54 protein-coding genes (1 of these 54 only partly in view) are annotated in these 56205 nt (G+C 63.7%); 15 read left to right on the top strand and 39 right to left on the bottom strand.

Annotation, left to right across the window (positions count from 1 at the left end):
- The 7 genes from atpD to ACE3TY_RS17270 form a co-directional block, all read right to left on the bottom strand.
- On the bottom strand, positions 1 to 490 hold the beginning of the coding sequence (gene atpD, locus ACE3TY_RS17300) for a F0F1 ATP synthase subunit beta (protein ID WP_374655244.1). 932 nt of this gene lie to the left of the window's left edge; the window shows 490 of its 1422 coding nt (coding positions 1-490); it begins with the start codon at positions 488 to 490; its stop codon lies beyond the left edge, outside the window.
- A 35-nt stretch (positions 491 to 525) separates the two neighbouring features.
- Entirely contained in the window at positions 526 to 1407 is an 882-nt protein-coding gene (locus ACE3TY_RS17295; RefSeq protein WP_374655242.1) for a F0F1 ATP synthase subunit gamma, read from the bottom strand.
- A 24-nt stretch (positions 1408 to 1431) separates the two neighbouring features.
- Positions 1432 to 2961 (bottom strand): F0F1 ATP synthase subunit alpha, encoded by a 1530-nt coding sequence (gene atpA, locus ACE3TY_RS17290; protein ID WP_374655240.1) that lies wholly within the window; start codon positions 2959 to 2961, stop codon positions 1432 to 1434.
- The gene (locus tag ACE3TY_RS17285) at positions 2961 to 3536 is read right to left on the bottom strand and encodes a F0F1 ATP synthase subunit delta (RefSeq protein WP_374655238.1); all 576 of its coding nucleotides are present in this window, start codon (positions 3534 to 3536) and stop codon (positions 2961 to 2963) included. The genes atpA and ACE3TY_RS17285 overlap by 1 nt, the downstream gene beginning before the upstream one ends.
- A 229-nt stretch (positions 3537 to 3765) precedes the next feature.
- Positions 3766 to 4452 (bottom strand): glutathione S-transferase family protein, encoded by a 687-nt coding sequence (locus ACE3TY_RS17280; RefSeq protein ID WP_374655236.1) that lies wholly within the window; start codon positions 4450 to 4452, stop codon positions 3766 to 3768.
- A 39-nt stretch (positions 4453 to 4491) separates the two neighbouring features.
- Complete coding sequence (locus tag ACE3TY_RS17275) at positions 4492 to 5301, bottom strand: glycosyltransferase family 2 protein (protein ID WP_374655235.1); 810 nt, start codon at positions 5299 to 5301, stop codon at positions 4492 to 4494.
- Positions 5302 to 5383: 82 nt separating this feature from the next.
- On the bottom strand, positions 5384 to 7618 hold the full coding sequence (locus tag ACE3TY_RS17270; RefSeq protein ID WP_374655234.1) for a primosomal protein N': 2235 nt from the start codon (positions 7616 to 7618) through the stop codon (positions 5384 to 5386).
- Between the two features lie 144 nt (positions 7619 to 7762).
- Between ACE3TY_RS17270 and fsa the strand changes: the two genes are divergently transcribed.
- The 3 genes from fsa to ACE3TY_RS17255 are packed head-to-tail and all read left to right on the top strand — an operon-like array spanning position 7763 to position 10132.
- The gene (gene fsa / locus ACE3TY_RS17265) at positions 7763 to 8419 is read left to right on the top strand and encodes a fructose-6-phosphate aldolase (protein WP_374655233.1); all 657 of its coding nucleotides are present in this window, start codon (positions 7763 to 7765) and stop codon (positions 8417 to 8419) included.
- A 25-nt stretch (positions 8420 to 8444) separates the two neighbouring features.
- Entirely contained in the window at positions 8445 to 9167 is a 723-nt protein-coding gene (locus tag ACE3TY_RS17260) for a DUF484 family protein (RefSeq protein WP_374655232.1), read from the top strand.
- The gene (locus ACE3TY_RS17255) at positions 9143 to 10132 is read left to right on the top strand and encodes a tyrosine recombinase XerC (protein ID WP_374655230.1); all 990 of its coding nucleotides are present in this window, start codon (positions 9143 to 9145) and stop codon (positions 10130 to 10132) included. The genes ACE3TY_RS17260 and ACE3TY_RS17255 overlap by 25 nt, the downstream gene beginning before the upstream one ends.
- Before the next feature lie 31 nt (positions 10133 to 10163).
- On the opposite strand, the gene ACE3TY_RS17250 is transcribed toward ACE3TY_RS17255, so the two are convergent.
- The 5 genes from ACE3TY_RS17250 to ACE3TY_RS17230 form a co-directional block, all read right to left on the bottom strand.
- Entirely contained in the window at positions 10164 to 11069 is a 906-nt protein-coding gene (locus tag ACE3TY_RS17250; RefSeq protein ID WP_374655228.1) for a methyltransferase domain-containing protein, read from the bottom strand.
- Positions 11066 to 12304 carry an MFS transporter gene (locus ACE3TY_RS17245; RefSeq protein ID WP_374655226.1) on the bottom strand — a complete coding sequence of 413 codons (1239 nt, stop codon included), beginning with the start codon at positions 12302 to 12304 and terminating at the stop codon, positions 11066 to 11068. Before ACE3TY_RS17245 ends, ACE3TY_RS17250 begins: the two co-directional genes overlap by 4 nt.
- A complete protein-coding gene (locus ACE3TY_RS17240; RefSeq protein WP_374655224.1) occupies positions 12305 to 14506 on the bottom strand; it encodes a TonB-dependent receptor in 2202 nt (733 codons plus the stop codon).
- Between the two features lie 137 nt (positions 14507 to 14643).
- Positions 14644 to 15507 carry a helix-turn-helix domain-containing protein gene (locus ACE3TY_RS17235; RefSeq protein WP_374655223.1) on the bottom strand — a complete coding sequence of 288 codons (864 nt, stop codon included), beginning with the start codon at positions 15505 to 15507 and terminating at the stop codon, positions 14644 to 14646.
- 123 nt (positions 15508 to 15630) lie between these two features.
- Positions 15631 to 16515 (bottom strand): LysR family transcriptional regulator, encoded by an 885-nt coding sequence (locus tag ACE3TY_RS17230; protein ID WP_374655221.1) that lies wholly within the window; start codon positions 16513 to 16515, stop codon positions 15631 to 15633.
- Between the two features lie 99 nt (positions 16516 to 16614).
- Between ACE3TY_RS17230 and ACE3TY_RS17225 the strand changes: the two genes are divergently transcribed.
- Complete coding sequence (locus tag ACE3TY_RS17225; RefSeq protein ID WP_374655219.1) at positions 16615 to 16965, top strand: YciI family protein; 351 nt, start codon at positions 16615 to 16617, stop codon at positions 16963 to 16965.
- A 28-nt stretch (positions 16966 to 16993) separates the two neighbouring features.
- Here the strand turns inward: ACE3TY_RS17225 and ACE3TY_RS17220 are convergent, their stop codons facing one another.
- Together ACE3TY_RS17220 and ACE3TY_RS17215 are read right to left on the bottom strand one after the other, a co-directional pair.
- Positions 16994 to 18016, bottom strand: coding sequence for a PstS family phosphate ABC transporter substrate-binding protein (locus ACE3TY_RS17220; protein WP_374655218.1), 1023 nt, complete (start codon positions 18014 to 18016; stop codon positions 16994 to 16996).
- Positions 18017 to 18254: 238 nt separating this feature from the next.
- Positions 18255 to 19520: an ATP-binding protein gene (locus tag ACE3TY_RS17215; protein WP_374655337.1), complete on the bottom strand. Its 1266-nt coding sequence runs from the start codon at positions 19518 to 19520 to the stop codon at positions 18255 to 18257.
- Positions 19521 to 19761: 241 nt separating this feature from the next.
- Here ACE3TY_RS17215 and ACE3TY_RS17210 point away from each other — a divergent pair, with 241 nt between their 5' ends.
- On the top strand, positions 19762 to 20685 hold the full coding sequence (locus ACE3TY_RS17210) for a hypothetical protein (RefSeq protein WP_374655216.1): 924 nt from the start codon (positions 19762 to 19764) through the stop codon (positions 20683 to 20685).
- Between the two features lie 12 nt (positions 20686 to 20697).
- Here the strand turns inward: ACE3TY_RS17210 and ACE3TY_RS17205 are convergent, their stop codons facing one another.
- The 3 genes from ACE3TY_RS17205 to ribA all read right to left on the bottom strand — a co-directional run bounded on the left by ACE3TY_RS17205 (position 20698) and on the right by ribA (position 24030).
- Positions 20698 to 21534: a class I SAM-dependent methyltransferase gene (locus ACE3TY_RS17205; protein ID WP_374655214.1), complete on the bottom strand. Its 837-nt coding sequence runs from the start codon at positions 21532 to 21534 to the stop codon at positions 20698 to 20700.
- 110 nt (positions 21535 to 21644) lie between these two features.
- On the bottom strand, positions 21645 to 22745 hold the full coding sequence (locus tag ACE3TY_RS17200; protein WP_374655212.1) for a hypothetical protein: 1101 nt from the start codon (positions 22743 to 22745) through the stop codon (positions 21645 to 21647).
- Between the two features lie 88 nt (positions 22746 to 22833).
- A complete protein-coding gene (gene ribA / locus ACE3TY_RS17195; RefSeq protein ID WP_374655210.1) occupies positions 22834 to 24030 on the bottom strand; it encodes a GTP cyclohydrolase II in 1197 nt (398 codons plus the stop codon).
- Between the two features lie 217 nt (positions 24031 to 24247).
- Here ribA and ACE3TY_RS17190 point away from each other — a divergent pair, with 217 nt between their 5' ends.
- On the top strand, positions 24248 to 24937 hold the full coding sequence (locus tag ACE3TY_RS17190) for a response regulator transcription factor (protein WP_374655335.1): 690 nt from the start codon (positions 24248 to 24250) through the stop codon (positions 24935 to 24937).
- Between the two features lie 273 nt (positions 24938 to 25210).
- Positions 25211 to 27265: a caspase family protein gene (locus ACE3TY_RS17185; protein WP_374655208.1), complete on the top strand. Its 2055-nt coding sequence runs from the start codon at positions 25211 to 25213 to the stop codon at positions 27263 to 27265.
- A 3-nt stretch (positions 27266 to 27268) separates the two neighbouring features.
- On the opposite strand, the gene ACE3TY_RS17180 is transcribed toward ACE3TY_RS17185, so the two are convergent.
- Positions 27269 to 28423: an MFS transporter gene (locus tag ACE3TY_RS17180; protein ID WP_374655206.1), complete on the bottom strand. Its 1155-nt coding sequence runs from the start codon at positions 28421 to 28423 to the stop codon at positions 27269 to 27271.
- 185 nt (positions 28424 to 28608) lie between these two features.
- Between ACE3TY_RS17180 and ACE3TY_RS17175 the strand changes: the two genes are divergently transcribed.
- Together ACE3TY_RS17175 and ACE3TY_RS17170 are read left to right on the top strand one after the other, a co-directional pair.
- On the top strand, positions 28609 to 29457 hold the full coding sequence (locus ACE3TY_RS17175) for an MBL fold metallo-hydrolase (RefSeq protein WP_374655204.1): 849 nt from the start codon (positions 28609 to 28611) through the stop codon (positions 29455 to 29457).
- Positions 29454 to 29984, top strand: a complete 531-nt coding sequence (locus tag ACE3TY_RS17170) for a L,D-transpeptidase (RefSeq protein ID WP_374655202.1) — start codon at positions 29454 to 29456, stop codon at positions 29982 to 29984. The genes ACE3TY_RS17175 and ACE3TY_RS17170 overlap by 4 nt, the downstream gene beginning before the upstream one ends.
- Before the next feature lie 39 nt (positions 29985 to 30023).
- Here ACE3TY_RS17170 and leuC read toward each other — a convergent pair whose 3' ends face one another.
- From leuC to ffh, 7 genes are all read right to left on the bottom strand, one after another.
- On the bottom strand, positions 30024 to 31424 hold the full coding sequence (leuC, locus tag ACE3TY_RS17165; protein ID WP_374655200.1) for a 3-isopropylmalate dehydratase large subunit: 1401 nt from the start codon (positions 31422 to 31424) through the stop codon (positions 30024 to 30026).
- 165 nt (positions 31425 to 31589) lie between these two features.
- The gene (rplS, locus tag ACE3TY_RS17160; RefSeq protein WP_374655198.1) at positions 31590 to 31991 is read right to left on the bottom strand and encodes a 50S ribosomal protein L19; all 402 of its coding nucleotides are present in this window, start codon (positions 31989 to 31991) and stop codon (positions 31590 to 31592) included.
- 38 nt (positions 31992 to 32029) lie between these two features.
- A complete protein-coding gene (trmD, locus tag ACE3TY_RS17155) occupies positions 32030 to 32743 on the bottom strand; it encodes a tRNA (guanosine(37)-N1)-methyltransferase TrmD (RefSeq protein ID WP_374655196.1) in 714 nt (237 codons plus the stop codon).
- An 11-nt stretch (positions 32744 to 32754) separates the two neighbouring features.
- Positions 32755 to 33294 (bottom strand): ribosome maturation factor RimM, encoded by a 540-nt coding sequence (gene rimM, locus ACE3TY_RS17150; protein ID WP_374655194.1) that lies wholly within the window; start codon positions 33292 to 33294, stop codon positions 32755 to 32757.
- A 43-nt stretch (positions 33295 to 33337) separates the two neighbouring features.
- Complete coding sequence (rpsP, locus tag ACE3TY_RS17145; protein ID WP_374655192.1) at positions 33338 to 33709, bottom strand: 30S ribosomal protein S16; 372 nt, start codon at positions 33707 to 33709, stop codon at positions 33338 to 33340.
- Positions 33710 to 33751: 42 nt separating this feature from the next.
- The gene (locus tag ACE3TY_RS17140) at positions 33752 to 34156 is read right to left on the bottom strand and encodes a VOC family protein (RefSeq protein WP_374655190.1); all 405 of its coding nucleotides are present in this window, start codon (positions 34154 to 34156) and stop codon (positions 33752 to 33754) included.
- Positions 34153 to 35550, bottom strand: coding sequence for a signal recognition particle protein (gene ffh, locus ACE3TY_RS17135; RefSeq protein ID WP_374655188.1), 1398 nt, complete (start codon positions 35548 to 35550; stop codon positions 34153 to 34155). Before ffh ends, ACE3TY_RS17140 begins: the two co-directional genes overlap by 4 nt.
- 261 nt (positions 35551 to 35811) lie before the next feature.
- On the opposite strand from ffh, the gene ACE3TY_RS17130 reads away from it, so the two are divergent.
- Positions 35812 to 36924 (top strand): Fic family protein, encoded by a 1113-nt coding sequence (locus ACE3TY_RS17130; protein ID WP_374655186.1) that lies wholly within the window; start codon positions 35812 to 35814, stop codon positions 36922 to 36924.
- Here ACE3TY_RS17130 and ACE3TY_RS17125 read toward each other — a convergent pair.
- The 3 genes from ACE3TY_RS17125 to xylF all read right to left on the bottom strand — a co-directional run bounded on the left by ACE3TY_RS17125 (position 36921) and on the right by xylF (position 40120).
- Positions 36921 to 37670, bottom strand: a complete 750-nt coding sequence (locus ACE3TY_RS17125; protein WP_374655184.1) for an ATP-binding cassette domain-containing protein — start codon at positions 37668 to 37670, stop codon at positions 36921 to 36923. The genes ACE3TY_RS17130 and ACE3TY_RS17125 overlap by 4 nt on opposite strands.
- 14 nt (positions 37671 to 37684) lie before the next feature.
- Positions 37685 to 38950 (bottom strand): sugar ABC transporter permease, encoded by a 1266-nt coding sequence (locus ACE3TY_RS17120; RefSeq protein WP_374655182.1) that lies wholly within the window; start codon positions 38948 to 38950, stop codon positions 37685 to 37687.
- A gap of 105 nt (positions 38951 to 39055) precedes the next feature.
- Positions 39056 to 40120 (bottom strand): D-xylose ABC transporter substrate-binding protein, encoded by a 1065-nt coding sequence (gene xylF / locus ACE3TY_RS17115; RefSeq protein WP_374655180.1) that lies wholly within the window; start codon positions 40118 to 40120, stop codon positions 39056 to 39058.
- A gap of 271 nt (positions 40121 to 40391) precedes the next feature.
- Between xylF and ACE3TY_RS17110 the strand changes: the two genes are divergently transcribed.
- From ACE3TY_RS17110 to ACE3TY_RS17090, 5 genes are all read left to right on the top strand, one after another.
- Positions 40392 to 41579 (top strand): ROK family protein, encoded by a 1188-nt coding sequence (locus ACE3TY_RS17110; protein ID WP_374655178.1) that lies wholly within the window; start codon positions 40392 to 40394, stop codon positions 41577 to 41579.
- Positions 41580 to 41654: 75 nt separating this feature from the next.
- Positions 41655 to 42608, top strand: a complete 954-nt coding sequence (locus ACE3TY_RS17105) for a glycosyltransferase family 2 protein (protein ID WP_374655176.1) — start codon at positions 41655 to 41657, stop codon at positions 42606 to 42608.
- 24 nt (positions 42609 to 42632) lie between these two features.
- The gene (locus ACE3TY_RS17100) at positions 42633 to 43019 is read left to right on the top strand and encodes a GtrA family protein (RefSeq protein ID WP_374655174.1); all 387 of its coding nucleotides are present in this window, start codon (positions 42633 to 42635) and stop codon (positions 43017 to 43019) included.
- Positions 43016 to 44182, top strand: a complete 1167-nt coding sequence (locus tag ACE3TY_RS17095; RefSeq protein WP_374655172.1) for a glycosyltransferase family 87 protein — start codon at positions 43016 to 43018, stop codon at positions 44180 to 44182. The genes ACE3TY_RS17100 and ACE3TY_RS17095 overlap by 4 nt, the downstream gene beginning before the upstream one ends.
- A 20-nt stretch (positions 44183 to 44202) precedes the next feature.
- Positions 44203 to 45363: a glycosyltransferase family 87 protein gene (locus ACE3TY_RS17090; protein ID WP_374655170.1), complete on the top strand. Its 1161-nt coding sequence runs from the start codon at positions 44203 to 44205 to the stop codon at positions 45361 to 45363.
- Here the strand turns inward: ACE3TY_RS17090 and ACE3TY_RS17085 are convergent.
- The 11 genes from ACE3TY_RS17085 to ACE3TY_RS17035 all read right to left on the bottom strand — a co-directional run.
- A complete protein-coding gene (locus tag ACE3TY_RS17085; protein ID WP_374655168.1) occupies positions 45298 to 46863 on the bottom strand; it encodes a hypothetical protein in 1566 nt (521 codons plus the stop codon). The genes ACE3TY_RS17090 and ACE3TY_RS17085 overlap by 66 nt on opposite strands.
- 21 nt (positions 46864 to 46884) lie before the next feature.
- The gene (locus tag ACE3TY_RS17080) at positions 46885 to 47343 is read right to left on the bottom strand and encodes a GtrA family protein (protein ID WP_374655166.1); all 459 of its coding nucleotides are present in this window, start codon (positions 47341 to 47343) and stop codon (positions 46885 to 46887) included.
- The gene (locus ACE3TY_RS17075) at positions 47340 to 48623 is read right to left on the bottom strand and encodes an NAD(P)/FAD-dependent oxidoreductase (protein WP_374655164.1); all 1284 of its coding nucleotides are present in this window, start codon (positions 48621 to 48623) and stop codon (positions 47340 to 47342) included. Before ACE3TY_RS17075 ends, ACE3TY_RS17080 begins: the two co-directional genes overlap by 4 nt.
- Positions 48624 to 48632: 9 nt before the next feature.
- Positions 48633 to 49562, bottom strand: coding sequence for an NAD-dependent epimerase/dehydratase family protein (locus ACE3TY_RS17070; RefSeq protein ID WP_374655162.1), 930 nt, complete (start codon positions 49560 to 49562; stop codon positions 48633 to 48635).
- The gene (locus tag ACE3TY_RS17065) at positions 49562 to 50317 is read right to left on the bottom strand and encodes an SDR family NAD(P)-dependent oxidoreductase (protein WP_374655160.1); all 756 of its coding nucleotides are present in this window, start codon (positions 50315 to 50317) and stop codon (positions 49562 to 49564) included. The genes ACE3TY_RS17070 and ACE3TY_RS17065 overlap by 1 nt, the downstream gene beginning before the upstream one ends.
- Positions 50314 to 51645 (bottom strand): FAD-dependent oxidoreductase, encoded by a 1332-nt coding sequence (locus ACE3TY_RS17060; protein ID WP_374655158.1) that lies wholly within the window; start codon positions 51643 to 51645, stop codon positions 50314 to 50316. Before ACE3TY_RS17060 ends, ACE3TY_RS17065 begins: the two co-directional genes overlap by 4 nt.
- Positions 51642 to 53093 carry a UbiA family prenyltransferase gene (locus tag ACE3TY_RS17055; protein WP_374655156.1) on the bottom strand — a complete coding sequence of 484 codons (1452 nt, stop codon included), beginning with the start codon at positions 53091 to 53093 and terminating at the stop codon, positions 51642 to 51644. The genes ACE3TY_RS17060 and ACE3TY_RS17055 overlap by 4 nt, the downstream gene beginning before the upstream one ends.
- A gap of 8 nt (positions 53094 to 53101) precedes the next feature.
- A complete protein-coding gene (locus tag ACE3TY_RS17050) occupies positions 53102 to 53449 on the bottom strand; it encodes a lipopolysaccharide assembly LapA domain-containing protein (RefSeq protein ID WP_374655154.1) in 348 nt (115 codons plus the stop codon).
- Between the two features lie 85 nt (positions 53450 to 53534).
- The gene (gene ihfB / locus ACE3TY_RS17045) at positions 53535 to 53906 is read right to left on the bottom strand and encodes an integration host factor subunit beta (RefSeq protein ID WP_374655152.1); all 372 of its coding nucleotides are present in this window, start codon (positions 53904 to 53906) and stop codon (positions 53535 to 53537) included.
- Positions 53907 to 54174: 268 nt separating this feature from the next.
- Complete coding sequence (gene rpsA / locus ACE3TY_RS17040; RefSeq protein ID WP_374655150.1) at positions 54175 to 55911, bottom strand: 30S ribosomal protein S1; 1737 nt, start codon at positions 55909 to 55911, stop codon at positions 54175 to 54177.
- Positions 55912 to 56022: 111 nt separating this feature from the next.
- Positions 56023 to 56205, bottom strand: a 183-nt coding sequence (locus ACE3TY_RS17035; RefSeq protein WP_374655148.1) for a (d)CMP kinase, incomplete at its 5' end; no start/stop codon positions are given.

Raw genomic sequence — 56205 nt, 5'->3', positions numbered from 1 at the left:
CCATGATGGTGACGGTCTTGCCGACGCCCGCACCGCCGAACAGGCCGATCTTGCCACCCTTGGCATAGGGCGCCAGCAGATCGATGACCTTGATGCCGGTGATGAGGATCTGCGCCTCGGTCGACTGCTCGGAGAATTCCGGGGCGGCGCGATGGATCGGCAGGGTCTGCTTGTGGCCGATCGGGCCGCGCTCGTCGATCGGGTCGCCGATCACGTTGATGATGCGCCCCAGCGTCTCGGGGCCGACCGGCATCGAGATCGGGCTGCCGGTATCGACGGCTTCGGCGCCGCGCACCAGGCCGTCGGTCGAGTCCATGGCGATGGCGCGCACGGTGTTCTCGCCCAGGTGCTGGGCCACTTCGAGGACCAGCAGCTTGCCCTGGTTCTGCACATGCAGCGCGTTCAAGATCGCGGGCAGGGCTTCACCGAACTGCACGTCAACGACGGCGCCCGTGACCTGCGTGATCTTGCCGACGATGTTCTTCGACATAATGGTTGCTCCTTAAATCGATCTCGAGTTCCGGATCAGACCGCTTCAGCGCCGGAGATGATTTCGATCAGCTCCTTGGTGATGTTGGCCTGGCGGGTCCGGTTGTAATTAATGGTCAGCTTGTTGATCATTTCGCCCGCGTTGCGGGTCGCATTGTCCATGGCTGTCATGCGCGCACCATGCTCGGAAGCGGCGTTCTCAAGCAGTGCGCGATAGATCTGCATGCTCATGTTGCGCGGCAGCAGGTCGGCAAGGATCGCTTCCTCGTCCGGCTCGTATTCGTAGAGCGCGGAAGCGGCGGCATTGTTCTCGTTGGCCGAGGCCAAGGCGAACGGAATGAGCTGCTGCGGCGTCACGATCTGCGCGATCGCGGATTTGAACTTGTTGTAGACGATGGTGCAGACGTCGAACTCGCCCGCTTCGAACATGTGGCGGATCTGCACGGCGATCTTGGCGGCATCGTCGAAAGTGAGGCGCGGCTTGCCCACATCCTCGATTCCGCCCACGATCTGCTGCGCGAATTCGCGCTTCAGCTGGTCCTTGGCCTTGCGGCCGACCGTCATGATCTTCACCGTCTTGCCGCTGGCCTTCAGATCGCGCGCCATCTTGCGCGCCTGGCGCACGATCGACGAATTGAAGGCGCCGCAAAGGCCACGGTCGGAGGTCATGACGACCAGCAGATGCACCTGATCGGAACCCGTTCCGGCCAGCAGTGCCGGCGCATTGTCCTTGCCCGTCATGCTAGCGGCCAGCGACCCCAGCACGCGTTCCATGCGTTCGGCATAGGGGCGGGCCGCCAGGGCCTGCTCCTGCGCGCGGCGCAGCTTCGCGGCGGACACCATCTTCATCGCAGAAGTGATCTTCTGCGTGTTCTTGGTGCTGTTGATGCGGACCTTCAGGTCCTTAAGGCTCGGCATTGCTGCCCCTTCTCAACGAACGGATTACGCAAAAGCCTTGGAATAGGCGGTCATCACTTCATGGAGCTTGGCTTCCGTCGCCTTCGAAATCTCGCGCTCGGTGCGGATCGCGTTGAGCAGGTCCGGCTGCTTCGCCTTGATCTCGCCCAGGAGGCCCGCCTCGAAGCGGCCGATCTGGTTGACATGGATGCCGTCGAGATAGCCGCGAACGCCCGCGAAGATCGACACGACCTGCTCTTCGACCGGCATCGGCTTGTACTGGCCCTGCTTCAAAAGCTCGGTGAGGCGCGCGCCGCGCGCCAGCAGCTTCTGGGTCGAGGCGTCGAGGTCGGAGGCGAACTGCGCGAAGGCCGCCATTTCGCGGTACTGCGCCAGTTCCAATTTGATCGAGCCGGCGACCTGCTTCATCGCCTTGATCTGGGCGGCGGAGCCGACGCGGCTGACCGACAGGCCGACGTTGATGGCGGGACGGATGCCCTTATAGAACAGCGCCGTTTCCAGGAAGATCTGACCGTCGGTGATCGAAATCACGTTGGTGGGGATATAGGCCGAGACGTCGCCGGCCTGCGTTTCGATGACGGGGAGTGCGGTCAGCGAACCGGAGCCGAACTTGTCGCCGAGCTTGGCGGCGCGTTCCAGCAGACGGCTGTGCAGATAGAAGACGTCGCCCGGATAGGCTTCGCGTCCCGGGGGACGGCGCAGCAGCAGCGACATCTGGCGATAGGCGACGGCCTGCTTGGAAAGATCGTCATAGAAGATGACGGCATGCATGCCGTTGTCGCGGAAGAATTCGCCCATGGCGCAGCCGGTATAGGGCGCCAGGAACTGCAGCGGCGCGGGCTCGGACGCGGTCGCCGCGACGACGATGGAATATTCCATCGCGCCATTGTCTTCCAGGGTCTTCACGATCTGGGCGACGGTCGAACGCTTCTGGCCGACGGCGACGTAGACGCAATAGAGCTTCTTCGACTCGTCCGAACCGGAATTGATCGCCTTCTGATTGAGGATCGTGTCGATGATGACGGCGGTCTTGCCGGTCTGGCGGTCGCCGATGATGAGCTCGCGCTGGCCGCGTCCGATCGGCACCAGGCTGTCGATGGCCTTCAAGCCCGTCTGCATCGGCTCGTGCACCGACTTTCTCGGGATGATGCCGGGAGCCTTCACTTCGACGCGGGTACGCTTCACATCCGTGAGCGGGCCCTTGCCGTCGATCGGGTTGCCCAGACCGTCGACCACGCGACCGAGGAGGCCGCGGCCGACCGGCACGTCGACGATGGCGCCGGTGCGCTTCACCGTATCGCCTTCCTTGATGTCGCGGTCGTCACCGAAAATGACGATACCGACATTGTCGGTCTCGAGGTTCAGCGCCATCCCGCGGATGCCGCCCGGAAACTCGACCATTTCGCCGGCCTGGACATTGTCCAACCCATGCACGCGGGCAACACCGTCGCCCACGCTGAGGACCTGCCCCACTTCGGTGACATCGGCCTCGTTGCCGAAATTTTCGATCTGCTGCTTGAGGATTGCAGAGATTTCGGCGGCACGGATTTCCATTATCCAACCCCTTTCATGGCGAGCTGCAGTTTTTGCAGCTTGGTTCGAATAGACGAATCGATCATGCGGCTGCCCACTTTGACGATGAGACCGCCGATGAGATCAGGATCGACCTTGACCTCCATCGTGACCTTGGCGCCATGGGCCCGCTTGATGGTTTCAGCAAGCGCGCTCTGCTGTTCAGGCGAAAGCGCACGAGCCGACCAGACTTGCGCGGTCATCTCACCGCGCCGGTCGGCCAGCATTTTCTTGAAGGCCTGGATCATCGACGGCAGCGCAAAGAGGCGCCGGTTCTGAGCCAGGAGGCCGAGGAATTTCGCGGTCAAGGGACCGAACCGTGCTGCCTGGACGATGCCCGCGATGGCCTTGCCCTGATCGGCGCGGGAAAGGATCGGCGAATTGATGAGGCGGCGGAAGTCGGCCGATTCATCGATCATCTTTTCGATGGCACCGAGGTCGCCGACGACGGCGTCGAGCTCGTGCTTGGAATCGGCCAGCTCGAAGAGGGCTGCGGCGTAACGCTGCGCCAGACCGCCATTTGCGGTGCTTCCCTTGGAGCTTTCTTGGGCTGCCACGATTTCGCCCCCATCCCTGGTCTTAAAGAATTGATTTTGCGGAGAATTCTTGAGCGCAAAGAACGCCGGCACAAACTCAACCGGCCCGTCTCAGCGGATTTCCGCGCTGCGACAGGCGGCGGGTTAGTAACACATGGTTTCAGGCTAATCAACAGGGCCAGACCGGCCCCGCAGCGGATTCATCAAACACCTGAAATCGCTTTATAAATCGGCGTTGAATCGGGATCCGTCAGCGGCTGGCCAGAGCGGGCGACAATTCCCGGTCGGCCGCGGCAATTTCGGCGGCGGCCCTGGCGAAAGCGGCGCGCTCCAGCAAACGCCGATACCAGGCCGCGAGTGAAAGATGGGGTGCGAGCGGCGGCCCACCCAGGCGCTGGGTGAAAAGCAGTGTCATGAAGAGGCCGATATCGGCAACGGAGAGGCTGCCGCAGAAGAAATCCTGCCTGCCCAGACGCCCGTCAAGCTCGGCTAGACGTGCTTCGAGCAGCTTTTCGGCCTCTTTCCCGGCCAGCACATTGGCTTCGTGCCGTGCCGGATCGGGATGCGGTGGTTCCGTACGGAACAGAAGCTGGCGCACTGGCGCAAACAGAATTTCGTCAGCATCGAGTTCGAGGAGCCGGCAGCGTGCCCGTTCCTGAGGTGTCGCCGGATAAAGCGGCGGACTGGGATAAAGCTCGTCGAGATATTCGAGGATGATCGTCGAATCGAAGAGACTGAGGTCACCATCGACCAGGACGGGCACCTGGCGCTTCGGGTTGGCGGCCAGCACGGCCGGATGGCGCGGCTGATAGCCGCGCTCCTGGGTGAAGGCGACGAATTCGCGATCATAAGGGATCCCCTTTTCGTTCAGGGCGATCTCGACTTTCCGCGAAAAAAGACTCAGCGGCCCGGAATAGAGCTTCAGCATCGGCACCATCTTGATCCCATGGGCGAGGATTGGAACAATAATAGAACATCATTGTTCGGACAAGAGTGCCGCCACGAAATTCTGGTAATCCGGCGCGCCCGACGCGACGAAGCGGGCATTCATCGCCTGCCAGGACCGCCAGACCGCGTTGACCGCCGGCCGGTGTTCCGGTGCAACCAGCGTCTCGCCCGCGGCAACCATGGCCATCAGCCGGCCATAGTCGGCCCCGATCCCCGCGACGAACTCGGCGCTCCGGGTCATCGATTGCGGGCGGTGGTTCAGACGGTAGACCGCCTCGGCCGCGAAGGGCGCCCGCCCGCCGCAGAGCGCCAGGCTTTCGAGGTCGAACAGCACATCCTCGGCCAGCACGTCATGCCAGCAGCGCACGGGCTGGCGGGGGCGGCGCGTGACGCCATGCAGGGAACCGAAGGCCGTAGCGAAGGTGTCGAACACGACCTCGCCTTCCCGTGCGCCGATTTCGCGCAGGATGCGGCCTTCTGAGTCGGTGAGGCATGTGCGGCCGAAGGCCGTGCCGCATTGTTCCGCCAGTGGCAGCAGCAGCGAGAGATAGCCGTCCGACCAGGCATCGTCCGCATCGAGCAGCGCGATGAACCGCCCGCGCGCCACGCCGAGCGCGCGGTTGCGTGCCGGGCCGGGACCGGTCGGCGATGCCACGCCGTCCAACACCCGCACGCGCGGATCGAGCTTGCCGAGGAAACCGTAATCCACCGGCTCGTCTGGAGCGACGATGATCTCAACTTCCCGGATGCGCTGCGCGAGCGCGGATTTCACGGCTTCGGTGATGAAGCCCTGCGATCGATAAGCGGCGATGATGACGGAGATGGTCGGGATGCTCACGATGCGCGAGCGTAGCGAAACGCGGCAAAAGAAACAAATGCACGCTTCGCGGAACTCTCATCCCACCTTCTTGCCGTGGTTCCTACATGAAGCTGTAGGGGTCGATGTCGATCTGCAGCCGGAGATCGCCGGGGAATTTCAGCCCGCGGAGCCATGCCTTGAGAACGCCCTGGGAGGCGATGTCGCGCCGCGTCTTCAGGAGAAAGCGCAGCCGGTGCCGGCCGCGCAGGAGCGCCAGCGGCGCCGGGGCGGGGCCCAGCACATGCACGCCCTCGCGGTGCGGGGCGCAGCGCGCCAGTTCCTGCGCCTTGGCAGTGACCGCCGCCTGATCGCTGCTGGACAGAATGAGGGCGGCAAGGCGGCCGAAGGGCGGCATGCCTGCCTGACGCCGGTCGTCGGCCTCGGCCGCCATGAAGGAATCGCGGTCGCCCGATTTCAGCGCCTGCATCACGGCGCGGTCGGGGTCATAGGTCTGCAAATAGACACGCCCCGGCTTCTCGCCGCGTCCAGCGCGGCCGGCGACCTGGCTCATCAGCTGATAGGTACGCTCGGCCGCCCTGAGGTCGCCGCCATGGAGGCCGAGATCGGCATCGACCACGCCAACCAGGGTGAGGTGCGGGAAATTGTGACCCTTGGCGATGATCTGCGTGCCGATGACCAGGTCGACTTCGCGTTCCGCGACCGAGCGCATCAGGCTTTCCGCTTTCGCCGGACCCGTCACCGTGTCGCTGGTCAGCACCAGGCGCCGTGCATCGGGAAAGAGTGCCGCCGCTTCTTCCGCCAACCGCTCGACACCTGGACCGCAGGCCGCGAACGAACCTTCCGACTGGCAGGCGGGGCAGGCGGGCGGCATCGGCGATTCGAAGCCGCAATGATGGCACATCAGTTTCTGGTGGAAGCGATGTTCGACCAGCCAGGCCGTGCAGCGCGGACATTGCAGCCGGTGGCCGCAGGTGCGGCACAAGGTGAGCGGCGCATAGCCGCGGCGGTTGAGGAAAAGCAATGCCTGCTCGCCCGCTTCCAGGGTGCGTTCGATCTCGACCTTCAAACCGGGTGCGATCCAGGAATTGCGCGCCGGCTTGTCGATGCGAAGATCGATCGTCTCGATGCTGGGCAAGGTTGCGCCGCCGTGACGGTCGGGGAGACGGACGGCGCGATAGCGCCCGTTCTCGACATTGACCATGGTTTCGAGCGACGGAGTCGCCGAGGCCAGGATGACGGGGATTTTCGCCAGGTGCCCGCGCACGACGGCCATGTCGCGTGCCTGGTAGATGACGCCATCTTCCTGTTTGAAGCTGCTCTCATGTTCCTCGTCGACGATAATGAGGCCGAGATCGCGATAAGGGAGAAAGAGCGACGAGCGCGCGCCGACCACGACCTTGGCCGATCCGTCGAGTACCGCCCGCCAGGTGAGGCGTCGCTCGAGCCCTGTCAGTTCCGAATGCCATTGCGCCGGCTGCGCGCCGAAGCGCCGTTCGAAGCGCTTCAGCCATTGCGGCGTCAATGCGATTTCCGGCACCATCACCAGCGCCTGCCTGCCAGCGCGCAACGCTGCCGCGATGGTTTCGAAATAGACTTCCGTCTTGCCAGAGCCGGTGACGCCGTCGATCAGCGTCACACCCGGCGCAAGGCCGCCAAGAGCCGCCGCCGCGTCGCGCTGGGCGGCCGAAAGTGCCGGTCCCGCCACCGCGGCATCGGGTTCTCCGAACGGGCGCTTCAGGGCGAGCGGCACCGCTTTCAAGAGCCCTGCCTTGCCCATTTCGGCGACGATTCCGGCGCTGACCCCGGCGAGGCGCGCCAGTTCCACCGGCGGCAAGGGCAAGGATGCCTGCAGCACATCCAGTACGCGCCGCCTGGCGGCGGTAAGCTTTGCTCCCTCCGCCGTGCCGAGGGTCCAGGCCTTGAGCGTGCGTTCGGGCAGCAGCGCATCCGGCACGCTCATCGCCATGCGCAAGACGGCACCGATCGGCGCCATCGTATATTGCGCGACCCAGTCGATGAAATCGCAGCTCGATGCCGGCAAGGGCGGCAGCGGCAGGCGTGCCGCCACCTCCTTGAGCTTTTCGGGAGCGACGTCGCCGGCACCCGGCCCCCAGACCACGCCCGTGACGGTGCGGCGTCCCAGCGGAACGGTCACGAAATCGCCGCGCGCCAGGAGCCTTCCATCCGGCGGCAATCCATCCGGCGCGAGATAGTCATAGGCCTGAAACAGGGCGAGCGGCAGCAGGACGCCGACCGACCGCGATGGGGCGGTCACAGGCACCGCCCCTCTTCCCCCAACCGGACTTCCCTCTGCGTGATCGGTTTCGGTTGGCATGGCGAGGCTCGGGGGATAGACTCGAAAAGGTCGGGCGGTTTGATTCGTCGCGGCGGCGAGGTGGCACTTGCTTCCGCAGCGCTTATAGCCTAGTGCGTGGCGCATTGCCGATAAAGGCCACCATCGCTTTCGGGGACAAATATCATGAAGTTTTTCGTCGACACTGCGGACGTCAAGGAAATCCAGGAGCTTGCCGCCACGGGCTTGCTCGACGGTGTAACAACGAATCCGTCCTTGATCGCCAAATCGGGCCGGCCGTTCCTGGACGTGATCAAGGAAATCTGCGCCATCGTCGACGGGCCGGTCAGCGCCGAAGTCACCGCGACCGATCATAAGACCATGCTGCTTGAAGGCCATAAGCTGGCGGGTCTTGCCAAGAATGTCTGCGTGAAGGTGCCGCTGACGCTCGACGGGCTCAAAACCTGCAAGCTGCTCTCGGGCGAGGGTATCCAGGTCAATGTGACGCTTTGCTTCTCGGCAGCACAGGCCCTGCTCGCCGCCAAGGCGGGCGCCACCTTCATTTCACCCTTCGTCGGGCGCCTCGACGATATCGGCCAGGACGGCATGGAACTCATCGCCGACATCATCCAGATCTATTCCGCCTATCCGGCGCTGAAGACCGAAGTGCTGGTCGCTTCCGTCCGCCATCCGGTCCATGTGGTCGCCGCCGCCAAGATGGGCGCCGATGTCGCCACCCTGCCGCCCAACGTGCTGAAGCAGATGTTCAATCATCCGCTGACCGATAAGGGCCTTGCCGCTTTCCTCGCGGATTGGGCCAAGACCGGCCAGTCGGTTCTCTGATCTCACCAGCTGGCGAAGGGTGCCGATGTCGGATCCCGTGGAAGAGGTCAAAGCCAAACCCAGCGCCGGCGTCACGGCAGCGCAGGTGGCCGCCTATCTGAAGCGCAATCCCGATTTCCTCGCCCGCCATCCCGAACTGCTCGACGCACAGGTCAGCCCGAAGCGCCACAAGGGTGACGGTGTCGTGGACCTGCAGCAGTTCATGATGGAGCGGCTGAAGACAGACGTCGCCAAGCTGCGCGCCGACCAGGACGAGATCATCGCCAACAGCCGCGACAATCTCAACACGACCGAGCGGATCCACAACGCCGTCATCGCCCTGCTGGAAGCGGAGAGCTTCGAGCAGTTCATCGAGATCGTCACCGGCGATCTTGCCTTCCTGCTCGAGGTCGATGTGGTGTGCCTGTGCCTGGAGCTGACCGACGTCACCTCGCGCCGGCCCAAGCATGACGGCATCCAGTTCCTGGATCGCGGCGCCGTCGATCGGCTCATCGGCAAGAACCGCAAGGTATGGCTGCGCGACGAGGTTGAGGGCGATCCCGAAATCTATGGCGGGGCGGCCGACCTGGTGCGCTCCGACGCGATCCTGCGCCTTTCCATCAGCAAGGTGGCGCCGGCCGGTCTCATCGCCTTCGGTACGCGCCATCCCGGCTACTTCCATACCGGGCAGGGCACGGAACTGATGAGCTTCCTGGGCCGGATCATCGAATTCGGCATCCGCTCATGGCTGGACCTGCCAAAGCCGTGAGCGAAACGGCAGCGGTCAAGGTGGATGCCAACCCGCTGCTCTTTGCCAAGGCCGATCTGGTGGCGGCACTCAAGGACTGGCTTTCTTACCTCGCGCAGGAGCGGCGCGCCGCCGCGCTCACCGTCGAAGCCTACCAGCGCGATGTCGGCGATTTCCTGCGCTTCCTGAGCTTCTATGACGGCGATGCGCCGAACGTGGCGCGCCTTGGCGCCCTCAGCCGTTCGGATATCCGCGCCTGGCTGTCGGCGCGGAAAGAACGCGGCCTCATCGCCGCCAGCAATGCCCGCGCCCTGTCCGCCGTCAAGAGTCTCGCCCGCAGGCTGGTGCGCGACGGCAGGATCGAGATCGGCGTGCTGGGCACGCAGCGCGGGCCGCGCCTGCCCCGGGCCGTGCCCAAGCCGCTCAATGCGCCGGAAGCGGATGCCATCTTCGACAATGTCGATCTGGTGCACGAGGAAGCGTGGCTTGCCAAGCGCGACCTTGCGGTGCTGCTGCTGCTCTATGGCTGCGGTCTGCGCATTTCCGAGGCGCTGGGCCTCACCCGTGCCGACGCACCCAAGGGCGGCGGAACCCTTCGCATCACCGGCAAGGGCGGCAAGACGCGCATGGTCCCGGTCCTCCCCGTCGTCGCCGAGGCGATCGACGACTATCTCAAAGCCTGCCCCTGGCCGTTGGCAAAATCGGGTTCCCTCTTCGCCGGCGCCAAGGGCGGCAAGCTCAGTCCGCGCCTCATCCAGCGCTCCTTGCAGAAATTGCGGCTCATGCTGGGATTGCCCGAAACGGCGACGCCGCATGCGCTGCGCCATTCCTTCGCGACGCATCTGCTGGCCGGCGGCGGCGATTTGCGTGCCATCCAGGAGCTTCTTGGCCACGCCTCCCTCTCGACGACGCAGCGCTACACCGAGATCGACGCGGCCCAGCTCCTCAGCGTCTATCAATCGGCGCATCCTCGCGCGAAGGGCTGAGGCCGGGCGGCCGCGATGGACGCCGTCGCGCTCAATCGTAGGATGGGCCGAAGAGCAGAATGCGCGCTGGCGACCGCGCCCGGGCCGAATGCAGGGCACCGGCGGGAATGACGACATGTCCGCCCGCGGACATGGAGCGGGCAATGCCGTTCACCTCCACGGCGATTTCGCCGGAAAGAACATAGGCGCATTCCTCGCCGACGGCGCGGTGCGCGGGTACGTCACCGGCGATATCCGCTTCGATCACGGCGAATCGATCGACGAGGCCGAGGATGCGGCCGGAAAATCCCAGCATCTCGATCTTCATGCCGACGGGCGGCAATCTGCGGGCGAGCAGGAGATAGCCGCCATCGCGGGTCGGTATCGTCGACTGGATATGAAGGCCGGCGGCACGGCACCATTCGGCCATGCGCTCCGGCGCGTCGAGGCGCATGCGGGCGCCGATCGGCCCGAACAGCCAGCGCATTCTGCGCGCCATGTCCGGCGCCATGGTGAGGATCGTCAAATGCCCGCCCGGGCGCAGCACGCGCGCCATTTCAGCGATCGCCTTGGCAGGATCGGGAAAGAAAAAGAAGGCGTGCAGGCAAAAGGCATGGCTGAAAGCGCCGTCCGCGAACGGCAGGGCCGCCGCATCTCCCTCCTGCAAGTCAAGCCGTCCGCCTTCTATCGCGGCGGCGTTCTGCTCGCGCGTCGTGGCGATCATGTCGGGGCTGTGATCGATTCCGGCGGCACGGCAGCCGGCGGCAAGCACGCGGGCGAGAAATGCCCCGCCACCGCAACCAACATCCAGCACGTGATCCTCCGGCCGCAGCGGCACCTGCCGCAAGGCGAGGTCGAATCCCGGCTGATGCGCGATGGCGCGGCGATAGAGCTTGCGGCCGAGCCATCCGGCGGGGCGGCGGGCCAATCGGTCGGTAAGGCGGTCACCGAAACTCATGGCATGGCCTGCGGCGCGTTGAAATAGGATGCGATCGACGGCGCGCCGCCGATCCAGCGGATGAACACCAGCGCCAGCGCGATCGCGCCGACACCGATCAGGAAGGCCGGCCCATAGCCCAACATGGCGGCAAGGCTGACGGCAAGGCCCGCACTCATGGTTTCACCAAAGACGAACGCACTCTGCAGGACCGTTACATCCGTGCCAGCTTGACCGCCGGACCCGCCGAAGCGCATGCCGAGGATCGAAGCGGCGACGGAGACGATGCCGCCGCCGACCGCAAGCAGGATCGCCGCGGCATAGACCGCCATCGGGCGATATTGAACGGTGGCGACGGCCATCCAGGCGATGAAGGCGGCGGCCAGCACGAGAAGGCCCGCGCAGATCGCCTGCCAGACGCCGTATCGGGCCCCAAGCCGCGCACCGATCGGGCCGCCGAGCAGGATCATGGCCATGCCGCTTAACGTCGCCACACCGCCGACCGCGCCAGCGCTCCAGCCGCCATCGACGAGCATCAACTTGGAAATGGCCATGGCGCCCGAATGAAACGTGCCCGCGAAGAGGACCAGCAACAGCAGGCGCCAAACGGCCGGACGGCGCAGGCAATGGCGTATGCCGGCGCGATGCGTCGGGGCGGATGCCGGCGGCGGCTCCCGCCAGCGCCAGGCCGGCACCGATGCCGCGGCCATCAGCAGGGCCAGCAGCAACATGGCACCCCGATAGCCGATGAAGTGCGTGAGCAGCAGCAGGCCGGCGCCGCCCGCCATGAAGCCGGCCATCATTCCGCTGATTTGCAGGGCATTGGCATGTGCCAGAGCGGCACCGCGCAGGGCCTCGGCGGCCAGGCCGTCGGTTGCCGTATCCTGTGTTGCCGCCGCGATCACGCCCAGCATGACGATAGCGAGCAGCCAAGGTGCATTGGCACCATCGAGCGGCAGGAGCGCCAGCAGGAGAAGGCTGACGGTCTGGAGGGCCTGCATCGGCAGGATCCAGGAGCGCCGCCGGCCCAGCCGTGCCGACCAGCGATTGTCCACGACCGGCGCCCAGAACAGCTTCAGGACCCAGGGCAGGCCGGCAAGCGGCAACCAGGCCAGGAGTTCCAGGGAAGCGCCGGCACCGCGCAGCAGCACCGGCAATCCTTCGAAGGTGAAGCCCAGCGGAATTCCCTGTGCGCAATAGAGCGCGCCGATGAGCCACGGGCTGGGCGGCGCGCGATCCGTGATGGCGGTGCTCATTTACCAGCTTGCCTTCACGGTGAGGCCGAAGGTGCGGCCGGCGGCGGCGACGCCCATATCCGTGCCGGAATAGCTGAAATATTGTCGCAGATATTCCTCGTCCAACAGGTTCTTGGCCCACAGCGTCGCCGCCCAGGCCTCGCCTTCGATGCCGATGCGGGCATCGACCAGGCTGGTCGGCTCCTGCCGGAATTCATTATTCGGGTGGAACGAATACGAGCTGCGGTAGGTGTAGTCGATCCCCGACGTGAATAGCAGATCCTCGTTCAGGTCGCTTTCCCAGCGCAGTCCGACGGAGGCGCTGTGGCGCGGCGCGTAGGGGAGCGGGTTGCCGGAATAATCGGCGCCGAGAATCTCGTCGACGAATTCGTCATACTCGGCATCGGTGTAGCCGTAGCCAGCCGTCAGTCCAAGATTCTCGGTGAGGCGGGCCGCTATTTCCAGTTCGCCACCCATGGAGGTGGCCGCCGCGGCGTTGCTGATGATCCGGGTGAACGGCGTGGTATAGATGACCGCCTGCTGGTCCTTCCAGTCGATGTAGAAGAGCGAGGCATTTACCGACAGGCGTTCGTTCAGCCAGTTGGTCTTGATGCCGAGTTCGTAGGAATCGGTGGTTTCCGGATCGTAGCGATTGGCTTTGTTGCCGGTATCGATGAAGGGTGAAATGCCGCCGGACTTGAAACCCCGGCTGTATTTGGCGAAGGCGAGATTGTCGTCGTCGATGTGGTAGACGAGAGTCGCTTCCGGCGACCAATTGCCGAAAGACGCGGTTCCCGCCGCCGCACCCGGCGTACCGAACATCATGGTGCCGCTGGGCGAGGAGATTTCCGATTCCGTCACCTTGCGCTCGTACGTGTAACGCAGGCCACCGATCAGCTCGAGCTCCGGGACGATGGCATAGCTGAGTTCGGTGAAGGCGGAATATGTATCGGTTTCCTGATCGAACGTCGTCCGGCTCCAATCATCCTTGGGCACGGAGGCGAGATCGAAATACTGGTCTCCCTCGAACCATTCATGCATGTAAAAAATACCGCCGCGCCATTTGAACGGCCCGTCGCCGGTCGAGGCAAGACGCAGATCCTGGCTGACCTGCCGCTGGCTTTCGGTCTGGGCCTGGCCGAGAAACGATACGGCGGTGAAATCGCCGTCGAGATATTCCTCCATTTCATGCCCGCGCAAGGCGGTGATGGAGGTCAATTCGGCAAGGCCGAAATCATGATCGAGCCGCATCGATATGCCGGCGATATCCAGCTTGTTGCTCGGCTCGTAATCATGCTCGGCCTCGTAGTCGAAGGCGAGGTCGACAGGCGCATACCAAAGGCCGCCATCGTCGCGGTTGCGTGAATAGTCGAGCGAGAGGCGGAGGTCGGTATCGTCGTCGATCGTTCCCTTGGCGACGAAGCGGGTCGCCAATGCATCGGTGTCGCCGACGGAATCGCCGTCGTCGGCGAGGTTGGCGATGTATCCGCCGGCGGCGCTCCAGGATGCGTAGCCGCGCACGGCGAAATCGCTTTCCCCGAGCGGTGCGTCGAAGGCGGCCTTCACCCGCCCGAGCGGCTCGTCGAAGCCCGGGCCGCTGCCGAGCGTGCCTTCCGCCTCGATGCCGAAATCCTTGCCGGGGTCGCGCGAGATCATGTTGACCGCGCCGCCGATCGTGTTCTTGCCGTAAAGCGTTGCCTGCGAACCGCGGACGACTTCGACCCGCTCCGTATCCTCGAGATAGGTGGGATAGCCGAACGGCCGCGCAATGAAGACCTCGTCCAGAAACATGCCGACGGCGGGCTGGCGGTCGACCCCGCCATCGATCCCGAGCGAGCCGACCCCGCGAATACTGAGCGGTCCGCCCTGGGAACTGTAGAGCGTGTTGGGGCTGCGCAAGGCCATGTCTTCGAAATTGTCGACCTTGCCCTTGCCGATTTCCTCGGGCGGCGTCACCGTGAGGGCCACCGGCGCATCCTGCGCCCGTTCATCACGGCGCCGGGCCGTCACGGTGATCGGCTGCAGCACGAGGGCATCCTCCGCCTCCGCCTCGTCCGGCTCCAGGGGCGGTTCGGTTTCCTGCGCGACGCTTGTCGAGGGCAGTAGGCATAGCAGGGTCAAGATGAAGGCGGCCGCCAGCGACGCCCGGCGCATGCTCGTTTGCCGATGCGGCTCCCAGCGCCAATGCCGATCGCCGCGGCCCCGCAAATGATCGTTCGTCATGCCGTCCCCCTCGTGGATAGAACCGGCGCTAAACTGCGCAGGCATACAAGGGCGAGACAACGCGGCGGGCTTTCGCATTCCGGCAAAAGGCTTTCGGGATTCGGCGATGACCGACGAAAGCGAGGGCGCCGGGCGATCTAATGGCGCCGGCCGGTCAGCGCGGTCGGCGCAACGCCGAAGCGCTTGCGGAACTCGGTCGCGAAATGAGCCGGCTGATAGCCAAAGGCATAGGCGACGCGGGCGATCGACCTCTCTCCCGATTCCAGCATGCGGCGCGCTTCGTCCAGGCGGCGCGCCTTGACGAAGGCATAGACCGGCATGCCGAACAAATCCTTGAAGCCCTCGCTCAGCGTGCGGGCATTGGTGCCGACGAGATGCGCAAGCTCGGGCACGCTGGGCGGCGCCGCAAGCCGCGACAGTAGAATGTCCCGCGCCGCATGCAGCCGTGCGATTTCGCGCGGCTGCCAATCGCCGCGCGCCACCACCATCTTCGACCGCGGGCCGTCGAGCAGATGCGCCATCATTTCCATGGCCTTGCCGCCGAGATAGAGGCGCCGCGCGCTATCCTGGAGGGTGCAGCCCAGCATCTGCCAGGCGGTCGCCTGCAATGCCGCCAACTGACAGGCGCTGCGATCCTGCAGCGAGCGCCCCACGCCGGCGCGATCCATCCTGTCCAGGCATGCCAGGCCATCGCTGCCGGCGATCGCTTCGATATCCTCGATCGCGACACGGATGAAGACACCGGAAATCTCCCCGTCGCGAAGTATCCGGTGATGCGTCTCGAAGGATTCCGTCGACCAGAAACAGGTCGTGGCACCGGGGCCCCAGTCGCTTTCGCGGGATATCGCTCCCACCGCCTCGGGCGCCCGTATGGCTACATGTCCGCGAAGGACCATGCCAAACCACAAGCCGGGCGCGATGACCGAAGCCCATTCCATGCCGCGCGCAACCGGCTGCGTATCGAGAAAGACATTAAGGCCGGCACTCTTGACGATTTCCAACGACAACCTCCACCACTCGTCCGTGGCGTGCTGTATCGCTGGCTGGGCTTTCTCATGAGGCGTGCATACTACGATTGACGGCCGCCATTGGCAACGACGCCCTCCATCCCGGATCGATCCTTCTCAGGGCGCAGGCTCGATTCCACCCAAGAGCTTTTCCAGCCAGCCGGTCACGGCGGCGATCCGCGCGAGCGGGCGCAGGTCGCGGTGCGTGAGGAGCCACAGTTCGCGGCCCGGCGGTGGCGGCCCGGGGAGTGCTATGCGCCTTATCCCGGCAACCTTGTCACCGACGATACGCGGCAGCAGCGTTCGGCCCAACCCGGCCTGGACGGCATGAACGAGCGCATCCCCATCGTTGACGGCAATGGCCGCAAGGCCGCCATGCCGAGGCGCCATCTCGGCCATCCATCGCGCCTGCGGCAGGTGCGCCATGGCTTCCTCATAACTGAGCCAAGGCAGGTCGGTGCCCTTGCCGCGCCGCGCGGCGGGCATGTAGGCGGCATAACCGAGTGTCGCGAGGCGCCGGGCAAGGATGCGGGCGCCCACGGCATTTTCGGGCCGCGCCAGGCGCAATGCGATATCCGCTTCGCGGCGGGTGAGATCGTAGCCGCGCGGATCGGCGATGAGGTCGAGATGAAGGCCGCGATGCTTCTTCAGCAACGCGGGCAGGGCCGGCATGAGCAACCGATTGGCCAGAAGCGGTACGGCGGTCAGCCGGACATGGCCGATGGCCGGAATGTCGGCGCCCTTGATCGCCGCCGTCAGGCTGCCGATCTCCGCTTCGATCGCTTCCGCCCGCGCAATGGCGATGGCGCCCGACGGTGTCGGGTGCAGCACCCCATCGGCGTCACGCTCGAAGAGGCGGGCGGCCAGCTGCGTCTCGATCGCCCTCAGTCGCCGTGCCACCGTCGTGCCGTTGATCTTCAGCAGGGCGGCAGCGGCCGTAAACGAGCCGCTCCGGGCAAGGGCCAGGACGTGGCGCAGATCGTTCCAGTCGAGATCCTGCATTTTTGCAGATCCTGTTGGCTATCTTGCTTATCGACCTGCAATTCTGCCGGCCTATCATCCCCCTGTCCAGCAGCGCCCCATCCGCCCGAGGAGAGCATCATGATCTATGCCGTCCTGTTCGAAGACGATTTTGCCCGCGCCGTGGAAGTCCGCCGGCGCTTCATGCCCGAACATCTGGCTTTCCTGGAGAGGCATGGCGACAGGATTCTGGCGGCCGGTCCACTGTGCGACCCCGCCGGAGAACCGGCCGGCGGATTGTGGCTGGTCGATGCCGAGCATGCCGAGAATGTCACGGCACTGATCGAGTCCGACCCGTTCTGGCCTGCGGGCTTGCGGCGCTCGCACCGCATTCTTCCCTGGCAGCGCGTGTTCAACCAGGGCCAGGTTCTGATCCCCCGCCCCGCCGGCGCAAACAAGAAACCCTCCCCCGTTGCCGAGGGAGGGTCCTGAAGTCTGAGGCTTTCCAGCAGCGCTGGACTTACATCATCGGCGTGAGGCTGCCGGCCTTCTGCTGAACGTCCTTCAGCATATCGGCCGGGAAGGGGATCATGCCCTTGTCGGCAAGATAGCCTTCCTCGCCCGCGGCCTTGTCGCTGGTGAATTCGGCGACGAATTCGCGGATGCCCGGAACCTGGCCCTCATGCTGGTTCTTCACGTAGAAGTACAGCGTGCGCGAGACTTCATACTTGCCGTCGACGATGTTCTCGAAGGTCGGCTCGATGCCGTCCATCACGCTGCCCTGCAGCTTGTCTTCGTTCTGCTCGAGGAAGGAGTAGCCGAAGATGCCGACCGCCATCGGGTTGGCTTCGAGCTTCTGGACGATGAGGTTGTCGTTTTCGCCGGCGTCGATATAGGCGCCGTCTTCACGGATCGAGGCACAGGCACCGGCCTTGGCCTTCTTGTCTTCGATCGCTTCGATCTCGGCAACGCCCTTGCAGCCCTTGTCCATGACGAGTTCGACGAAGGCGTCGCGGGTGCCGGAGGTCGGCGGCGGACCCAGCACTTCGATCTTCTCGGCCGGAAGGGCCGGGTTGACTTCGTTCCAGGTCTTGTAGGGGTTGGCGGCAAGCGCGCCGTTCACCGGAACTTCCTTGGCCAGAGCAAGCCAGAGATCCTTCACGGTGAGCTCGAAACGGGCATGCGACTTCGAGTTGGCGATGACGATGCCGTCATAACCGATGGCGACTTCGGTGATCGACGTGACGCCGTTCTTCTTGCAGTCTTCGATCTCGCTGTCCTTGATCTTGCGGCTGGCATTGGCGATGTCGGGCGTGTCTTCGCCGGCGCCGGCGCAGAACAGCTTCAAACCGCCGCCGGTGCCGGTCGATTCGACGATCGGCGTCTTGAACTTGCCGCTCTTGCCGAATTCCTCGGCGACCGCGGTCGAGAACGGATAGACGGTCGACGAACCGACGATGTGGAGTTGGTCGCGGGCCTCGGCAGCACCGGCCGTCAGGACGGCGATACCGGTCGCAACGAGAGCAAGAGAGATGCGCTTCATGGCAGAAACCTTTTTTGGGTGAAACCAAGCAGCGCCGTTATTAGGTCGCTTCCATGACAGCCGGTTTTCTATTTTATGACAGTTGAATGACAGCACCTTCGAAAGCGCGCGGGTTTCTTGGGGTTTCCGGCCCTATCCTGCCTCATTCCAATGAAAAGTTCGGCCCGGCGGGCAGCCGTGACGTTTTCGCGTCACGGTCCCGTCTTTTGTGGGGGGGGGGCCGGCGCCCCGCAACCATTTAAGCGGCGCCCGACACCGCCGCGGGCGCCGCATCCATCGGCAGGTAGATGGTAAAGATGCTGCCTTCGCCCAGGACCGATTGTATCTCCAGCTTGCCACGATGCCGGTTGACGATGTGCTTGACGATGGCAAGGCCCAGGCCCGTTCCGCCCATTTCGCGCGAACGGGCTGTGTCGACGCGGTAGAAGCGTTCGGTGAGGCGCGGCAGATGTTCGCGCGCGATGCCGGGCCCCTGATCGCGGAAGCTGAGCGCCACCGCTGCCGGTACGCCCTTGGGGTGCGGCAGATGCAGGCGCAGCAATGCCGGGTCGGTGATGATCTCGGCCTTGATCGTCACGACGGCCTGATCGCGGCTGTATTTGAGGGCATTGTCGACCAGGTTCTGCACCACCTGGGTCAGTTCGTCGGCATCGCCCGGAACGACCGGCAACAAATCTGGATCGGGACGCCGGATGACGGTGCCGCGCTGCTCGGCCTTCAGGACCAGCCCGTCGAGCACGGAAGCCAGAAGACGCTTCAGATCCGCGGCGCCTTCGGGCGGCTGATGTTCGTTGAGTTCGATGCGCGAGAGCGACAGGAGGTCGGCGACGATCCGGCTCATGCGCTGGGCTTCGGTCAGCATGATGTCGAGGAAGCGGGCGCGGGCCTGTTCGTCGTTGCGTGCCGGACCTTTCAGCGTTTCGAGAAAGCCGATCAAGGTCGCGAGCGGCGTCTTCAACTCGTGGCTGACATTGGCGACGAAATCGCTGCGCAACGATTCGGCGCGGCGCAGGTTGGAGACGTCGTGAAAGACGATGAGGGTGCGGCCAAGCTCGGCCCCGGCCTGACCGATGCCCGCCAGTTCGGCGACCATGGAGTGGCCGGCGATCTCAGGAAGCTCCATCGGCTCGGGCGAATCGCCGCGGGCCAGTGCATCGAGCGCCGTCAGCAGGGCCGGCTGGCGCAGGACGGAAAGCAGGCTGCTGCCTTCGATATCCGATCCCAGCAGATCCCGCGCCGCAACATTAGCCAGGCCGATGCGCCGCTGCGCATCGAGCACCAGGACCGGGTCCGGCAGGGCGTCCAGCAGGGCGCGCGGCGCTTCCAGAAGCAGGGCCGCGCCATTTTCCTCGGCCGCTGCATGAGGGCCAGTCCCGGCCGGCTTATCTTCCTGTGGCGTGTGGTGCCGCAGCACGATGAAAGCCAGGGCGCAGAGAGCCGCCGCCAGAAGCACCACCAGGAGCGGCCAGTCGCTGCGGCCGGTAAAGCCGACCAGCGCCGCCATGGCCACGATAACCACGGCGACATCACGAAAAAGTGTCGCGAAGCCCTTCCGCACGAAAGCCCTCTCATCCCATAATGGGACCAGTAATCAACATCGCTATCGGCTGACCGCTACCGGCCGACCGATATTGGCGGGCCGACATTGCCGTCGATATGACAGTAAGTTTGCTGCCAACGCGATCGCCGCAATAGCGACTCGCGGACAAGACTAAAGAAAACTGCGCAAGAGAGGAAACCCTGTCATGGATAATTCATCACGCGGCGCTCGCAAACGGGCCTGGATCCGCGCCGGCCAGGCGGGCCTGCTGTGCGCCGGCCTGGCCCTGGGCGTCGCCCTGCCGACGGATGGCGCCCTGGCTGAGAACGCGGTTCCCACCTATCAGCCCTGGACCGGTACGACCCAGGGCAAGGCCACGCAGAAGCTGATCGCGGATCTGAAGGCCAAGATCGCCCAGGCCGAGATGGACCAGGCAGCCTCGCCGGATTTCCTGGCCGATCTCAAGAAGGCACTGGCCGATTACGAAGCGGCAACGATGGTGTCGCAGGCGCAGCCTTTCCTCGACACGTTCAGCGACGGCGAATTTGCCACCAACCCGGCCTGGAAAGTGACCGCGGGCAGCTGGCAGGTCGACAAGTCGGGCAGCAACCGGGGGCTGGTGAGCAAGATCCGCCAGCAGGCCAATCTCAATTCGCTGCTCGGCAACCTGCTCAATCCGCAAGGGACGCAGACACAGGCCAACGCGCAATATGCCGCGATCTATACCAAGGCCAAACTTCCGGGCTTCTTCGCCGCCAGTACCAAGTTCACCTCGAAGGACCGCTATGGCGGTCTGCAGATGAGCCTCTATCAGGGTGCTTCGGCGCAGAACCAGTATCGCCTGGCCTACCAGCCGGGCAACAATCAGGGCCTGGTGCTGCAGAAGGTGACGGCCAGCGGCGCCACCACGCTTGGCGCCTATAACGGCGCCCTCAATCTGGAAGACGGCAATGCCCATCAGCTGAGCTGGAGCCGCGATTCCGCGGGCAAGATGATTGTGCAGCTCGATGGGCAGACGGCGATCAGCGCCAGCGACACCAGCCTCGGCGGCGATTTCGACGGTATCCTGCTCACGAATGTCGGCGGCAGCTACTGGCTGCGCGAAGTGTCGGTGAAGCCGCTGCAATAGCGGGGGATGATTTCAGACCTTCTCAAGCCAGAGCGAGGTCGCGAGATTTGACGAAGCCGGCAGCGTCGCCACCAGCGATGCCGCCGTCTCGTTCTGCATGCACGACTGCACGTAGCGGCTGGCAAAGAGCGGACGATAGGCGCCGGCAGCGAGCAGCGGCAGGATCGCCAGCTGCTCGTTATAGCCGCGCCAATGCCAGCCGGCGGGATAGTCGTCGGGCAGGAAGATGTCGTGGATATGCACCAGCACGCCCGGCGGCAAGGCTGGCAATATGCGATTGAAGAGCTGGTCCACATCGGTGCCGGGCATCAGGATATGGCTTGAATCGACGAACAGGATATCGCCCGCTGCCAGCGTCGCGAACAGATCCGGCTCGGTTTCGTTCAGCATCGCCCGGCGAAGATCGACCGGCAACCGGCTGCAATCGGCGCGGGGCGCCGGATCGATGGCGACATGGTGCGTGGCAAGGCGCCCATCGGCAATGGCCCGCGCTGCAAAGCGCGTCGAATGGCCGGAGCCCACTTCGACGAGCCGGCGTGGGCGCAATGTGCGAACCATGCCATAGAGAATGGCGGCGTCGAGCGTCGCGAACCAGCTCTGCCCCCAGCGCGGTTGCGGTGCCGGCGCCGTCTCGCCGATGCGCTTGAGATCGGCCGCGTAAACATCGAGCTCGCCGAGCGCCGCGGCGAAAACGGGACGCGCGGCGGCGAAAATCTCGGCGGCGATGTCATAGCGCGGCGGCTGCCGGATCTGGCCGGCATAGCGATAGGGGATGAAGAAACCCTGCGGTCGGACACCGAGCAAGGTCGGCAAGCCAAGCCTGAGTTTTCGCCAGAAGCCGGATGGCATGGATGGCTGCCTTGGACGGACTGTGTGATACGATTCGATCTTTCGCGCGAAAATGACCGTTCGGCGCGGCCGAGGCAAGCGCCGCAAATGCGGGACCGCCGATTAGGCGATCAGTCGCGTGCGGTGCTGTCGCGGTTCCAGGAAGTAGCTGGCGGCAGCTGCGCCACCTGGACTGCCTCCGCCGCGGCATCGGCTGACATCGCCGCCTGATCGGCGGGCCGGGTCACCAGATGAAGATTGGCCTCTTCCGGCGTGCGGTTGTCGATACCCAGGATGCTGGCGGCCATGTCGGTGCCGGCATCGCGCCCGGTCTGGGCGCGGATGACCGTATCGGCAACGGCGCTGGCAACCGAGAGCGGGCCGAACGGCAAGGCGCCGACGAAGTTGGACAGGCCATAGGCCTGGTCACCGGTCACGGCACGATAGACCTGGGCCACGACCGGAATATGCTGCAGCGGATTGATGATATCGATGAAATCGTCCCAGCCGAATTTTCCGTCGGGTCCCAGGAACAGCTCCCGGGCGCCCTCCGTTTCCTTCATGCGCCAGCGCTTGCCGGCGGCCGCCAGGCTCTTCTGCTCGTCGCGGTCGGGAAAATGATCGAGCATGACGACGCGTTCGTCGGTGGCTTCCGTCTCTTCCGGGACGGCCTCGTCGGGCAGGACGGGAATACCGTCGGTGCTCTCGGGGCTGGCTTCCGGCGTGGTGGCGGCATCGGCGGTTTCGGCCACGGGCTCCAGCGCAATCTCCCCGTCCGGGAGCATCTCCACCTGAGCTTCGGGGTCGATCGGGCCGCTCGCCAGGGGAACGCCCGTGGCGGCCGATTCCGGCACGATCGCGGGCTCGGGCGGCAGCGACATGCCGGTCAGCGCGGCAAATTGTTCCAGGCTGAGGGTCGGAATGCCGTCATTGGGAATACTGGCAGTGCTCGCGGGAGCGGCGGTGGCCTGCCGGTTCGTCTCGATCCCGGCCTGCTTACGGTAATCGGCCAGGGTCAATCCCTTGCCGGGCTCGCCCGTCGCCTGGCCGGCCTTGCCCTGCTGCTGCAGCCGGTATTGGGCCTGCAGCATCTGCTGGAACTGGCTCTGATCGATGGCCCCCGGGCGCAGGGCACCGCCGGGAATGCCGCCTGGAATGTCACCTGGGGCGGTCCCATTCTGGGCGATGGCGGCCGTTGGCGGGGCCGCTGCGATGCTCGGGTAATCGGTCACGGGGCCATCCCTGAACCCTGCCCCAGGCACATCGCCTGGAGGCTTGTCGGAAGCATCAGAGCAATCGCCGTGCCAGGAACGCAGCTCCTCAGAACATATGGCCGAAACGGATCGCCTTGGTGGAGAGATAGCGTTCGTTATGGTCGTTCGACGGGAACACGTGGGGAACGCGCTCGGTCACGTTGATGCCGCATTGGGCAAGGCCGGTGACCTTTTCCGGGTTGTTGGTCAGCAGCCGGACCGCCCCCACCCCCAGCTGGCGCAGCATTTCGGCCGCCGGCTGGTAGAGCCGCTCGTCGGCACCAAAGCCCAGCTGCAGGTTGGCATCCAGCGTGTCCGCCCCGGCATCCTGCAGCCGATAGGCGCGCAGTTTGTTGACCAGGCCGATCCCGCGCCCCTCTTGGGCCAGATAGAGCAGCACGCCGTTGCCGGTCCCGTCGGGGGCCGAATTGGCGATGGCGGCGATGGCGCCGCGCAGCTGTTCGCCGCAATCGCAGCGCAGGGAACCCAAGAGGTCGCCCGTGAAACATTCGGAATGAAGGCGCGTCAGCACGGGTTTGGCCGTGTCGAGCTTGCCGATGATGATGGCAAGATGCTCCTTGCCGCCGTCATGGGGCCGGAAGGCGATGATTTCGGCTTCTTCGGCACCTTCGAGGGGCACCCGCGCCGAACTCACTCGGCGCAGGTTGGCGGCGGCATTGCGGCGCCAATGCGTGAGGTCGCGCGCCTCCAGGCGGAATGCGATATCGACCCAATGATCGAGCCCCGCCCGCGGCACCAGCACCAGGATGGCCGCCGGCAGGAGCCTTGCCGCCTTCACCAGTTCAATGGCGCCCCGGCAGAAGGCCGGCGCCACGTCGTTGGCGGCGGCAACGCCCAGCGCCTTGGCGTCGAAAGCGGCCACGGTCGGGTCGGCCAGCTGCCGGACCGCCTCGGCCGCTAGATTGCCGGCCACGGAAAGAAGGCGATAGCCGTCGGCCGGAAGATTTGCGGGCAGATTTGCGGGAAGGGCCAGGCCTCGCTTCCGCAGCGTCTGAGCGCGTTCGGCGGTGAGAACCAGCCGCACTTCGCCCTTTTTTCCGGCGGCACTAGCGGTCTGCAGGGCGGCAAGGGCCGGCTGTTCGACCGTTTCGGCCGCCAGGACCAGCGCCGCCTGATCGCCTTCCAACAGCGCCACGACGCCGCCACGGCGCAATTCCGCAACAGCGCGCTCAACTTGGGCAAGGCAGGTGGCCGTCCAGACAGCGGGGTCGAGGGCGGCCGGATCGATCGGCGTCATGGTCATTCCAGCTTGGCTCAATCACCGCATATGGGGATCATTTCATGATCCGGTCAAGTCCACCTCCACCTACCGGAGATGCGGCGAATGCGCCTCGGATACTGCCGCTAAACCCGCGAGAAGATGGAATTTTCCAGGAATGCCGACGACCGGGTCACTTGTCAGGCGGGTGGGGCGATGTTATCTCACACCCATAACGAGGGGAGTTCCCGCACCCATGAGCCTGTCCCATCAGCGCCGCATCCTGCTCGTCGACGATGACGAGGCCCTGCGCAAGACCCTGGCCGAGCAACTGGCCCTCGATGGCGAGTTCGCCTGCGTCGAGGCTGGGACGGCCGGCGAGGTTCTCGCCGTGGCGCAGAAGGAGAAGCCGGACGCCATCCTGCTCGATGTCGGCCTGCCCGACGGCGACGGCCGCCAGGTCTGCGAGGCTTTGCGCAAGGCCGGCATCAGCGTGCCGATCATCATGGTCACCGCATCGTCGGGCGAGGCCGATACGATCCGCGGCCTCGACATGGGCGCCAACGATTACATCTCGAAGCCCTTTCGCCTGGGCGAATTGCTGGCGCGCCTGCGCGCGCATCTCAGGCAGCACGAACATAGCGAGGATGCGCTCATCCCGATCGGCCCCTACATCTTCAAGCCCAATGTGAAGATGCTGGTCGATGAGAAAGCCAATAAGAAGATCCGCCTGACCGAGAAGGAAACGGCGATCCTCAAATATCTCTATCGCGCCGAACAGCGCGCGGTCGGGCGCGAGACGCTGCTGGGCGAAGTCTGGGGCTACAATGCCGGCGTCACCACGCACACGCTGGAAACCCATGTCTATCGCCTGCGCCAGAAGATCGAAAAGGATCCCGCCAAGGCACAGATTCTGATCACCGACGCCGGCGGCTACAAGCTGGTGCCGTAGGTCCGACACACAATAGGGCAAGGAAGATTGCGCGCCCAGTTCGGCGGAGCGCGCAGATTAACCCGTTCTGCCAAAGATTTACTCTGCGATAGGCAAGCACATTCGCCGTCCCGCGCGCTTGCCGGGATTGTGACGCCGGTCATTTTGGCTGCGCGGGGCAATTGCATTATTATTATGCCGGCATGGCGCGTCGGCTTGCTGTGAGCGAGCGTGTATCTCGCGAAAGCAAAAGGGATCGGGCGTCGCCTAGCCAGCAATGGACGAGGATCACCCATGCCTGCTCGCATGCACCGGCTGGTCGCCGGTTTCATCCTGTTCGTTTCAGCGCTGCTGCCGCTTGGCGCGATCGCGGATTCGGGCCGCGTGGCGCTGGTCGTCGGCAATGGCGATTACGGACCGGCGATCGGCAATCTGCGCAATCCGGCAAACGATGCCAAACTGATGGCACGCTCACTAAAGAAGCTGGGCTTTGCCGTGACGTTGGCGATCGATGTCGACCAGAAGGAGATGAAGCGGCACATCCGCGATTTCGGCGCGGCATTGACGGCAGCCGGGCCGGATGGGATCGGTTTCTTTTATTATGCCGGCCATGGCGTGCAGGTCGATGGGACCAATTATTTGCTGCCGGTCGGCGTGCAGATCGAATCTGAAGGCGATGTCGAGCTGGAAGCGGTTTCCGCCAGCAGCGTGCTGGCGCAGATGCAATATGCACGCAACAGCGTCAACCTGGTCTTCCTCGACGCCTGCCGAAACAATCCCTTGACCCACGGTTTCCGCGACACCACGCGCGGCCTGGCGCGGGTCGACGCGCCGCGCGGCAGTTTCATCGGTTATTCGACCGCGCCGGGCGAAGTTTCAGTCGACGGCAATGGCAATAACAGCCCCTACACCCTGGCTCTGGCGGAAGAATTGCTGCGCCCCGGAGAAGCGATCGAGACTGTGCACCGTGCCGTGCGGCTCAAGGTTCTGGCCGCCACCAACGAGCAGCAGACACCCTGGGATTCATCTTCGCTGACTGCGGCGGTGACACTGGCAGCGCCGCAATTGCCGGCAGAAAATCCGGCACCTGTCCCGGCGCCAGCGACGGTTGCGGCGGCGCCGGATACGGCGGCATCGCGCCAAGCCGAAATCCTTTTCTGGGAATCGGCCAGGGGCAGCGACAATCCGGCTGTTTATGCTGCATATCTGAAGCAGTTTCCTGGCGGCATTTATGCCGTGTTTGCCCAGGCGGAGCTGGATCGACTCAGCGGCAAGCAGCCGGCAGCGGCGTCCGCGCCGACAATTCAACCTGTCCACCCCCCTGCCCCGACTGACATCGCGGCAGTTGCGCCGGCACCGATGGCGACCGAGCCGATCGATAGCGGCATCATGCCGATACGGGGTACCTATGTGGCGATCAAGAATGCCAATATCCGGGCCGAGCCCAACGCCAAGGCGAAGATCCTGGGCCGCCTGAAGATTCATGAAAGCATCAGCGTGACGGGTCGCTCGGCCGATGACGAATGGCTGCAAGTGGCCGGGGCCGGAGGCACGGGCTATATCAGCGCCAAGCTGCTGCGAATCGATCCCAGCGTTGCCGCCAGGACGCCGGCACCGGAACCGCCACCCCCGGCACCCGAGCCCAAGGCCAATGCCCTGCGCCTCGCCGATCTGCTTCGCCCTGAGATCGAGCGCTATCTGGCCAATTCACAGGCACAAACCGGCAATTTCCGCTTCCTGGCCGTCAATGAGTCGGGCGACAAGATCGGCATATCGATCAACTGCAAGATGAAGAAATCGGGTTGGGGCGGCTGGTCGGCCGAAGGTTGCAGCGAGGAAGCCGAAGCCAGGAAACAGGCCTTGTCCGCCTGTGGCGACAATTGCCGGATCATCTTCAAGCGTGCTGAGAAAGTCGGCGATTTCGAGATCGAATGGGTGAAAGCCGACGGCGGTACCGAACCGGCCGCGCTGCCGGGAGCGGACCAGGAAGCGCAAACGCCGGAGCCAGCGCCGGCCGAGACAGCGAGCATCGCGCCGGCGGTCGCCGCAAGCAGCGGCGATATCGTGCGCATCGCCGAAAGCCATCGCGAGGATGTCGAAAGATACCTCGCCAATTCACAGACGCAGACTGGCAGTTTCCGTTTTCTCGCGGTCAGCCCCACAGGCGACCGAATCGGCATTTCGATCGGCTGCAAGATCAAGGCCACCGGCTGGGGCGGCTGGTCGCAGCAAGGATGCAGCGCGGAAGCCGATGCCAAGCGGATGGCCATCAAGGCTTGCGGCGAGGATTGCCACATCATCTTCAGGGGTGCCGACAAGCTCGCTGATTTCGCGATCGAATGGTATTGAAGCTCAGCGCAGGCGTGCGGCCAGCGTCAGGGCGATGAGTGCGCAGGAGGCTGAGATGCCGGCGATGACGAAGGCGGCGCCGGACCATCCCAGACTGCCCTGGAACAGGATCGCCATCAGGATGGGACCCAGGAAGACGCCGCTGTTGCGCCCCGTCATCAGCACGCCATAGGCCTTGGGCCCCGCCTGCACGCCTTCCAGATGATGCGGCAGATGGAAGAAGCAGGCGGGCGTCACGCCGGCACCGATGCCGAAGACGATCAGCATCAGAATACCGGGGATGCCGTCGAGCCATGGCGCACTCACCCAGACCACGGCCTGCAGCAGAAGTGCCGCGACCAGGGCCGGCAGCAGCTTGAGGCCGCGCGCCAGGGCCCAGCCAGTGGCGATGTTGCAGATCATCACCACGACGACCGGCGTCAGATAGGCAAGGATCGCCGCGGCGGCGCTGAGATGCAGTTCGCCGGTCAGATATTTGGTGAGCCAGGTCATGAAGGCGAAGAATTGCAGCGACCAGAGCAGGAAAATGCCGGCGCCGACGAGCAGTCCCGGATGCGTCCCGGCGGCAAGTGAGGTTCCTGCCGGCCGCGTCACCGGACCGAGCCAGCGGCGATAGACGATCGCCGCCGCGACGAGCGGCACCATGAGGGCAAGGTTTATCAGCCACAGCGCGCGCCAGTCGGCGCCGGCGAGGGCGAGAAAGCCGGCCAGCAGCTGGCCGATCGGAATCCAGGCGGCGATGAGGCCGGTAACGAGACCCAGGTCGCGCCGCGCCACGGCGGAATTGGCTATGACCGGGCCGATCACGGAGAAGATGGCAAAGGTCAAACCTTCAAGTCCGCGCCCCAGCAGCATCAGCCAGCCCGATTGAGGTGCCGCAAGGCCGATGAGGATGCCGATGGCGGCAATGGCCAGGCCGATCCCGAGTGCCGCGGCAAGGACATGTCGCTCGATCAGCCGGCCGAGCGGCACCGAGGCCAGCAAGCCCACCAGGGCGAAAATCGACATGAACCAGGCCGCCACATCGGCGCTGTGCGGATATATGGCAAGGAAGGCCGGCAGGACCGGCGGCAGCTTGAATTGCAGAAAAGCGCCGAACGCGCTGATGCCGACGCCAAGCAGGGCCACGGGCCAGCAGGTTCGTTCTACCTGGCTCAATAACCATACTCCTACTGGTAAATTATTGCCCGGAAAGACAATCCAGCCTGGGCGAAAGCTTAACCGCTCACTTTGCAAGCGCGCGAAACAATGCCATCATTCGGCCGCGCCGGATAGCGGGGTGAAACCGGTGGTTAAGGGATGGCGGTCTACAAGCCGGGGACGCCGAATAAGGATTGAGTGTTTTGTCGCAATCGGTTGGTACCTCGACGGCTGGTTTGTCCGTTCGCTTCTGGGGAGTACGTGGCTCCCTTTCCTGCTCCGGACCGGAATATGTACGCTATGGCGGAAACACCTCCTGCCTTGAGGTGCATGCCGGGCCGCATGTCCTGGTCTTCGATGCCGGCACCGGCATCCGGCAATTGGGCCGCCAGCTAGCGGCCAGCGGTCCGGTCGAGGCCGACCTCTTTTTCACGCACACGCATATCGACCATGTGGTGGGCCTGCCCTTCTTCGCGCCGCTCTACCTGCCGGGATCCAACATCCGCATCTGGGCCGGCCATTTGAAGCCCGAGCGTGGGCTCAAGGAGGCGCTGTCGGGCCTGATGGCCGAGCCGTTCTTTCCGGTGCCGCTGGAGATTTTTTCGGCCCAGCCCGTCTATCACGATTTCATCGCCGGCGAGGTACTGGAGCCGCATCCAGGCTTGAAGGTGCAGACCTGTCCGCTTAACCATCCCAACGGCGCCACCGGCTACCGTGTCGATTGGAACGGCAAATCGATCTGCTACGTGACCGATTGCGAGCACGATCCCAAGCAGCTCGATCCCGTGATCCTGGCGCTCATCGAAGGCGCCGACGTGGTCGTCTATGACGCCACCTATACCGACGAGGAATTCACCCGCTTCAAGGGTTGGGGCCATTCGACCTGGCAGGAAGCGGTGCGCCTGGCCGACGCCGCCAGGGTGAAGACGCTGGTACTCTTCCACCACGACCCGTCGCATGACGATGCCTTCATGGACCGGGTCGCCGCCGATGCCGAAAAAGCCCGGCCGGGGACGCTGGTGGCCAAGGAAGGACTGGTCCTGACGCCGTGATCGACCTCACCGTCACGGCCGATGGCGAAGGCGCCACGCAAGGCTGGGCCGAACTGAACGGCCGGCGCTATCGCTGCGCGCTGGGCCGTGGCGGCATCGTCGCCGACAAGCGTGAAGGCGATGGCGGAACGCCGGCCGGCATCTTTCCCCTGCGCCGTTTGCTGGTGCGCACCGACAAAGGCGTCCAGCCGCAAACGCAATTGCCCGCGACGGCGATCGGGCTGGATGACGGCTGGTGCGATGCGCCGCAGGACCCTGCCTATAACAGGCCCGTCGCTTTGCCCTATGGCGCCAGCCACGAGAAACTATGGCGCGACGATCATCTCTACGATCTGGTCCTGGTCATCGGCCACAATGACGATCCGGTCGTGCCCTTCAAGGGCAGCGCCGTCTTCGTGCATCTGGCCCACGCGGATTACCGCCCGACCGAAGGCTGCATCGCCTTCAAGCGTGAGGATCTGGAAAAGATATTGAGTGCGATGGGGCCGGGCGATCGGGTGGTGATGAGAGAGCCCAAAAACAAATGACCCCTCGCCCCCTTTGGTGGCGAGGGGGCTACGTCAAGCTCACTTCAGCTCACGCACATCGGCCAGATGGCCGGTGATCGCCGCCGCCGCCGCCATGGCGGGGCTGACCAGATGCGTGCGCCCACCACGACCCTGACGGCCTTCGAAATTGCGGTTCGAGGTCGAGGCGCAGCGTTCGCCCGGCGCCAGCTTGTCCGGGTTCATGGCCAGACACATCGAACAGCCGGGCTCGCGCCAATCGAAGCCAGCTTCGATCAGGACCTTGTCGAGGCCTTCTTCTTCGGCCTGCGCCTTCACCAGGCCGGAGCCCGGGACGACCATGGCGTTCACATGCGACGACACCTTGCGGCCCTTGGCGAGCTTGGCGACTTCGCGCAGATCCTCGATGCGGCCATTGGTGCAGGAGCCGATGAAGACCCGGTCGACCTTGACCTCGGTGAGCGGCATGCCAGCGGTGAGGCCCATATAATCGAGCGCGCGCTGCATGGCGCGGCGCTTATCCTCATCCGCCACGTCGGCCGGGTTCGGCACCTTGGCGGTGATGGGCAGCACGTCCTCGGGGCTGGTGCCCCAGGTGACCTGCGGAACGATGTCCTCGGCCTTCATCTCGATTTCGACGTCGTACTTGGCGTCCGGATCGGAGGGCAATGTTTTCCAGAAGGCTACCGCCTGCTCCCAGGCAGCACCCTTGGGCGCCAGCGGGCGGCCTTTGATATATTCGAACGTGGTCTCGTCGGGTGCGATGAGGCCGGCGCGGGCGCCGGCTTCGATGGTCATGTTGCAGACCGTCATGCGGCCTTCCATCGAGAGGCCGCGAATGACAGAGCCGGCGAATTCGACCACATAGCCGGTGCCGCCTGCCGTGCCGATCTTGCCGATGATGGCCAGCACCACATCCTTGGCGGTGACGCCCGGCAGCAGCTTGCCTTCGACCGAGATGCGCATGTTCTTGGCCGGCCGCTGGATCAGCGTCTGCGTCGCCAGCACATGTTCGACTTCCGAAGTGCCGATGCCGAAGGCCAAGGCGCCGAAGGCACCATGGGTCGAGGTGTGAGAGTCACCGCAGACGATGGTCATGCCCGGCTGGGTGAAGCCCTGTTCCGGCCCGATGATGTGCACGATGCCCTGGCGGATATCGTCCATCGAGAAATAGGGCACGCCGAAATCGCGGCAATTCCGCTCCAGCGTTTCGACCTGGATGCGGCTTTCCGGCTCGGTGATGCCCTTGGAACGGTCCGAGGTCGGCACGTTATGGTCGGCGACGGCAAGGGTCGCCTGCGGACGGTGCACCTTGCGGCCGGCCGTGCGGAGGCCTTCGAAAGCCTGCGGGCTGGTCACTTCATGCACGAGGTGGCGGTCGATATAGATGAGGCAGGTGCCGTCATCCTGACGATGCACCAGATGATTTTCCCAGATCTTGTCGAACAACGTCTTCGCCATTTTACGTCCTCGGGGCCCCTGAAACGCATGAGCCGGTAATGCCTTGATTCTTTCTCGGTCCGCGATCGCCCCGGAAGCCGGCGCGACCGCGAACGAGAAAGGACTGGGTCGTTCATCGACGCCGGCCGACCAAGGCTGGCGTCGTTACTGCGGGAGTGCCGGCGCTTACTCGCTGGCGGCTTCCGCACCCGTGTTCGCACTCACATTCGCCTGGGCGCGCTCGGTGATGCGGGCGGCCTTGCCGCGCAGGCCACGGAGGTAATAGAGCTTCGCGCGACGCACGTCGCCGTGGCGCACCACTTCGATGCTCACGAGACGCGGCGAGAAAAGCGGGAAGACACGCTCGACGCCCTCGCCATAGGAGATCTTGCGCAGGGTGAAGGAGGAGTTCACGCCGGCATTCTTGCGGGCGATGCACACGCCTTCGAAAGCCTGCACGCGCTCGCGCTCGCCTTCGACGACCTTCACGCTCACCTTCACCGAATCGCCCGGACGGAAATCCGGCACCTTGGTGGCGCCCTGCAGCTTGGCGAGCTGGGCGGCTTCGAATTCATGCAACATGGTCATGGTCTTGGTCCTTTCTTCTTTCAACTCAAGCTGTGCTTCTAAGCACCGCGTTTCTTGTAGGCGTCCCACAAATCGGGGCGCCGTGATCTGGTTACTTCCTCGGCCTGGGTTTGACGCCAGGCCCGGATTTTTTCGTGATGCCCGGACATCAGCACTTCGGGCACCTTTCGCTCATTCCACTCCGCCGGCCTGGTGTAATGCGGATATTCCAGCAGGCCGGTCTTGAAACTCTCTTCGTCCAATGTCTCTTCGGCACCCATGACACCGGGCAGAAGCCGGACGCAGGCATCGATCAAGGCGAGGGCCGCCGGTTCACCGCCCGAAAGCACGAAATCGCCGAGGCTTACCTCGATCAACTGCCGCGCCTCGATCACCCTCTCGTCCAGCCCCTCGTAGCGGCCGCAGACCAGGACCATGCCAGGTCCCGCCGCCAGTTCTTCCACCAGACCCTGCGAGAGCAGACGCCCGCGTGGAGTGAGATAGATGGCCGGCCCGAGGCCATCTGCAGTTGCCGCGGCCAAGGCCGCATCGACCACATCCGGACGCATCACCATGCCGGCGCCGCCGCCGAAGGGGGTATCGTCGACCGTGCGATGCCTGTCGCAAGCGAAGTCACGGATCTGCAGCGTTTCCAAGCGCCAGATACCCTTCTCCAAGGCCTTGCCCGCCAAACTCTGACCCAAGGGGCCCGGGAACATTTCCGGGAACAGGGTCAGGATGCGTGCCGTCCAGGCCTCAGTCGTGTCGGTCACCTCCGCTTCCGTCAGTTCACAGGCGACGGCGTATCGGTTTCAGGCTCGCCTTCCGGACGGTCGAAAAAACCATCCGGCAGATCGAGCCCGATCCGCTTGGCCACCAGATCGACCGTCGGCACCAGCGCCTTGGTGAAGGCCACGTCGAAGGCGCCTTTCGGCCCACCTTCGAGCGACAGCACATCGCCGGCACCGTAATTCTCGACTGCGGCGACGCGGCCGTGATTGGTGCCCTGCTGATCCACCGCGCTGAGGCCAATCAGGTCCGCCAGATAGAACTCCTCCTCATCCGCGATCTGCGGCAGGCGATCGCGCGCCACGAAAAGCTCGACGCCTTTCAGCGCCTCGGCTGCGTTGCGATCGCCGACGCCTTTGATGCGGGCGATGAGGGTGTCCTTGCCGGCCGTTGCCTTGCCGACCAGAGCGAGATCGAAGGTCCGGCCCCTGGCATCCGCGAGGGCGCCATAGGTCGCAATGGCAGCAGGCGTGCCGGCGAAGGACTTCACCTTCACCTCGCCCTTGATGCCATGCGCACCGATGATTGCACCCATCAGAACCATTGCCGGCTTCTCTCCCACTTAAGAGACCTGTTCCTTAGGCCTCGGCAGCCGGGGCTTCGGCGGCCTTGGCGGCGGCTTCGGCATTCGCCTTGGCGCGTTCCTGGGCCTTCGCCTTCGGCTTGTCCTGCTTGGTCTGCTCGTGACGCTTGGGCGCTTCCATCAGGCCGAGCTTGGCGAAGAAATGCTGCACGCGCTCGGTCGGCAAGGCGCCCTTCGAGAGCCAATGCTTGGCGCGCTCGATTTCGATCAGCACGCGGTTCGGGTCTTCCTTGGTCAGCATCGGGTTGTAGGAACCGATACGTTCCACGAAGCGGCCATCGCGGGCGAAGCGGCTTTCCGCGACGACGATGCGATAGAACGGACGCTTCTTGGCGCCACCACGGGCGAGACGGATCTTCAACGACATGAGGGTAGTTCTCCTTTCAGATTCGAAACTTCGTAAATGTTGTTATTCCGGCAGATGACAGCACGCTTCGATCTTGTTCCCGTCGGGATCGAAGGCGAAGGCGCCGTAGTAATTGGGGTGGTAATGGGCACGGATGCCGGGGGCGCCATTGTCCTTGGCACCGCCGCGGATGGCCGCGAGATAGAACGCATCGACTTCCAGCCGCGTCTTGGCCTCGAAGGCGAAATGGCTGCCGCCGGCGCGGTTGGCTTCCGGGTTGATCTTATCTGGGACGCCGATCCAGAAGCGCGCCTGGGAGCCAGCCTCGCCATAACCGTGGGCGACCATGCCCTGGCCCGGGATCTCGACGTCATGCACACGCACATAAGAGAGCGCCAGGAAGACGACGTCATAGAACTCACGCGCCTTCTTGAGGTCACTGACACCAATGGAGACGTGATCGATCATCGCATCCCTCCAAAACCGCCGCCGCCCATACCGCCCATGCCGCCCTTCATCAGGGCCGCCATGCCGTGCCGCATCAGGCCCTTCTGGCCCATCTTCGAGACCTGCTTCATCATGCGCGCCATTTCCTGGTGCTGCTTCAGAAGCTTGTTCACATCCTGCACCTGGACACCGGCACCCTTGGCGATGCGGGTCTTGCGCGAGGCCTTGATGATATCGGGAACGCGGCGTTCCTTGGGCGTCATCGCCGAGATGATGGCGAGCGAGCGCTTGACGATCTTTTCGTCGACCTTGCCTTCGAGCTGCTTCTGCATCTTGGCCACGCCCGGCAGCATGCCGATGATGCCGCCAAGGCCACCCATCTTCTGCAGCTGCTTCATCTGCTGGGCGAGGTCGTTCAAGTCGAACTGGCCCTTCTGCATCTTGAGGGCGAGCTTTTCGGCTTCCGCCTGTTCGGTGGCCTCCATCGCCTTTTCGACGAGGGAGACGATATCGCCCATGCCCAGAATGCGGCCAGCAACGCGGTCGGCGTGGAAATCTTCGATCGCATCCAGCTTTTCGCCCGTACCCAGCAATTTGATCGGCTTGCCGGTAACAGCGCGCATCGAGAGCGCCGCACCGCCGCGCGCATCGCCGTCGATACGGGTCAGCATGATGCCGGTGATGCCGACCTTGTCCTGGAAGTGCTTGGCCGTATTGACCGCGTCCTGGCCGGTCATCGCGTCGGCGACCAGCAGGCTTTCATGCGGCTTCACCGCATCGCGCACCTCGGCCACCTCCGCCATCAGCTCGTCGTCGATCGCGAGACGGCCGGCGGTGTCGAGCATGACGATGTCGTAGCCTTCGAGGCGGCCCATGTTCATGGCGCGCTTGGCGATGGCGACGGGCGGCTCGCCCGGAACGATGGGCAGCGTCTTGATGCCGGTCTGCTCGCCAAGGATGGCCAGCTGCTGCTGGGCTGCCGGGCGGCGCGTATCCAGCGACGCCATCAGCACCTTCTTGCCCTGTTTCTCGGCAAAGCGGCGCGCGATCTTGGCGGTCGAGGTGGTCTTGCCGGAACCCTGCAGGCCCAGCATCAGGATGGGAACGGGGGACGGGTGGTTGAGGTCGAGGCCGGGCACCTCGCCTTCCGCCGACTTCAGCACGTTCACCAGCTCGTCATGGACGATCTTGATGACCATCTGGCCGGGGGAGACGGATTTGATGACCTTCTCGCCCACCGCCTCGGCGCGGACCGAGGTGATGAAATCCTTCACGACGGGAAGGGCGGCGTCAGCTTCGAGCAGGGCCACGCGCACTTCGCGCAAGGCCTCGTCGACGTCAGCCTCCGACAGCTGACCGCGCTTGGTCAGTTTCTCGAGGACTCCGCCTAATCTTTCGCTTAGCTTCTCGAACATGCCGGTTCCGTCAAAAATCCCTTGTCTGTCAAAGCCTTGAGCATCGAGCCAATAGCCCAAAACGCATTCGCGCCCGTGTGCGAAACTCGCAGACGGGCGGGGCCCCTCGGGGCCAAAGGCTCTGCCAAAGAAGGTAAAGCGGGCCGGAAACTAGGCTTTTTGGGGGGATGAGTCAATGTGGTGGATGAGGCATAGCTCAGGTTGCTATAACTCATAAAAACGAATAATAGTGAGCCATAGACAACATTTCTATAGCTCATCATGTGGATCTGGCAGCAACTCGGCTGGCCGCAGCTTACCTATGACTCGGCCCGGCTGGACAATCTGGAACAGCAATTCCTGCTGCGGGCCGGCGCCTTCATTGGCGCCTTCAAGCATGTCGGCGCCGAAGATAGAGACGCCTTCCGGATCGAACTCATCAGCGACGAAGCCCTGAAGACATCCGCCATTGAAGGCGAGGTTCTCAATCGGGAAAGCGTCCAGTTCTCCTTGCGCCAGCAATTCGGTCTTGGTGGCGCGACCGGACATGCTCCGCCTCGGGAGCAGGGCATTGCCGAGATGATGGCCGATCTCTATCGCCACAGCCTCGATCCGTTGACGCACGAGACCTTGTTCGCGTGGCATAGCATGGTGATGAACGGGAATCGCCGCCTGAGGGCGATCGGTGAATACAGATCGCATCCCGAGCCGATGCAGGTCGTTTCTGACCGCCTGCACGAGCCGGCGGTATTTTTCGAAGCACCGCCATCGGCGCGCATGCAAGATGAAATGGCCGGCTTCATCGCCTGGTTCACGGATACCGCGCCACAAGGAAAGGCACCGCTGCCGTCTTTGGCGCGGGCCGGCATCGCCCATCTCTATTTCGTCTGCATTCATCCCTTCGAGGATGGCAATGGACGCATCGCCCGGGCACTTGCCGAAAAGTCGCTGGCGCAGAATCTGGGCCAGCCCAGCCTGATCGCCCTTGCCTTCACCATCGAGCGTGCGCGCAAGGAGTATTATGCAGCCCTCGCCCGGAACAACCGCAGCACCGAGATCACCAATTGGCTGGTCTATTTTGCCGAAACGATCCTGACGGCGCTGGAGAACACCCATGCGCGGATCGACTTCCATATCGCCAAAGCCCGATTCTATGATGCCCATCGCGGCCGGCTGAATGCGCGGCAGGAAAAGGCGATCACGCGCATGTTCCGCGAAGGGATCGACGGTTTCAAGGGCGGCCTCAGCGCCGAAAACTATATCGGCATCACCAGGGCATCCCGCGCCACCGCGACACGCGACCTGCAGAACCTGGTCGAGAAAGGCGCACTGACGAAAACCGGATCCCTGCGGCACACCCGCTATTGGCTGAACCTGCCGATGCTGGCGCGTTAGGCCGCTGCCGCCCCCGGCTGCTTCCCCAGAATGATCATCCCCAGCACGTCGTCCTTGGTGACGTCCTCAGTCCGCACGGTGCCGACCAGTTTGCCGTTCTTCATCACGGAGAGGCGGTCCGAGAGGTCGAAGACGTCGTGGAGGTCGTGGCTGATGAGGAAGATGCCGATACCTTCTTTTTTGAGCTGCTGGATGAGCTCGGCCACCATCTTGGTTTCCTGGACGCCCAAGGCCGCCGTGGGTTCGTCCATGATGAGGATTCGGGCTTCGAAATATACGGCACGCGCGATGGCGACCGATTGGCGCTGCCCGCCGGAAAGTGCGGATACCGGCGCGTGATATTTCTTGAAATTGGGGTTGAGGCGGCCGATCACTTGCCTCGCCGCCGCTTCCATCGCCGGTTCGTCGAGGAGGCCGGTCGCGGTGATCTCTCTCCCCAGGAAAAGATTGGCGCAGGCGTCGAGATTGTCGGCCAAGGCGAGATTCTGATAGATCGTCTCGATACGGTGGTCGCGAGCATCGCGCGAGGAGCGGATGTCAGCCACCTTGCCGTCGATCAGGATCTCGCCCTTATCGGCCTGGTAGGCGCCGGAGAGGATCTTGATGAGGGTCGATTTGCCGGCACCGTTATGGCCCAGCAGCCCCACGACTTCGCCGGGATATAGATCGATCGAGACATCGTCGACGGCGCGGACACCCCCGAAGCTGATCGAGATGTTGCGCATTTCAACGAGGGGCGTTGCCATGGCTCTCACTCCTCTCAAGACGGTCGACGCTGCTGATAGAGACGGTCGATATAGACCGCCACCATCAGGACGAGGCCGGTCACGATGTTCTGCAGGCTGGCGTCATAGCCCAGCAGCGACATGCCGCTTTGCAGCGACTGGATGACGACGGCGCCGAGGATGGCACCGGCGATGGTCCCGGACCCGCCGGCCAGGGAACAGCCGCCGATGACCGCTGCCGCGATGACGCGCAATTCGTCCAATGAGCCGATGGAATTGCCGGCCGATTGCAGACGCGCCGAAGCGACGATGGCGGAAACGCCGACCAGCGCCCCCATGAGGACAAAGACCCAGACCGTCATGCGCTTGACGTTGATGCCGGCGCGCTCGGCGGCTTCGAGATTGCCACCCATGGCGAAGACATAGCGGCCGAAGCGCGTCTTGTTGAGAAGCAATGAGACGGAAACGGCGAGCGCCACCAGGATGAGGACGGGAATGGGGATGCCCATGAAGATGTGCAGGCCGCCCTCCGGGATTTCCCAGCCCTTCATCTCGGCAAGTTTCTTGGCGGCGACAGCCGGCATTTCGTAGGCGTTGAGCACGGCGGCAAAGCCGATGGGCAACAGGCATTGCACGGCGACGACGGCGATTTCCGCCCAGGCCGGCCGCACCGGAAATCCGTAGGCGATATGCCGGCGCCGACGGCGATGGGCCGCAAAGGCGATGGCGACAGCGGCGACAAGGGCCACGATCCAGCTCGCCGCGGCACCGATGGTGCCGTAGACACCGCCGCCCAGCAGCGTGAATGTCTCGTCGAGCGGCGCCACGGTCTGCCCTTGCGTCACCCACCAGGCACAGCCGCGCCAGATGAGGAGGCCGCCCAGGGTCACGACGAAGGAAGGCACACCGAGATAGCCGACCATCAGGCCATTGATTCCACCAAGGGTGGCGCCGATGAGGATGCCGGCAAGGGCCGCGACGATCCAGATAAGCGGATGCCCGCCGCCCAGCAATGAGGGAAGCCAGAAGGTCTGGATGACGCCGACGATCATGGCGGTGACGCCCAGCATCGAGCCCACGGAAAGGTCGATCTGGCGGATGACGATGATCAGCACCATGCCGATCGCCATGATGGCGACCGAGGTCGTCTGCAGCGAGAGGTTATAGAGATTGCGCGGCGTGATGAAACGCCCATCGGAGAGGAGGTGAAATCCCACCCAGATCCCGATGAGGCAGAGGATCATGCCGAGCAGGCGCTCGTCGATCTCCAGCCGCGCAAACAGACCTCGCACTGCATTCATGACGTCATTTCTTCAAATCTTGATGGGCCGGAAAAAAGAATACCGTGGTTGGCGTTTCTGCCAACCACGGTACAGGCAGGCTCAAACTTTATTGGCAGGCGGGCCTTATTGGCAGGCCGGGACTTTGGCGGCGTCGGCGCCCTGGCAGGCCTCTTCCTTGCTGATCCACCCGGCCTTGATGACCGTGTCGAGATTGTCCCTGGTGATCGGCACGGGCTTCAGGAAGGTGGCGTTCATCTCGACACCCTTCGGGCTGGTCCATTTCTGGGTGCCCGGCACGTCGGCAAGCTTGGTGCCCTTGGCGAGATCGATGGCGATGGTGGCCGCCGCCTTGCCGAGATCGCGCGCATCTTTCCAGACGGAAACTGTCTGCGTGCCCAGGGCGACACGGTTGAGGGCCGCCTTGTCGCCATCCTGGCCGGAGACCGGGATGCCAGCGAGGCCTTGCGCGGTCAGCGCCGCGATGACGCCGCCCGCGGTGCCGTCATTCGACGCCACGACCGCGTCGACCTTGTTGTCGTTGGCGGTAAGGATCTGTTCCATGTTGCGCTGGGCCACGGCAGGTTCCCAGTTCTCGGTATACTGCTCGCCCACCACCTTGATGTCGCCGGCGTCGATGGCGGCCTTCAGCACCTCGAGCTGGCCTTCATGCAGGAAGTCGGCATTGGGATCGGCCTGGTTACCTTTGATGAAGACGTAATTGCCCTTGGGCTGCGCGGCAAAAACGGAAGCGGCCTGCATGCGCCCTACTTCCTTATTGTCGAAGGTGAGGTAATAGGCATTCGCGTCTTCAATAAGGCGGTCATAGCCGACCACTGGAATGCCGGCATTGCTGGCGGCGGTGATGGCCGGGCCGATCGAGGCCGAATCCTGCGCCAGCACGATGAGCGCATTGGCGCCGCCGCTGATCAGGCTTTCGATGTCGGAAAGCTGTTTCGACGGATTGCTCTGCGCATCGGCGCTGATGTATTTGACGCCCGCGGCGTCGAGCACGGCCTTGATGGCGGCTTCGTCGGTCTTCCAGCGTTCTTCCTGGAAATTCGACCAGCTGACGCCCACGACCAGATCCTGCGCCTGGGCAGTGGCGAGAGTGGTTCCGGCAGCCAAGCCGGCACCGAGCATTGCAAGGGCAACGCGCCGTCCAAAGGGACGCGCCAGAAAATTCTTCATCTGAAATCTCCTCCCAGAGATAAAAGCAGTCAGCGTTGGGTGTCGTGCCAAGAGCCTGTAATGTCAGGTTTGCCCTGAGCTATTATTTTCAAACGTTGAAATTAATATCACCCGTGTCTCGCGCATGCGTCAAGCAGTTTTGTCGTTTTCGCAACTGCAGCAAGATTTGTCAGACGTATTAAGTAGTTTTGCACCGGATTTTGGCTCGATTTCTTTCGTTCGTTAAAATAAAACACCTGGAGGCAATGTGCTTATTGGACCGCCGCCCTCGATGGACAGGATCGATCTCGATCACGCGCAACCGCAGAACCGGCACCGCATCCTGCAGGCGGTGCGGCTGCACGGTCCGTTGGCGCGCGTCGATCTGGGCAGCATCGTGGGCCTGTCGCCCGCCAGCGTTTCCAGCATCACCGGCGAGTTGATGCGCGAGGGGCTGATCCGCGAAGTGCCGGGCAGCGATGCGGGACGCGGACGCGGGCGGCCCAAGGTGATGATCGAACTGACCCCGACGGCCGCCTGCATGATCGCCGTCAAACTCTCCATCAATCGGATCGAGGTAACGCTGGGCGACTTTGCCGGCGGTATCGGCAAGGTGGCGGCGCTAGCGCTCAACACGCTGGAACTGTCGGGCGAAGATCTCATCCGGGTTCTGGGGGAGATGATCGAAACCGCGATCGGGCAGGTTCCGGCCGATTTCGGGCCGCTCACGGGCATCGGATTGGCCGTCCAGGGTCTGGTGCACAAGAACGAGACCCTGGTCTGGTCGCCCGCTTTGTCGGTGCGCAATGTCAATATCGCGGCCCCCCTGGCGGCGCGCTTCAAATTGCCGGTGACGGCGATGAACGATGCCGATTGCATCGCCCTTTCCATCCGCCACCGGGCGGAATTGCAGGCGGTCGAGAATCTGGCCGTCGTCATGCTCGGCACGGGTGTCGGCATGGGGCTGATCCTGGGCGGGCGGCTGCATTCGGCCAGTTCCGGCGCCGGTGCCGAGTTCGGCCACACGAAGTACCAGATCGACGGGCCGCTCTGCCATTGCGGGCGGCGGGGCTGCGTCGAAAGCTTCGTCGGCGATTACGCGCTCTACCGCGACGCGCGCTCGATGCTGGATCTGCCCAATACCGACGCGCTGCATCCATCGGACGAGCAGATGCAGGCGCTGGTCGATCTCGCCCGCAGCGGACATGCCGTCGCGACCTCGCTGTTCCAGCAGGCGGGCCGGGCACTGGGCTATGGACTTTCCAATCTCATCGCCCTCATCGGCCCGGAGTTGATCCTCATCACCGGCAGCGGCGTGCGCGGCTATGACCAGATGGAGCCGGAAATGCGCCGCGCCCTCGACGAAGCGCTGGTCGACACGCTTCTCGCCCCCACGGAAATCCGCCCCTATCCCTGGACCGCCGACCTCACCATCCGCGGCATCGTGCTGCAGGTTCTGGACGGCGCACGCGGCGGCTGAGCGACGTCAGCGCGGGAGATGCGCTGATCGGGCCGATCTGCTACATTCCGGCGGCCCAGGGGGTGCTGCCGGTTCATGAATGATTCGACGAAAACTGTCTCGATCGTGGTGCCTTTCTTCAATGAAGGCGAGAATGTTCAGCGTTTCCGGGAGGCTCTTCTTCCCCTGCTGGATAATGTTCCGGGAATCGCGTTCGAAATCGTCTGCGTCGATGACGGCAGCAGCGACAACACGCTGGAGCGGCTGGTGGCGACAGTGCGCCAGGATTCTCGCTTTCGGGTGATCGAATTGTCGCGCAACTTCGGCAAGGAGGCGGCGCTCACCGCCGGCATCGACCACGCGCGCGGCGACGCCGTCATTCCGATGGATGCCGACCTGCAGGATCCGCCGGAACTCATTCCCGACATGATCGCGGCCTGGCGGAAGGGCGCCGAGGTCGTGCTGGCGCGGCGTAGCGACCGCCGTGCCGATCCGGTGCTGAAGCAGCGGACCGCCGCCTGGTTCTATCGCATCCATAACCGGCTCTCGAACCTCAAGCTACCGGAGAATGTCGGCGATTTCCGCCTGATGGACCGGGTCGTCGTCGATGCGTTGAAATCGCTGACCGAGCAGCAGCGCTTCATGAAGGGCCTTTTCGCCTGGGTCGGCTTCAAGACGGTGACGCTCGACTATCAGCGTCGCGCGCGTGCGGGCGGCGGCAGCAAGTTTTCCGGCTGGAAGCTGTGGAACTTCGCGCTGGAGGGGATCACCTCCTTCACGACCTTGCCACTCAAGATCTGGACCTATATCGGCCTGATCGGGGCCTTGGCCAGCGGGGCTTATGCGGCATATATCGTCATGCGCACGCTGGTCGTGGGCATAGATGTGCCCGGCTATGCGTCGCTCCTCGTCGCGGTGCTCTTTATCGGCAGCCTGCAGCTGATAAGCATCGGCGTTCTTGGTGAATATATCGGGCGGATCTACATGGAGACGAAACGGCGCCCGACCTACATTGTCCGCCACCGCTTCGACCGAGACGAAGAATCCTGACCAACCACTGAGCACACAAAGACGATGCACACATTCTCGTTGCGCGATCTGGCGGGTCGCGCTTTCCGCTTCGGGTTTGCTGGCATACTCGTAACCTTGCTACATGTGCTGATTGCTGCTGGTTTGATTGAGTTTGTCGACATAGCGCCGGCCTTGGCCAATGGCATCGCTTTCTCCATCGCGGTCTTTGCGTCCTATGTGTCGAATACGTTCTGGAGCTTCGCGCGCAAGCCCGCTCTCGGTAGTCTGGCACGCTTCGTCATTGTTTCTATTCTTGGCCTTGGCGTTACCGTTGCCGTTTCCGGACTGGCGGCTGAACAGGGGCTTTCCTACTGGATCGGTATCGGCTGCGTTGTTCTAATCGTTCCGCCTCTCACCTTCCTGCTGCACAATTTCTGGACCTATCGATGATCGACCGATGGCGCCGGATGATGTCGGTGAAATGGCTGTTCTTATTGGCCATAGCACCGGTGTTTTCGTTCCTCTATCTGGACACGATCAGGGATCCCGTGTTCAGCGCGCACCGGGATTTCGGCGTCTTCTATACCGCCTCGACGCTGGTCTGGCGCGGAGAGGCCTTGCTGCTGTTCGAGCCGGACGCCTTTCGCGCCGCCCTGGCTGAAATCATGGGCGAGAGCTTTCCCTATCTGCCCTTTCCCTATCCACCGCATAGCCTGTTGATCTTCCTGCCGCTCGCCGCGTTCCCCTTCCTGGTCGCCCTGGCTCTGTGGCTTTCCGCTGGCCTTCTCGGGATCGCCGCTGTCTTGTGGCGCCCTTTGATGCGACACTGGGCGACGGCCCTGGCATTCCTGCTGGGGCCAGCCAGTGCCGTCAACATGGCCGCCGGACAGAATGGGTTCGTTTCGGCGGCCCTTCTCTGCGGCGGGCTGATGCAATTGCCGCATCGCCCCATCCTGGCCGGCATGCTGTTCGGCCTGATGAGCTACAAGCCGCAGCTCGGTGTCCTCGTGCCGCTCATACTGATGGCGGGCGGTCATTGGCGGGCCTTCTGGTCGGCGAGTGCGTGCGTGTCTATTCTCGTCCTTGCGAGCCTGCTTCTGTTCGGACAGGAAGCCTGGCTTCTCTATTTCACCAGGAGCGGGCCGCAACAATTGCAGCTCGCTCAATATTGGGTCGGGAGGTTCCAGGAAATGTCGCCGACCTATTTCATGTTCGGGCGGCTGGCGGGCTTTGCCCTGTGGCAGGCCTGGACATTGCAGGTTGCTGCAGCACTTGGCGGAACCGCGGGAGCCATCTGGGCCTATCGACAGGCCAATGTGCCGCATGCGCTGAAAGTGGCTGTGGTGCTGATCGCGATATTCATCATATCTCCCTATGCCCTCACCTATGACATGCCGATGGTGAGCCTCGCGCTCCTGCTTGCCCTTACCACTTTCAAGCCGCGCTGGTGGGAGAGTCTGGTCTTCGCCGCGGTTTGGGTAACACCGGCTCTGGCGCAACTGGTCAAGATTCCCTTCGGTCCATTCCTCATGACGATTGCTTTCCTCATGCTTCTGTACCGGGCTTGGATGTTGCGTACGGAGCTGCCGACGGGAAGGCCGACCTCGTCATGACCGACCGGATCAGACATGGATTGATCCGGAAGACAGGGGCATTGCGCGTCCTGCTGCCGACGGCTGCTCTTTCGCTGCTTTTTCTCTGGATCGACAGCGGCGTCTTCCTTCACGAAACACTGTCACGCGGACAGACCTTCGGCCGTGACTTCGCCTCTTTCTGGACAGCATCGACCCTGGTCTGGCGCGGTGAGGCGCTGACATTGTTCGATCCGGCGACCTACCAGACAGCGCTCGATCAGATCATGGGCTCCAATCTGGCCTTCATGCCGTTTCCCTATCCGCCATCCGCCCTGTTTTATCTACTGCCTCTGGGTGTTCTGCCCTATGGATGGGCCTTGGTCCTGTGGCTGGCCGTGACCATCGCGTTGCTGGCATTTCTCCTGCGCCGGCAATTGACACCCGCCTGGCTCGGCCTTCTGCTGCTGGCACCGGCGAGCGCCGTCAACATCTCGACCGGGCAAAACGGCTTTCTGTCGGCGGCATTGCTCTGTGGCGGGTTGCTGGTACTGGAGAAGCGCCCCATTCTGGCCGGCATGCTGTTCGGCCTGCTGAGCTACAAGCCGCAGCTTGGCCTGATCGTTCCGCTTCTGCTCATCGCCGGCGGCTATTGGCGGACATTCATCGCCGCCGGCGCCACGGTGGCTCTGCTTGTCATCGGCAGCGCCCTCATCTTCGGCAGCGAGGCCTGGCTGCTGTTTCTTGAGAAAACGGGCCCGCAGCAACTTGCGTTCATGCAGTCCGGAACAGGCCGGTTTCAGGCCATGACCCCCAGCTTCTTCATGACAGCACGCCTCGCCGGCATGCCGACCTGGACCGGTTGGCTTCTGCAGGCGCTCAGCGCCTTGGCGGCCATCGTGGGCACATTGCTGGCATGGCGACGAGATATCCCGCCACGGATGAAAGCCGCCATCGCCATGGTGGCGGCCTTCATGATCTCGCCTTACGTGCTGAGCTATGACATGGTGATCTTGGCCGTGGCCATGGCCCTCGCGATACCGATGCTGGGTGGCCGCTGGTGGAGCTGGGGCGTGCTGCTCCTGTCATGGACCGCGCCCATATCGATGCTGTTTGTGCCCACCTGGCTCGGGCCGGTCAGTACAAGCTTGCTGTTTCTATTGTTGCTGTGGCGATCGGCGAACCCAGACATCGAAGCGCCGGCTCTCGTCGGACAGGAATGAGGAGATCGTATCGACCTTCTCATACTGTTGCCAGATTTCGGCAAAGCGCCTGTCCTGGATGTAGTAGGCGATCATATCGACGCTGATGCCGTTATATATGCGCGTCGGGCGATCCTGATAGGTGAGGTCGACGAACACCAGCGCCGGTCGGAGCTTTTCGAAATCCTCCACGGTCGAATCGAAATCGATCCGGGCCAGCCATGCCAGCTCCGTCCGTCTCTTTTCGTTCAATGTCGCTTCCATCTGCCTGCCGCGCAGGATTTCCGGCAGCAGCCATTGCGTGGCATATCGCGACGCCCAGCGCGCACCCGAATCGAGAACCAGGGGAAAACCCGTCGACAGGTTCGACGACATCATGAACACATTGCCGCCTTCGGCATAACGCTTCACATATCCGACCGCGTCCTCGGCGAACTGGTTGCGATAATATCCGGACTGCGCGGTCTGCAGGAAGATCAGCAGCAGCGGTGCCAGCGGCAGCGTGTATCGCTGGCGCACCGATATTTTCCGGGCCGAGGCGCGATCAGCCAAAGTGAGGCTTGCCAGTTCGACCGACGCGATCGCCAATGTCAGGTTGGCGGGCAGCGCGTGATAGGCCCAACCCTTGCCTTGCCAGAAATAGCAGGCCGCGAACGCCAATGCAGCGACGAACAACAAGTCCGCGCTTCCGACCTGTCCAATGTAGCGACGAGCAAGAAAAAAGAAGCCGATGCCTAGTATCATCGGCAGCGCCGCTGGCTGGGCCGCGACGAGCCACAAAGGCAGTGTATAGGCGCTGTAAGCGGCAAGGATCAGCGGCACGGATACGGAGAGATATTCCGGATGCACCAAGAGCACGAAGGTAGCGTAGAGCAGGCCGGCTGCGGTGGCGGCGTAGATCTCCCAACGGAAAAGAACGCGAAGACTGCCGGTAGCGAAGATGAGATAGGCTTCCACCATCAACGGCGCCAGCAGGAAATAGTGCTTGATGGAAAGGCCGATGCCCGCCATGAGGCCCGCAATGATGGCGGTGCCGGGCTTCACCTCCATGCCGCGCAGCCGAGCGGCGCTGGCATAGAAATATGGCAGGCCCAGAATGACGGCGAAATGCTCGCGCTGACCGAAGACGGCGACCGGCACAATCAGCATAACGGCGGCAATGGCGATTGTCTTCCAGCGCCGTTCGCCGGGCGATGCCATCTTGTCGAAAGACATGGCCAGTAGCAGGGAAATCGCCGACAGCGCCAGAACGAAGAATGTTACGCAGAACTTCACAGGCAGGCCCGTGACCGCAGAGACGACGACCGGCAGCAACGTCAGATAGAAGGTGATCGGCGGGCTGACTTCGATAATATCGATATAAGGCCGAATGCCTTCCAGCTGGCGGAAGTTGCAATAGACATACCAGGCGACGTCATGATGGAGCTGGATAAGATTGTAGAACAACAAGCCCGCCGCGAAGAGCAACAGCAGAACAAGTCTGTAGATCGGCAGGCTTATGCCGGGATGGCTCTGCTTCATGGCATCTGACTCTCTTCGATTTCAGCGACGCATCGTTTCCTTGGGTTCCGTTGGTTTTCGCCCGCCAAAGGTGAAGAACTTATGAATGAGGAACGACAGCAGGACAGGCGCAACGAGGCCGCAGGCATGCGCGATCTCATCGGCATGGCGGACGATGCCGATAAAGGGAAAGACGATGGCCTCGAGTATCGTGGAGACGGTCCAGACCACCGGGAACATCAGCGCATTGGTGCCCACGAAGAAGGACAGGCGATGGCCGAGCGACCGCACCGAATTCGGAAAGACAAAGATGCAGTTGAGGATGAAGGCGACGATGACGCCGGCGACATAGGCGACCGCCACGGCCGCGGCGAAACTGAAATAGGCGGCAAGCCACAGGCGCGCCAGCCAATTGGCCATGGCGGCCGTTCCGCCGACCAGCAGAAACAGGCCGAACTGGCGATTGACGAATTGCCGGCGCATCCAGCCGAGCAACGTCACGAGATGTCCTCTGCCATCGTCCGGCCCATTTGCACGCTTTCGGAAACGCCGCGATCTTCGGGATAATAGCTCGACGTGTCGGCGATCTGCAGGCCGTCGATCGGGGACCTGACCGGCGGCAGGGTGCGTGCGAAGCCGGGCGGGCAGACCGGCTGCGCATAGCGCAAGCGCCCGACCCGTGCCGCCAGGAAATCGCCGTCGGCCAGTTCCGGATTGATCAGCTTCATATAGCCGCGCGTCCGTTCGATCAGAGCGTCGTCCGCCTGGGTAAACAATGGATGGTCGAGCGGCAGATAATAGGGGATGTAGACGACATGCGCCGGCTCCATCTTGCGCAAATTGCTGAACTCGATCATGCCCGGCACATCCATCCGGGCATCGTTGACATTGATCCAGAAGTGCGGCGACAGCCGGCGCCTCAGTTTATGGACGATGCAGATCGCGCCGATATTCGCAATTCTCCGATAGGCATCCAGTGCCGGCGCCGGAAGATCTGGAATCAGGTTCGGGATAAGAGGCAGCGGAACCGTCGAGACAACCCGATCGGCGGCGAAATATCCGCTCGCCGTGCGAACGCCTTTGACCGCGCCGTTGCCGACCTCGACGAGCTCCGCCGGTGTCGACAGATGGATGACGCCGCCCAGTTCGACGATGCGTTGGACGAGCCGGTCTGTGAGGGTTTGCGAGCCACCTTCGATATAGCCCAGTTCCTCCTGGAACAGATTGCGGCGCGACTGGCCGGCGCGCCGGATCCGCGCCCAGATCCATGCCGCGGAGACATTGTCGGCGAACCTGTGAAACTTCAGCTCCATCAGCTTGCGCCACACGCGGTCATAGGCCTCGTCGCCCACCCATCGGCGCAGCCAGTCGACCGCCTTCTGATCGTCGAGATCGCGCCAGTGGCGCCGCCGCATGGACAGGAAGGCGTGCAGGCCATAGCGAAACTTGGCAACAAGGCTGAGATGCGGGAAGCGCAGCAGCGACAAGGGATCACCCCAGCCATGCAGCCGGCCGTCGTAGAAATAGCCCATGCTGGTCGGACGCCATTGCACGGCATTGCCGAGACCAAGCTCGTCAAGCAAGGCGAAGGTCGCCCGATCGGTGCGGCAGACGAAATGATAGAAGCGCTCTATATCCAGCCCGTCTAGATCGAAATGCGCCGCCATGCCGCCGGCAACCTTGTCGGCTTCGAGCACGGTAACCTGGTGACCGTACTTCGCCGCGTGATAGGCTGCCGCCAGTCCCATAACGCCCGCGCCCAGAACAACGACCCGCGCCATCACCGCACCCTAGAAAGCCAGCACGATATCGGAATGGGCCCTGTCGAGATAGGTTTCGGCCAGGGCCTGGCGCAGCGGCGTCGGTGTCACGCCGAAGAGACGCGGCCAGTCGGTGACCGGAAATTCTTCGGGAATGATCAATGCCTCCAACTGATGAACGGTGAAGGGTGGCGCCGAATCGAACAGCGCATGGACTCGCAGCATCCACCAGAACAGCCGGTAGGGAATGTGCACGATGCACGTACGGGCCCCGACCACGTCGCGGATCTGGCGGATAAGGTCGACGTAGGAAACGCGCTCTAGCCCGGAAATGTCGAAACTGCCCTGCCGGCGCCCGGCGAGGCAGGCGAGAATGATGGCCACGAAATCGCCGACATAGAGCGGCTGGCGGATATAGGCGCCATCGCCTGGAATGGGAAAGATGGGGGAGCGCGCCATGAAGCGGCGCAACCAGCCCAGATGCTTCCGATCGTACCAGCCGAACATCAAGGTCGGCCGCAGAACGACCGACGGAATGCCGCAGCGGCTGACCAGTTCTTCCTGTTCCTTTTTCGTCTCGGTGTAGAAATCGACGGCCTGCGAATTGATGACGGACGAGCTGATATGGACGAGATAGCGGATGCCGGCCGCCCGCGCCGCGGCGATCGCATGCCCGGTGGCGACGACATTGTTGCGGATAAAGTCCGCCTTGTTCACGCCGCCGATCTGAGCATGGCACATGACGACGGCATCGCTGCCCGCGAAAGCGGCTTGCCACGCGCCGGCTTCGCTGAGATCGGCCTCGATCACCTCGATATCGGGGTGCAGGCGCCGCAGGATCGCGACATTCGCCGCATGCTTGTCGATCGCGACGAGCCGAAGTCCCGCCTGTTTCTTGAGGCGCGTAACGAGATTGAGGCCGACAAGGCCGGCGGCCCCCGTGATGACGATCTTCTCCATCAGATCGACAGCCTGTTGAAGACGGCTGTTGGCAGCATGCGGATCGCCAGCATGATCCAGCGCCAGAAGCCCGGCACATAGACCACGGGCCGCCTGCCATCGGCCGCACGCCGGATCGCAGCCGCGACGGCCCGCGGCTGTGCCCAAAGCGGCCCCTTCTTGTCGAAGGACGCGGTCATCGGCGTGTCGGTCGGCCCGATCTTGACGACGATGGACCTGGGTCCGGCATTGGCGAATTCATGCGCCATGCCTTCGGCCAATGTGGCGACCGCAGCCTTGGCGGCACCATAGACATAATTGGCGCGCCGGCCGCGATCGCCGGCGACCGATCCGAAGACGATGAGGGCGCCGTGTCCCTGGTGCAGCAATTGGCGGCGTGCAATCGCCATCCAGCGCACGACCGAAGACAGATTGGCTTCCAGGATCTCTGCCAGTTCCAGATCGTTCGTCAAGGCTTCGGCCTGATCGCCAAGATAGCCCTGGGCCACGAATACATAGTCGATTGTGCCTTGGACATGTGCCGCCAGCCGCGCGAAGGCCGCGTCGGCATCCACCGCGGCAGCGACGATTTCGCAATCGACGGCAGCGGCGCCAAGGAGCCGCAGATTGTCGGCCACGGCCTGCAGCCGGCCGGCATGCCGCGCCACCAGAAGCAAATGGGCGCCCTCGGTGGCGAAGATGCGCGCCAAATGCTCCGCGATCGCCGAGGTCGCGCCGACGACGAGAACCGACTTGGCCTTTCCATTCTCCCTCATTGCCCTACCCTGCGCCAGAAGCCGGAACTGTAATGGGGGTCGACGAAGGCGGCAAATTCCCCCAGCCGTGCGTAGCCGTCCTTGAACATGGCCGGCGGCATGCGGCCGTCCTTGGCGGGGTAGAGCCTGCCGCGGGCTTCGGTCACGATGGCGTCGAGCGAAGCCAGCAACGCAGATGTCGCATCGCCGCGGTTGGGAAAGTCGAGAGCCAATGTCGTGCCCGGCCGTGGAAAGGAGAGCATGCCCGGCGAGGCCAGGGCACCGAAGGTCTTGAGGACCGCCAGAAAGGATCCCGTGCCCGCGCCCGATATCTTCTTCAGCAGCGCGCGCGCCGCCGCTTCGGCCGATTCCGGCGGCAGGACGCATTGATATTGATAGAAGCCGTCGCGGCCATAGCCCCGGTTCCAGTCCTGCACCGCATCGAGGGGGAAGAAGAAGGGCAGCAGATTCTGCCGATAGCGGCGGCGGCCCCATCGCCCGGCCGCCATGTAGGCCGCGTTGAACAGGCGAAGGCTATACCGGTTGAGGAGATGCGCCGGCAGGTCGATCGGCAGGCGCATCGGCAAGGACCCGTGGGCAAGACCGTATCCACCATCCGATGCGTGCCGCGCGCGCATGAAAAGACCGCGCCCGACAGCCGGTCCTTCCGCCAGGCAATCGACCCATGCAACGGTATGCTCCCAAGGCCCGGCGCTTTCGGCCGCGAGCGCATGGAAGCCGTCCAGCGTCTCGAAGGGTATGCGCTCGACCTCCAGCCACGCGCTGTCGATCTGGCGCAGCTCGATTTCCGCCCAGGTGATCGTGCCGGTAAGGCCAAGCCCGCCGATCGTTGCCGCAAACAGGCCGGCGTTCCGTTCGGAGGAGACGAGATGGGTCGAACCGTCGGAGCGCCGGAGTTCGAGCGCCCGTACCCAGCGCCCGATGGTTCCACTGCCATGGTGGTTCTTGCCGTGCACATCGTTGGCGATCATGCCGCCAAGGGTCACATGGCGCGTGCCCGGCATGACAGGAACGACGAACCCGCGCGGCACGGAAAAGCGCAGCAGCGCGTCCAACGAGATTCCGGCCTCGGCTTTCAGTATCCCACCGGTCGCGTCGAAGCCTATCAGGCGATCGCAGCGCGTGAGGTCGAGGAGACAGCCGCCCGGATTGAGGCAGCTGTCGCCATAGGAGCGCCGGCAGCCGACCGTCAGCAGACTGTCATTCGCCGCCGCCTGGGCGATGAGATCCGGCACATCGTCCAGCCAGGATGCATATGCCACGCGATGCCGCGGCCGCGTGACACGCCCCCAGGAGCGGACGGAATCCGTTTCGCTGAATGCTGTCATAGGGCCAGCAGGAACGAAACCGCGACGAACACGCCCAGCGACAGGCTGGAGCGGTCGCGCAGCGCAAACGTGATGGGATCGTCCGGCATCGCGCCGCGATGGGCGAGAATCCAGATGCGGCCGAGCCAGATGGCGAGCAATAGCGGAATCGCCCAAAGCCAGTTCGGGTGCAGGAACGTGTTGCGCTGAAACGCATCCAGCACCAGGAACACGATCATGATGACCAGGGCGGCGATGCCCGAACCGACACCGACCACGAGCGTCAGTGCCGCATCCTCGGCAACGTAGCCGCGTCGCGATAGGGCGTTCGCATGTTCCTGGGAACGCAGCAGCTCGGCGTGCCGCTTGGCAAGCGCCAGGTCGAAGAAGAAGAACATGGCGAAGGTCAGCAGCCATTCCGAAAAACGGTCGCCGGTGAGCGCAATTCCCATCGTCAGCCTGCTGGTGAACAGCATGGCGATCACCAATGCGTCGAGCAGCGGGATCGTCTTCAGATAGACACTGTAAAGGACGGTCAAGGCAACATAGAGCAGAAGGAAACCAGCAAAAGCCGGCGACAGGAGCCAGCCGAGGAAAAGTCCGATGGCGAGTCCGCCCGCCGTGGCCGCGGCCGCATGCGCGATCGGTATGGCACCCCGCGCGATCGGCCGCCGATGCTTCGACCAGTGCCGGCGATCGGCTCCGACATCGCTGAGATCGTTGAACAGATAGGTTGCCGAGACGACGAGTATCAGCACCGCGAAGCCAAGCGGCATGCGGACCAGATCGTCGGCATCGGTCCAGCCGCGATCGAGCAGGAACGGAATGAATATCATCAAATTCTTGGCCCAGTGGTGCGGCCTGACCGCGCGCAGCCAGTCGGACAGCGACGCGGCCGCGCGGCTGAAATCGGCTTCGATCCGTGCCCCCTGCATGCCACCGTCAGCGCGCGCCGATACCGTGACATGCGCGGCGGCCGCGGAAGCGATTGCGGGGTGTTGGCGCCGATCGCCGACGAAGGTGAAACCGCCCCGCCAGCGTGTATCGATTGACGCCGGCAAGGCGTCGTCGGGCGACAGCAGCCCGGCAATACCGGCAAGGGGGCCTTGATGGGCAAGACCGGCGGCGGAATCCGGTAACAGGAACAAGGGCCGGCCGGCCGCATGCTGCGCCTTGAGCCATTCCACCAGTTCGGCGGCAACCGGCAGACCCTGCGGCGCCAGCGCGATCTCTTCCGCCATCGCATCCGTCAAGGAGCGGCGCCTGCCGGAGGCGGTGACGAACGCGCGCCATAGAGCAGCCGTCTGATGCAGCGCGCCCTCGATCAGACGCTCGTGAGCGATGTCGGTCGGAAAGATCGTGCCGCAGGCCGCGATCAGAATCGGACGGTCCGCGGGCGTCACGCCGCCCGGGGAGGAATTGAGGGAGTGGGTGCCGACCGGTTCGCTCTCGAAATTGTCCGGGCCCACGCGGTGCCTCAGGATTCCGGTGCCGACGGCAAGGCCTGTGGCGGGCGATGAGCGATGGCCTGCCCTGCTCCTGGCGCCGATTGATGCCGCGTCATCGCCGCCTCGTCGCGCGCTTGCGCCAGTTCGCGCCGCGCCGCGCGCAATTGCTGGCGCGTATGGCCGCCCGAGAGCCAGGTGGCGAGAGAGCCGAACAGGAAGCCGAAGACGATGGCGCCCAGCGTGAACATGAACAGCGGCGCGCTGATATCCCATGGCAGCGGCCACAGGCTCAAGGAGACTTCCTGCCGGTTCATCAGGGCGAACAGAATCACCAGCAGGGCCACCGGCAATGTGACGATCCAGGCGAGTCGGTTCATGGGCGAATGCTTCCCTTCGATGACCACGTCATGACGTGGTTATGGCGGCAAGCGCCATGCGTCACCCAAAGCAGCGGGGGGCCGCTCAGTTGCTGCCGGGTTCCTTGACCGGCTGGCCAGCAGCCGGGGCGGGGGCGGCCGCGGTCTCGCCGCCGGCGGGCTTCGCCGGACCGTCACTGCGGGCATTGAGGCGGTCGCGCAATTCCTTGCCGGTCTTGAAGAAGGGGACCACCTTCTCATCCACCGCAACGGTTTCACCGGTCCTGGGATTGCGCCCTTTGCGGGCATCGCGCTGCTTTACCGAAAAAGCGCCGAAGCCCCGCAACTCAACGCGATCCGAACGCGCCAGCGCATTGGTGATCTCTTCGAAAATGGCCGTGACGATCCGTTCCACATCCCGGTGATAGAGATGCGGATTGAGTTCGCCGATGCGCAGAATCAATTCCGATTTGGTCATCTGTTAGGTCCCCATCCGCCCGCGGCCCGAACGCTCATTTTCCTTGATCATCAGGACCATGGGCGCATCCCCTGCCCATATTGTGGAGGGAAGCGTGCCGGGAAAAATCGGCCTCGTCAAGGATAAGCCGCTCATTTGTCTATGTTTTTTGGCGGAGACCTAATTCCGGAACGGTAACGGGCCGGAAAGGTCGCCCTTTCCGGCCCGTCTTGACCTGTTTTGACGCCTTTAGAGCATCAAATGCGCAACAAAATTACTCAAACTTGAGTTATTCGTCGTCGCCCTTCTTCTTCTTGGCCTTGCTCAAGGCGGCGCCAAGGATGTCGCCGAGGCTGGCGCCCGAATCGGACGAGCCGAATTCGGCCATCGCCTGCTTGTCCTCTTCCATCTCGCGCGCCTTGATGGAGAGCGTGAGCTTGCGGGTCTTGGCGTCGATCTGGGCGATCTTCGCATCGACCTTTTCGCCGACCGCGAAACGGTCGGGGCGCTGCTCGGCGCGTTCACGCGAGAGGTCCGCCTTCTTGATGAAGCCCGGGATGCCGTCGCCGACGGTCACTTCGAGACCGCCATCGGTCACCGCCGTGACGGTGCAGGTGACGACATCGCCCTTCTTCATCGTGCCGGCGGATTCGGCGAAGGTGTCCTTCTTCAGCTGCTTGATGCCCAGGCTGATGCGCTCCTTCTCGACATCGACGTCGAGGAGCTTCACCTTGACCATCTGGCCCTTCTTGTAATCCTGCACGGCTTCCTCGCCGGCACGATCCCAATCGAGGTCCGACAGGTGGACCATGCCGTCGATCTCGCCCGGGAGACCCACGAACAGACCGAATTCGGTGATGTTCTTGATCTCGCCTTCGAGCTCGGAACCGACCGGATGCTTGTCGATGAAGGACGACCACGGATTGTCCATGCACTGCTTCAGCCCGAGGCTGATGCGGCGCTTCGTGGGATCCACGTCGAGCACCATCACTTCGACTTCCTGGCTGGTCGAGACGATCTTGCCCGGATGCACGTTCTTCTTGGTCCAGCTCATTTCGGAGACGTGGACCAGGCCTTCGATGCCGGGCTCCAGTTCGACGAACGCGCCGTAATCGGTGATGTTGGTAACGCGGCCCTTGAGCTTCGCACCGACCGGATACTTCGCGGCAACGCCTTCCCAGGGATCCGCCTCGAGCTGCTTCATGCCGAGGCTGATGCGCTGGGTTTCCGGATTGAAGCGCACGACCTGAACGTTGACGTTCTGGCCGATGTGGAGCGCTTCCGACGGATGGTTGATGCGGCGCCACGCGATGTCGGTGACGTGCAGCAGACCATCGACGCCGCCCAAATCAACGAACGCACCGTAATCGGTGATGTTCTTCACCACACCCTGCAGAACCTGGCCTTCCTTGAGGTTGGCCACCAGTTCGCTGCGGGCTTCCGCGCGGCTCTCTTCGAGCACGGCACGGCGGGAAACAACGATGTTGCCGCGCGCACGGTCCATCTTCAAAATCTGGAACGGCTGCGGCGTGCCCATCAGGGGGCCCACATCGCGCACCGGGCGGATATCGACCTGGCTGCCGGGCAGGAACGCGACGGCGCCGGAGAGGTCGACCGTGAAGCCGCCCTTCACGCGGCCGAAGATCACGCCGGTGACGCGCTGATTGTCCTTGAACTGCTTTTCGAGGGCGGTCCACGCTTCTTCGCGCTTGGCCTTCTCACGGCTCAGCATCGCCTCGCCGTTCTTGTCTTCCATGCGCTCGAGATAGACTTCGACCACATCGCCGATCTTGATCTCGGCCTTGCCGGCCGGGCCGCCGAACTCACGCAGGGCCACGCGGCCTTCGGATTTCAGGCCGACATCGACCAGGGCGAATTCGCCGTCGATGGCGACGACGGTGCCCGAAAGCACCGAACCCTCGAGACCCTGGGCAAAGCCCAGCGATTCTTCGAGGAGGGCTGCGAAGTTTTCCTTGGCAGCGGGAATGTCATGGGCGGCAACGCGGGCCGCAGCGGATTTAGCCATTAGAGAGTAGTTCCTTTCATCGTCATTTTTCCGGCCAGCCGGTTGTCTCCGGCGGTCTGGTGGTCACGCAGTTGAAAAACACGAAACCCGAGGATCCGCGCCCAAAAGCCGTCAGAGCTTGAGGCGCTCCTCCACGATCGCTTTGGCTTTCGCGAAGACCTGATCGATATCGAGATCCGAGGTGTCGAGGTGGACGGCGTCATCGGCCGGCTTCATCGGGGCATCGGCGCGCGCTGCATCGCGGGCGTCGCGGGCCCTGATATCCTCTAAAACCCGGGCGTATATAGCTTCTTC

Origin of the sequence: Dongia sp. (assembly GCF_041918875.1) — a bacterium.
Lineage (GTDB): Bacteria > Pseudomonadota > Alphaproteobacteria > Dongiales > Dongiaceae > Dongia.
Note: the sequence above shows the minus strand (reverse complement) of the source record. Positions and strands in the feature narration are given on the sequence as shown.

What these genes read in the sequence shown, in the direction of transcription:
- ACE3TY_RS17295 (WP_374655242.1), bottom strand. Translation starts at nt 1,407, where the DNA reads ATGCCGAGCCTTAAGGACCTGAAGGTCCGCATCAACAGCACCAAGAAC.
- atpA (WP_374655240.1), bottom strand. Translation starts at nt 2,961, where the DNA reads ATGGAAATCCGTGCCGCCGAAATCTCTGCAATCCTCAAGCAGCAGATC.
- ACE3TY_RS17280 (WP_374655236.1), bottom strand. Translation starts at nt 4,452, where the DNA reads ATGGTGCCGATGCTGAAGCTCTATTCCGGGCCGCTGAGTCTTTTTTCG.
- ACE3TY_RS17270 (WP_374655234.1), bottom strand. Translation starts at nt 7,618, where the DNA reads ATGCCAACCGAAACCGATCACGCAGAGGGAAGTCCGGTTGGGGGAAGA.
- fsa (WP_374655233.1), top strand. Translation starts at nt 7,763, where the DNA reads ATGAAGTTTTTCGTCGACACTGCGGACGTCAAGGAAATCCAGGAGCTT.
- ACE3TY_RS17260 (WP_374655232.1), top strand. Translation starts at nt 8,445, where the DNA reads ATGTCGGATCCCGTGGAAGAGGTCAAAGCCAAACCCAGCGCCGGCGTC.
- ACE3TY_RS17255 (WP_374655230.1), top strand. Translation starts at nt 9,143, where the DNA reads ATGGCTGGACCTGCCAAAGCCGTGAGCGAAACGGCAGCGGTCAAGGTG.
- ACE3TY_RS17250 (WP_374655228.1), bottom strand. Translation starts at nt 11,069, where the DNA reads ATGAGTTTCGGTGACCGCCTTACCGACCGATTGGCCCGCCGCCCCGCC.
- ACE3TY_RS17245 (WP_374655226.1), bottom strand. Translation starts at nt 12,304, where the DNA reads ATGAGCACCGCCATCACGGATCGCGCGCCGCCCAGCCCGTGGCTCATC.
- ACE3TY_RS17240 (WP_374655224.1), bottom strand. Translation starts at nt 14,506, where the DNA reads ATGACGAACGATCATTTGCGGGGCCGCGGCGATCGGCATTGGCGCTGG.
- ACE3TY_RS17230 (WP_374655221.1), bottom strand. Translation starts at nt 16,515, where the DNA reads ATGCAGGATCTCGACTGGAACGATCTGCGCCACGTCCTGGCCCTTGCC.
- ACE3TY_RS17225 (WP_374655219.1), top strand. Translation starts at nt 16,615, where the DNA reads ATGATCTATGCCGTCCTGTTCGAAGACGATTTTGCCCGCGCCGTGGAA.
- ACE3TY_RS17220 (WP_374655218.1), bottom strand. Translation starts at nt 18,016, where the DNA reads ATGAAGCGCATCTCTCTTGCTCTCGTTGCGACCGGTATCGCCGTCCTG.
- ACE3TY_RS17215 (WP_374655337.1), bottom strand. Translation starts at nt 19,520, where the DNA reads ATGGCGGCGCTGGTCGGCTTTACCGGCCGCAGCGACTGGCCGCTCCTG.
- ACE3TY_RS17210 (WP_374655216.1), top strand. Translation starts at nt 19,762, where the DNA reads ATGGATAATTCATCACGCGGCGCTCGCAAACGGGCCTGGATCCGCGCC.
- ACE3TY_RS17205 (WP_374655214.1), bottom strand. Translation starts at nt 21,534, where the DNA reads ATGCCATCCGGCTTCTGGCGAAAACTCAGGCTTGGCTTGCCGACCTTG.
- ribA (WP_374655210.1), bottom strand. Translation starts at nt 24,030, where the DNA reads ATGACCATGACGCCGATCGATCCGGCCGCCCTCGACCCCGCTGTCTGG.
- ACE3TY_RS17185 (WP_374655208.1), top strand. Translation starts at nt 25,211, where the DNA reads ATGCCTGCTCGCATGCACCGGCTGGTCGCCGGTTTCATCCTGTTCGTT.
- leuC (WP_374655200.1), bottom strand. Translation starts at nt 31,424, where the DNA reads ATGGCGAAGACGTTGTTCGACAAGATCTGGGAAAATCATCTGGTGCAT.
- rplS (WP_374655198.1), bottom strand. Translation starts at nt 31,991, where the DNA reads ATGACCATGTTGCATGAATTCGAAGCCGCCCAGCTCGCCAAGCTGCAG.
- rimM (WP_374655194.1), bottom strand. Translation starts at nt 33,294, where the DNA reads ATGGGTGCAATCATCGGTGCGCATGGCATCAAGGGCGAGGTGAAGGTG.
- rpsP (WP_374655192.1), bottom strand. Translation starts at nt 33,709, where the DNA reads ATGTCGTTGAAGATCCGTCTCGCCCGTGGTGGCGCCAAGAAGCGTCCG.
- ACE3TY_RS17140 (WP_374655190.1), bottom strand. Translation starts at nt 34,156, where the DNA reads ATGATCGATCACGTCTCCATTGGTGTCAGTGACCTCAAGAAGGCGCGT.
- ffh (WP_374655188.1), bottom strand. Translation starts at nt 35,550, where the DNA reads ATGTTCGAGAAGCTAAGCGAAAGATTAGGCGGAGTCCTCGAGAAACTG.
- ACE3TY_RS17130 (WP_374655186.1), top strand. Translation starts at nt 35,812, where the DNA reads ATGTGGATCTGGCAGCAACTCGGCTGGCCGCAGCTTACCTATGACTCG.
- ACE3TY_RS17125 (WP_374655184.1), bottom strand. Translation starts at nt 37,670, where the DNA reads ATGGCAACGCCCCTCGTTGAAATGCGCAACATCTCGATCAGCTTCGGG.
- ACE3TY_RS17120 (WP_374655182.1), bottom strand. Translation starts at nt 38,950, where the DNA reads ATGAATGCAGTGCGAGGTCTGTTTGCGCGGCTGGAGATCGACGAGCGC.
- xylF (WP_374655180.1), bottom strand. Translation starts at nt 40,120, where the DNA reads ATGAAGAATTTTCTGGCGCGTCCCTTTGGACGGCGCGTTGCCCTTGCA.
- ACE3TY_RS17110 (WP_374655178.1), top strand. Translation starts at nt 40,392, where the DNA reads ATGGACAGGATCGATCTCGATCACGCGCAACCGCAGAACCGGCACCGC.
- ACE3TY_RS17105 (WP_374655176.1), top strand. Translation starts at nt 41,655, where the DNA reads ATGAATGATTCGACGAAAACTGTCTCGATCGTGGTGCCTTTCTTCAAT.
- ACE3TY_RS17100 (WP_374655174.1), top strand. Translation starts at nt 42,633, where the DNA reads ATGCACACATTCTCGTTGCGCGATCTGGCGGGTCGCGCTTTCCGCTTC.
- ACE3TY_RS17095 (WP_374655172.1), top strand. Translation starts at nt 43,016, where the DNA reads ATGATCGACCGATGGCGCCGGATGATGTCGGTGAAATGGCTGTTCTTA.
- ACE3TY_RS17085 (WP_374655168.1), bottom strand. Translation starts at nt 46,863, where the DNA reads ATGAAGCAGAGCCATCCCGGCATAAGCCTGCCGATCTACAGACTTGTT.
- ACE3TY_RS17075 (WP_374655164.1), bottom strand. Translation starts at nt 48,623, where the DNA reads ATGGCGCGGGTCGTTGTTCTGGGCGCGGGCGTTATGGGACTGGCGGCA.
- ACE3TY_RS17070 (WP_374655162.1), bottom strand. Translation starts at nt 49,562, where the DNA reads ATGGAGAAGATCGTCATCACGGGGGCCGCCGGCCTTGTCGGCCTCAAT.
- ACE3TY_RS17065 (WP_374655160.1), bottom strand. Translation starts at nt 50,317, where the DNA reads ATGAGGGAGAATGGAAAGGCCAAGTCGGTTCTCGTCGTCGGCGCGACC.
- ACE3TY_RS17060 (WP_374655158.1), bottom strand. Translation starts at nt 51,645, where the DNA reads ATGACAGCATTCAGCGAAACGGATTCCGTCCGCTCCTGGGGGCGTGTC.
- ACE3TY_RS17050 (WP_374655154.1), bottom strand. Translation starts at nt 53,449, where the DNA reads ATGAACCGACTCGCCTGGATCGTCACATTGCCGGTGGCCCTGCTGGTG.
- ihfB (WP_374655152.1), bottom strand. Translation starts at nt 53,906, where the DNA reads ATGACCAAATCGGAATTGATTCTGCGCATCGGCGAACTCAATCCGCAT.
- rpsA (WP_374655150.1), bottom strand. Translation starts at nt 55,911, where the DNA reads ATGGCTAAATCCGCTGCGGCCCGCGTTGCCGCCCATGACATTCCCGCT.